General features: G+C 57.0%; 59 protein-coding genes, 1 tRNA gene and 1 pseudogene (2 of these 61 running past the window's edge). 35 read left to right on the top strand and 26 right to left on the bottom strand.

Translation table 11 applies throughout. The features are described from left to right. The 3 genes from ACQG19_RS20575 to ACQG19_RS20565 all read left to right on the top strand — a co-directional run. Nucleotides 1-561 carry the final stretch of a hybrid sensor histidine kinase/response regulator gene (locus ACQG19_RS20575; protein ID WP_161657702.1) on the top strand. It extends 1,227 nt beyond the left edge of the window, so the window shows 561 of its 1,788 coding nt (coding positions 1,228-1,788); its start codon lies off the left edge, out of view; it ends in the stop codon at nt 559-561. A 247-nt stretch (nt 562-808) separates the two neighbouring features. Continuing rightward, a complete protein-coding gene (locus ACQG19_RS20570) occupies nt 809-1,102 on the top strand; it encodes a DUF1778 domain-containing protein (RefSeq protein ID WP_029882966.1) in 294 nt (97 codons plus the stop codon). Then, nucleotides 1,099-1,590 carry a GNAT family N-acetyltransferase gene (locus ACQG19_RS20565; RefSeq protein WP_029882967.1) on the top strand — a complete coding sequence of 164 codons (492 nt, stop codon included), beginning with the start codon at nt 1,099-1,101 and terminating at the stop codon, nt 1,588-1,590. The genes ACQG19_RS20570 and ACQG19_RS20565 overlap by 4 nt, the downstream gene beginning before the upstream one ends. A gap of 266 nt (nt 1,591-1,856) precedes the next feature. Here the strand turns inward: ACQG19_RS20565 and ACQG19_RS20560 are convergent. Both ACQG19_RS20560 and ACQG19_RS20555 read right to left on the bottom strand, forming a co-directional pair. Then, nucleotides 1,857-1,932: transfer RNA gene (locus ACQG19_RS20560), tRNA-Phe, on the bottom strand. Between the two features lie 95 nt (nt 1,933-2,027). Then, nucleotides 2,028-2,741: a DUF554 domain-containing protein gene (locus ACQG19_RS20555; RefSeq protein ID WP_013098689.1), complete on the bottom strand. Its 714-nt coding sequence runs from the start codon at nt 2,739-2,741 to the stop codon at nt 2,028-2,030. 182 nt (nt 2,742-2,923) lie between these two features. On the opposite strand from ACQG19_RS20555, the gene ACQG19_RS20550 reads away from it, so the two are divergent. Then, entirely contained in the window at nt 2,924-5,059 is a 2,136-nt protein-coding gene (locus ACQG19_RS20550; protein ID WP_102751599.1) for an ornithine decarboxylase, read from the top strand. A 54-nt stretch (nt 5,060-5,113) separates the two neighbouring features. Here the strand turns inward: ACQG19_RS20550 and ACQG19_RS20545 are convergent, their stop codons facing one another. Together ACQG19_RS20545 and ACQG19_RS20540 are read right to left on the bottom strand one after the other, a co-directional pair. Continuing rightward, nucleotides 5,114-5,806 carry a response regulator gene (locus ACQG19_RS20545; RefSeq protein ID WP_014833240.1) on the bottom strand — a complete coding sequence of 231 codons (693 nt, stop codon included), beginning with the start codon at nt 5,804-5,806 and terminating at the stop codon, nt 5,114-5,116. Then, nucleotides 5,796-7,433 (bottom strand): ATP-binding protein, encoded by a 1,638-nt coding sequence (locus ACQG19_RS20540; protein WP_222168911.1) that lies wholly within the window; start codon nt 7,431-7,433, stop codon nt 5,796-5,798. Before ACQG19_RS20540 ends, ACQG19_RS20545 begins: the two co-directional genes overlap by 11 nt. A 344-nt stretch (nt 7,434-7,777) precedes the next feature. On the opposite strand from ACQG19_RS20540, the gene ACQG19_RS20535 reads away from it, so the two are divergent. The 8 genes and pseudogenes from ACQG19_RS20535 (at nt 7,778) to citG (ending at nt 15,086) form a co-directional block, all read left to right on the top strand. After that, a complete protein-coding gene (locus tag ACQG19_RS20535; RefSeq protein WP_013098685.1) occupies nt 7,778-9,139 on the top strand; it encodes a 2-hydroxycarboxylate transporter family protein in 1,362 nt (453 codons plus the stop codon). Nucleotides 9,140-9,156: 17 nt separating this feature from the next. Then, nucleotides 9,157-10,020: a fumarylacetoacetate hydrolase family protein gene (locus ACQG19_RS20530; protein ID WP_040021720.1), complete on the top strand. Its 864-nt coding sequence runs from the start codon at nt 9,157-9,159 to the stop codon at nt 10,018-10,020. A gap of 10 nt (nt 10,021-10,030) precedes the next feature. Beyond that, nucleotides 10,031-11,053 carry a [citrate (pro-3S)-lyase] ligase gene (gene citC, locus ACQG19_RS20525; RefSeq protein WP_222168912.1) on the top strand — a complete coding sequence of 341 codons (1,023 nt, stop codon included), beginning with the start codon at nt 10,031-10,033 and terminating at the stop codon, nt 11,051-11,053. Nucleotides 11,054-11,069: 16 nt separating this feature from the next. Beyond that, nucleotides 11,070-11,360: pseudogene (gene citD, locus ACQG19_RS20520) on the top strand (citrate lyase acyl carrier protein); the annotation flags it as partial. Beyond that, nucleotides 11,360-12,235, top strand: a complete 876-nt coding sequence (citE, locus tag ACQG19_RS20515; protein ID WP_246932801.1) for a citrate (pro-3S)-lyase subunit beta — start codon at nt 11,360-11,362, stop codon at nt 12,233-12,235. The pseudogene citD and the gene citE, both read left to right, overlap by 1 nt. Nucleotides 12,236-12,245: 10 nt before the next feature. Next, entirely contained in the window at nt 12,246-13,763 is a 1,518-nt protein-coding gene (citF, locus tag ACQG19_RS20510) for a citrate lyase subunit alpha (RefSeq protein ID WP_029882972.1), read from the top strand. Between the two features lie 2 nt (nt 13,764-13,765). Then, nucleotides 13,766-14,305, top strand: a complete 540-nt coding sequence (gene citX, locus ACQG19_RS20505; RefSeq protein WP_013098679.1) for a citrate lyase holo-[acyl-carrier protein] synthase — start codon at nt 13,766-13,768, stop codon at nt 14,303-14,305. Continuing rightward, nucleotides 14,283-15,086: a triphosphoribosyl-dephospho-CoA synthase CitG gene (gene citG / locus ACQG19_RS20500; protein WP_029882974.1), complete on the top strand. Its 804-nt coding sequence runs from the start codon at nt 14,283-14,285 to the stop codon at nt 15,084-15,086. The genes citX and citG overlap by 23 nt, the downstream gene beginning before the upstream one ends. A 33-nt stretch (nt 15,087-15,119) precedes the next feature. On the opposite strand, the gene ACQG19_RS20495 is transcribed toward citG, so the two are convergent. The 4 genes from ACQG19_RS20495 to mutY form a co-directional block, all read right to left on the bottom strand. Then, nucleotides 15,120-16,376 (bottom strand): nucleoside permease, encoded by a 1,257-nt coding sequence (locus tag ACQG19_RS20495; RefSeq protein ID WP_013098677.1) that lies wholly within the window; start codon nt 16,374-16,376, stop codon nt 15,120-15,122. 290 nt (nt 16,377-16,666) lie between these two features. After that, complete coding sequence (mltC, locus tag ACQG19_RS20490; protein WP_013098675.1) at nt 16,667-17,743, bottom strand: membrane-bound lytic murein transglycosylase MltC; 1,077 nt, start codon at nt 17,741-17,743, stop codon at nt 16,667-16,669. A 56-nt stretch (nt 17,744-17,799) separates the two neighbouring features. Further along, on the bottom strand, nt 17,800-18,072 hold the full coding sequence (locus ACQG19_RS20485) for an oxidative damage protection protein (protein WP_013098674.1): 273 nt from the start codon (nt 18,070-18,072) through the stop codon (nt 17,800-17,802). A gap of 25 nt (nt 18,073-18,097) precedes the next feature. Continuing rightward, the gene (gene mutY / locus ACQG19_RS20480) at nt 18,098-19,150 is read right to left on the bottom strand and encodes an A/G-specific adenine glycosylase (RefSeq protein ID WP_169746047.1); all 1,053 of its coding nucleotides are present in this window, start codon (nt 19,148-19,150) and stop codon (nt 18,098-18,100) included. A gap of 144 nt (nt 19,151-19,294) precedes the next feature. On the opposite strand from mutY, the gene trmB reads away from it, so the two are divergent. From trmB to ACQG19_RS20465, 3 genes are read left to right on the top strand one after another with little or no spacing between them, the layout of a single operon-like run. Beyond that, entirely contained in the window at nt 19,295-20,014 is a 720-nt protein-coding gene (trmB, locus tag ACQG19_RS20475) for a tRNA (guanosine(46)-N7)-methyltransferase TrmB (protein WP_020689542.1), read from the top strand. After that, nucleotides 20,014-20,340 carry a YggL family protein gene (locus tag ACQG19_RS20470; protein WP_003862421.1) on the top strand — a complete coding sequence of 109 codons (327 nt, stop codon included), beginning with the start codon at nt 20,014-20,016 and terminating at the stop codon, nt 20,338-20,340. The genes trmB and ACQG19_RS20470 overlap by 1 nt, the downstream gene beginning before the upstream one ends. 56 nt (nt 20,341-20,396) lie before the next feature. Continuing rightward, nucleotides 20,397-21,113, top strand: coding sequence for a DUF2884 domain-containing protein (locus ACQG19_RS20465; RefSeq protein ID WP_023621456.1), 717 nt, complete (start codon nt 20,397-20,399; stop codon nt 21,111-21,113). A gap of 82 nt (nt 21,114-21,195) precedes the next feature. Here the strand turns inward: ACQG19_RS20465 and ACQG19_RS20460 are convergent, their stop codons facing one another. Genes ACQG19_RS20460 through ACQG19_RS20435 form a run of 6 tightly spaced genes read right to left on the bottom strand, consistent with a single transcriptional unit; the run spans nt 21,196 to nt 24,911 of the window. Continuing rightward, complete coding sequence (locus ACQG19_RS20460) at nt 21,196-21,534, bottom strand: endonuclease domain-containing protein (RefSeq protein WP_058678487.1); 339 nt, start codon at nt 21,532-21,534, stop codon at nt 21,196-21,198. A 56-nt stretch (nt 21,535-21,590) separates the two neighbouring features. Continuing rightward, on the bottom strand, nt 21,591-22,739 hold the full coding sequence (gene hemW / locus ACQG19_RS20455) for a radical SAM family heme chaperone HemW (protein ID WP_020687055.1): 1,149 nt from the start codon (nt 22,737-22,739) through the stop codon (nt 21,591-21,593). Then, nucleotides 22,732-23,325, bottom strand: coding sequence for an XTP/dITP diphosphatase (locus tag ACQG19_RS20450; RefSeq protein WP_058680986.1), 594 nt, complete (start codon nt 23,323-23,325; stop codon nt 22,732-22,734). Before ACQG19_RS20450 ends, hemW begins: the two co-directional genes overlap by 8 nt. 12 nt (nt 23,326-23,337) lie before the next feature. Next, the gene (gene yggU / locus ACQG19_RS20445; RefSeq protein WP_020687057.1) at nt 23,338-23,625 is read right to left on the bottom strand and encodes a DUF167 family protein YggU; all 288 of its coding nucleotides are present in this window, start codon (nt 23,623-23,625) and stop codon (nt 23,338-23,340) included. Continuing rightward, nucleotides 23,622-24,188: a YggT family protein gene (locus ACQG19_RS20440; protein WP_013098667.1), complete on the bottom strand. Its 567-nt coding sequence runs from the start codon at nt 24,186-24,188 to the stop codon at nt 23,622-23,624. The genes yggU and ACQG19_RS20440 overlap by 4 nt, the downstream gene beginning before the upstream one ends. A 21-nt stretch (nt 24,189-24,209) precedes the next feature. Further along, nucleotides 24,210-24,911 (bottom strand): YggS family pyridoxal phosphate-dependent enzyme, encoded by a 702-nt coding sequence (locus ACQG19_RS20435; protein ID WP_023620785.1) that lies wholly within the window; start codon nt 24,909-24,911, stop codon nt 24,210-24,212. Between the two features lie 17 nt (nt 24,912-24,928). Here ACQG19_RS20435 and ACQG19_RS20430 point away from each other — a divergent pair, with 17 nt between their 5' ends. Next, on the top strand, nt 24,929-25,909 hold the full coding sequence (locus ACQG19_RS20430) for a type IV pilus twitching motility protein PilT (RefSeq protein WP_029883139.1): 981 nt from the start codon (nt 24,929-24,931) through the stop codon (nt 25,907-25,909). 10 nt (nt 25,910-25,919) lie between these two features. On the opposite strand, the gene ruvX is transcribed toward ACQG19_RS20430, so the two are convergent. The 8 genes from ruvX to metK all read right to left on the bottom strand — a co-directional run bounded on the left by ruvX (nt 25,920) and on the right by metK (nt 32,994). Further along, nucleotides 25,920-26,336: a Holliday junction resolvase RuvX gene (gene ruvX / locus ACQG19_RS20425; protein ID WP_246932804.1), complete on the bottom strand. Its 417-nt coding sequence runs from the start codon at nt 26,334-26,336 to the stop codon at nt 25,920-25,922. After that, the gene (locus ACQG19_RS20420; RefSeq protein ID WP_013098664.1) at nt 26,336-26,896 is read right to left on the bottom strand and encodes a YqgE/AlgH family protein; all 561 of its coding nucleotides are present in this window, start codon (nt 26,894-26,896) and stop codon (nt 26,336-26,338) included. The genes ruvX and ACQG19_RS20420 overlap by 1 nt, the downstream gene beginning before the upstream one ends. Nucleotides 26,897-26,982: 86 nt before the next feature. Then, a complete protein-coding gene (gshB, locus tag ACQG19_RS20415) occupies nt 26,983-27,930 on the bottom strand; it encodes a glutathione synthase (protein WP_023620782.1) in 948 nt (315 codons plus the stop codon). Between the two features lie 19 nt (nt 27,931-27,949). Then, complete coding sequence (gene rsmE / locus ACQG19_RS20410; RefSeq protein WP_057071845.1) at nt 27,950-28,681, bottom strand: 16S rRNA (uracil(1498)-N(3))-methyltransferase; 732 nt, start codon at nt 28,679-28,681, stop codon at nt 27,950-27,952. Nucleotides 28,682-28,733: 52 nt separating this feature from the next. Then, nucleotides 28,734-29,441: a deoxyribonuclease I gene (endA, locus tag ACQG19_RS20405; protein WP_246932805.1), complete on the bottom strand. Its 708-nt coding sequence runs from the start codon at nt 29,439-29,441 to the stop codon at nt 28,734-28,736. Nucleotides 29,442-29,535: 94 nt separating this feature from the next. Next, on the bottom strand, nt 29,536-30,033 hold the full coding sequence (locus ACQG19_RS20400) for a SprT family zinc-dependent metalloprotease (RefSeq protein ID WP_246932807.1): 498 nt from the start codon (nt 30,031-30,033) through the stop codon (nt 29,536-29,538). Between the two features lie 58 nt (nt 30,034-30,091). Next, nucleotides 30,092-31,489, bottom strand: a complete 1,398-nt coding sequence (gene galP / locus ACQG19_RS20395) for a galactose/proton symporter (RefSeq protein ID WP_013098659.1) — start codon at nt 31,487-31,489, stop codon at nt 30,092-30,094. A 350-nt stretch (nt 31,490-31,839) separates the two neighbouring features. Beyond that, nucleotides 31,840-32,994: a methionine adenosyltransferase gene (gene metK, locus ACQG19_RS20390; protein WP_013098658.1), complete on the bottom strand. Its 1,155-nt coding sequence runs from the start codon at nt 32,992-32,994 to the stop codon at nt 31,840-31,842. 425 nt (nt 32,995-33,419) lie between these two features. Between metK and ACQG19_RS20385 the strand changes: the two genes are divergently transcribed. From ACQG19_RS20385 to speA, 3 genes are all read left to right on the top strand, one after another. Beyond that, the gene (locus ACQG19_RS20385) at nt 33,420-33,563 is read left to right on the top strand and encodes a hypothetical protein (RefSeq protein WP_418926928.1); all 144 of its coding nucleotides are present in this window, start codon (nt 33,420-33,422) and stop codon (nt 33,561-33,563) included. Between the two features lie 94 nt (nt 33,564-33,657). Beyond that, a complete protein-coding gene (gene yqgB / locus ACQG19_RS20380; protein ID WP_127312443.1) occupies nt 33,658-33,789 on the top strand; it encodes an acid stress response protein YqgB in 132 nt (43 codons plus the stop codon). Nucleotides 33,790-33,797: 8 nt separating this feature from the next. Further along, complete coding sequence (gene speA / locus ACQG19_RS20375) at nt 33,798-35,774, top strand: biosynthetic arginine decarboxylase (RefSeq protein WP_014833212.1); 1,977 nt, start codon at nt 33,798-33,800, stop codon at nt 35,772-35,774. Between the two features lie 47 nt (nt 35,775-35,821). Here the strand turns inward: speA and ACQG19_RS20370 are convergent, their stop codons facing one another. Further along, nucleotides 35,822-36,997: an IS4 family transposase gene (locus ACQG19_RS20370; RefSeq protein ID WP_038418736.1), complete on the bottom strand. Its 1,176-nt coding sequence runs from the start codon at nt 36,995-36,997 to the stop codon at nt 35,822-35,824. Nucleotides 36,998-37,273: 276 nt separating this feature from the next. On the opposite strand from ACQG19_RS20370, the gene speB reads away from it, so the two are divergent. Further along, a complete protein-coding gene (gene speB / locus ACQG19_RS20365; RefSeq protein ID WP_002434404.1) occupies nt 37,274-38,194 on the top strand; it encodes an agmatinase in 921 nt (306 codons plus the stop codon). A gap of 3 nt (nt 38,195-38,197) precedes the next feature. Here the strand turns inward: speB and ACQG19_RS20360 are convergent, their stop codons facing one another. Next, nucleotides 38,198-39,409 carry an MFS transporter gene (locus tag ACQG19_RS20360; protein ID WP_222168916.1) on the bottom strand — a complete coding sequence of 404 codons (1,212 nt, stop codon included), beginning with the start codon at nt 39,407-39,409 and terminating at the stop codon, nt 38,198-38,200. A gap of 414 nt (nt 39,410-39,823) precedes the next feature. Between ACQG19_RS20360 and ACQG19_RS20355 the strand changes: the two genes are divergently transcribed. From ACQG19_RS20355 to ACQG19_RS20290, 14 genes are all read left to right on the top strand, one after another. After that, the gene (locus ACQG19_RS20355) at nt 39,824-40,147 is read left to right on the top strand and encodes a Rieske (2Fe-2S) protein (RefSeq protein WP_013098654.1); all 324 of its coding nucleotides are present in this window, start codon (nt 39,824-39,826) and stop codon (nt 40,145-40,147) included. After that, a complete protein-coding gene (locus ACQG19_RS20350; RefSeq protein WP_020687064.1) occupies nt 40,144-40,452 on the top strand; it encodes a recombinase-like helix-turn-helix domain-containing protein in 309 nt (102 codons plus the stop codon). The genes ACQG19_RS20355 and ACQG19_RS20350 overlap by 4 nt, the downstream gene beginning before the upstream one ends. A 10-nt stretch (nt 40,453-40,462) precedes the next feature. After that, a complete protein-coding gene (locus ACQG19_RS20345) occupies nt 40,463-41,485 on the top strand; it encodes an aromatic ring-hydroxylating oxygenase subunit alpha (RefSeq protein WP_013098652.1) in 1,023 nt (340 codons plus the stop codon). After that, the gene (locus tag ACQG19_RS20340; protein ID WP_013098651.1) at nt 41,485-42,234 is read left to right on the top strand and encodes an SDR family oxidoreductase; all 750 of its coding nucleotides are present in this window, start codon (nt 41,485-41,487) and stop codon (nt 42,232-42,234) included. Before ACQG19_RS20345 ends, ACQG19_RS20340 begins: the two co-directional genes overlap by 1 nt. A 12-nt stretch (nt 42,235-42,246) precedes the next feature. Continuing rightward, nucleotides 42,247-43,035 (top strand): IclR family transcriptional regulator, encoded by a 789-nt coding sequence (locus tag ACQG19_RS20335; RefSeq protein ID WP_028028063.1) that lies wholly within the window; start codon nt 42,247-42,249, stop codon nt 43,033-43,035. A gap of 78 nt (nt 43,036-43,113) precedes the next feature. Further along, on the top strand, nt 43,114-44,040 hold the full coding sequence (locus ACQG19_RS20330) for a VOC family protein (protein WP_426725980.1): 927 nt from the start codon (nt 43,114-43,116) through the stop codon (nt 44,038-44,040). Further along, entirely contained in the window at nt 44,037-45,224 is a 1,188-nt protein-coding gene (locus ACQG19_RS20325) for an NAD(P)/FAD-dependent oxidoreductase (protein ID WP_139937098.1), read from the top strand. Before ACQG19_RS20330 ends, ACQG19_RS20325 begins: the two co-directional genes overlap by 4 nt. A 25-nt stretch (nt 45,225-45,249) precedes the next feature. Beyond that, a complete protein-coding gene (locus tag ACQG19_RS20320) occupies nt 45,250-46,506 on the top strand; it encodes an MFS transporter (RefSeq protein ID WP_246932809.1) in 1,257 nt (418 codons plus the stop codon). Nucleotides 46,507-46,516: 10 nt separating this feature from the next. Beyond that, complete coding sequence (locus tag ACQG19_RS20315; protein ID WP_426725979.1) at nt 46,517-47,047, top strand: cupin domain-containing protein; 531 nt, start codon at nt 46,517-46,519, stop codon at nt 47,045-47,047. Between the two features lie 9 nt (nt 47,048-47,056). Continuing rightward, nucleotides 47,057-47,827 (top strand): alpha/beta fold hydrolase, encoded by a 771-nt coding sequence (locus tag ACQG19_RS20310; RefSeq protein ID WP_045902711.1) that lies wholly within the window; start codon nt 47,057-47,059, stop codon nt 47,825-47,827. Further along, on the top strand, nt 47,811-48,605 hold the full coding sequence (locus ACQG19_RS20305) for an SDR family oxidoreductase (protein WP_020687070.1): 795 nt from the start codon (nt 47,811-47,813) through the stop codon (nt 48,603-48,605). Before ACQG19_RS20310 ends, ACQG19_RS20305 begins: the two co-directional genes overlap by 17 nt. Nucleotides 48,606-48,614: 9 nt before the next feature. Continuing rightward, nucleotides 48,615-49,385 carry an aspartate dehydrogenase gene (locus ACQG19_RS20300; protein ID WP_029883147.1) on the top strand — a complete coding sequence of 257 codons (771 nt, stop codon included), beginning with the start codon at nt 48,615-48,617 and terminating at the stop codon, nt 49,383-49,385. 9 nt (nt 49,386-49,394) lie between these two features. Further along, nucleotides 49,395-50,864, top strand: a complete 1,470-nt coding sequence (locus ACQG19_RS20295) for an aldehyde dehydrogenase (RefSeq protein WP_222168917.1) — start codon at nt 49,395-49,397, stop codon at nt 50,862-50,864. Nucleotides 50,865-50,877: 13 nt separating this feature from the next. Beyond that, nucleotides 50,878-52,518, top strand: a complete 1,641-nt coding sequence (locus tag ACQG19_RS20290) for a thiamine pyrophosphate-binding protein (protein ID WP_246932811.1) — start codon at nt 50,878-50,880, stop codon at nt 52,516-52,518. A gap of 60 nt (nt 52,519-52,578) precedes the next feature. Here the strand turns inward: ACQG19_RS20290 and ACQG19_RS20285 are convergent, their stop codons facing one another. Together ACQG19_RS20285 and ACQG19_RS20280 are read right to left on the bottom strand one after the other, a co-directional pair. Further along, on the bottom strand, nt 52,579-53,847 hold the full coding sequence (locus ACQG19_RS20285; protein ID WP_045293232.1) for an OprD family outer membrane porin: 1,269 nt from the start codon (nt 53,845-53,847) through the stop codon (nt 52,579-52,581). A 210-nt stretch (nt 53,848-54,057) separates the two neighbouring features. Continuing rightward, entirely contained in the window at nt 54,058-54,816 is a 759-nt protein-coding gene (locus tag ACQG19_RS20280; protein ID WP_246932813.1) for a M48 family metallopeptidase, read from the bottom strand. Between the two features lie 272 nt (nt 54,817-55,088). Between ACQG19_RS20280 and tkt the strand changes: the two genes are divergently transcribed. Further along, on the top strand, nt 55,089-55,624 hold the start of the coding sequence (gene tkt / locus ACQG19_RS20275) for a transketolase (protein ID WP_246932814.1). The gene runs 1,456 nt beyond the window's last position; only the first 536 of its 1,992 coding nucleotides appear in the window; the start codon lies at nt 55,089-55,091; its stop codon lies beyond the right edge, outside the window.

Genomic DNA, 55,624 nt, shown 5'->3' with positions numbered 1-55,624 from the left:
GGACACGGGCTGGGTCTGGCCGTCGTTGCCCGCTGTGCCAAGCTGATGAAGGTGAAGTACGGGATGCAATCCTTTGAAGGTAAAGGTTCACGCTTCTGGATGTGCTTTACCCAATATGCTGGCGAAGAGATCGCGCCGGAGATGCCACCCGCCTATGACAACATCGCCACGCCGGTACGCTATGCGCCGCTGCACGGTTCCTGTCTGGTGGTTGATGACGACCCGCTGGTGACGTCTGCCTGGGAGAGCCTGATGAGCATCTGGGGAATCAACGTGCGCTGTGCGGCCTCCGCTGAAGAAGCGTTCGCTATCATCGACGATGGCTTCACGCCGTTCGCCGTGCTGTGCGACCAGCGTCTGCGATCCGGCGAAAGCGGCTTCGACATCCTGAAAGCGCTATTTGAACGTCTGCCGGACATGAGTGGCGCGATGGTCAGCGGCGAATTTAATTCGCCGGTTCTGCTGGAGGCGGAGCAGGAAGGGTACATGGTGCTACGTAAGCCTCTGGAGCCGGCTAAACTGCATGCGTTGCTGACACAGTGGTCGGGGAGTCGTGGATAGAAGGGAGTGTAGAAGTATTGATTTTTTGCGGGTTCCAAATTACTTAACGATTTGATTTATTTCGAAAATTCTTTTGTTATTTATTGTGAAGTCCCAGAGAGTGAGTCTTATTTCATTTTATAAAACATAAAGGTGAATATTAATAATAGAAATCCTTTCGGTTCGATTCCTTTAGAATCGTTGTAATGACATCTGCGTTACGCGTGTTGTATACTTAATACCCAATGAAACACAGGAGGACAACACCATGCCAGCTGCAAACACTATGGCGATGAAACGCGAAACCCTGAACCTGCGTATCAGGCCTGCCGAGCGAGATCTTATCGATCGGGCGGCGAAAGCGAGAGGGAAAAACCGCACTGACTTTGTGCTGGAAGCAGCCCGCGCTGCTGCGGAAGAGGCACTGATCGAACAACGCATCATTATGGCCGATCCAGAGGCTTATCAGGAATTTCTGGCTCGTCTGGATCAGGCTCCAGCACCTAATGCCACACTGCGTAAAACTATGCAGACCCCTGCGCCGTGGGAGCGGGAAAAATGATCTCTGCCCCAGAACCCCTTCACGCCGGTCATATTCTTACTCCATTTTGCTGTGGTGTGGATTCGATGGATAACTGGCTGAAGCAGCGGGCGATGAAAAATCAGGTCAGTGGTGCATCCCGTACCTTTGTCTGTTGTGGCAACGATTCTAACGTTCTGGCTTATTACTCGCTGGCATCCAGTGCGGTCATGACGAATACCGCACCCGGTCGCTTTCGTCGCAATATGCCCGATCCCATCCCGGTTGTTGTGCTGGGACGCCTGGCGGTAGATCAGTCTCTGCATGGGCAGGGCGTTGGTCGGGCACTGGTACGCGACGCTGGGCTGCGGGTGATCCAGGTGGCGGAGACCATCGGCATTCGCGGAATGCTGGTTCATGCGCTGTCGGATGAAGCGCGGGAATTTTATCTGCGGGTGGGGTTTGAGCCATCGCCAATGGATCCGATGATATTGATGGTGACGTTGGGGGATTTGATGGCGAGTATTTAGCAGATATACAGAACTCTTTAGTATTGAATAAAGAGCGCTATGGCTACTATCCCAACCTCGATTCGCCCTTTATTTACCGTTCCCTTCAATCACGAAACCGACTTCACGGAACTCGCGGATAACTGCGAGCGTTTTAGGGAAGCGCCATGATCCTGTGCCGAAACGTTAAAAGCACCGCGTTGGCTAAGAACATAAAGAAGGAAGCATTGAGCTGTTAGACTGGCTCAAAAGCAAAAACCCGCCTTTTGGGCGGGTTCTTTAAATAGTGGTGCCCGGACTCGGAATCGAACCAAGGACACGGGGATTTTCAATCCCCTGCTCTACCGACTGAGCTATCCGGGCAACGGGGCGCATTAAACCCGATTCACTCTCCGCCGTCAACGAAAAATGTTGTTTTCGTTACAGGATGCACAATCTCTCACCAGTTCGTCGCAATCTTAAGCGAAAAAGTGGGTCCACAGCGCGGAAAGCGGCATGGCGAGCAGCAGGGCGGGCAGCATATTCACCACCGCGAACATCTTGATCCCGCAGATGCGCAGCCCTGTTGCCAGCAGGAGTAGACCGCCAACGGCGGTAAAATCCGCCATCATCGCGGGCGTGGTCAGCGGAAGGATCAGGGTGGCGCAGGTGGCAAGCGCCAGCTGAATCAGCAGCATTGGCACACAAATCGCGGCCACCGCGATACCGAGCGTGGTGGCAAAAATCGTAGCGGTGAAGAAATCGAGAAACGCCTTCGCGATTAAAATGCTGGGGTCACCGGTCATCCCTTCCTGCATCGAACCGAAAATCCCGGTGCCGCTGGCGCAAAAGAGAATAATGATGGCAACGTAGTTTTGAATAAACGTCTCATGGGTGCCGTGTTTGGCTTTGCCCGGACGGGCTATCAGGTTTTTCGCTTTGCTGACCGCGTTATTAATCCCCTTTTCCAGATAACAAAACTCACCAATCAGCGCCCCGAGCAGAGTGGCCAACACCATAACCGGCAGGTTGGCGCATTTGATCACCAGCAGAATGCCAATCCCGAGGGAGGCCAGGCCAAAAATGGAGGGCATAGAGACGCGAATACGCTCCGGTAATCGCTGACTTAACACTGCACCGAGTACGCCGCCCAGCAATACGGCACTCGCGTTGATAAATGGCCCGATAACCACGGAAAACTCCTGTTACTTAATCATAGGTATTGCATGATTATGACACGCCAGCGCTTTTTTACGCTTAGCTTTGGATGGTGAAGTGCATACTGATTCCTTCTTGCACCTCAAAATAAAAGGTGACATTATTGCGCGAATTTTCTCCTCCCTGTCTCACCATTCGGTGAGGGTATATAGCGCCTATGAAAACCATGAAAATCGCCGTCAGCCGTGAGCTGGTTTCCACTGTGTCCACGCATCGCGAAAAGGTGACGCTGGATAACACTGATTTTACCGATGTGGCGGCAGTCGTCATTACGCTCGCGGAGAGTCGCAGTGGCATTCTTGCGTTGCTGAAACGCACGGGCTTTCATTTACCGGTCTATTTATTCTCGCAAGAGCCGACGGACGTGCCCGATGGCGCCACGGCTGTCATCTCGGGTAAAGCGCAGGAGTTCCTGGAACTGGAATCTGCCGCCAGTCGTTACGAAGAGAACCTGTTACCGCCGTTTTTCGACACCCTGAGCCAGTATGTTGCAATGGGCAACAGCACTTTTGCTTGTCCGGGCCACCAGCACGGGGCGTTTTTCAAAAAACACCCGGCGGGACGACAGTTCTATGACTTCTTTGGTGAGAACGTTTTTCGCGCCGATATGTGCAATGCCGACGTGAAGCTCGGCGATCTGCTGATCCACGAAGGTTCCGCCAAGCATGCGCAAAAGTTCGCCGCGAAAGTGTTCAACGCGGATAAAACCTACTTCGTGCTGAACGGTACGTCGGCGGCCAACAAGGTGGTGACCAACGCGCTGCTGACCCGTGGCGATCTGGTGCTGTTTGATCGCAATAACCACAAATCTAACCATCACGGGGCGCTGATTCAGGCGGGCGCGACGCCGGTGTATCTGGAAGCGGCGCGTAACCCGTTTGGCTTTATCGGTGGGATTGACGAACACTGCTTTGACGACGCGTACCTGCGCAATCTGATCCGCGACGTTGCGCCGGAGAAGGCAGACGAGCCCCGCCCGTTCCGCCTGGCAGTGATCCAGCTTGGTACTTACGATGGCACGATCTACAACGCCCGTCAGGTGATCGACAAGATCGGCCATCTGTGCGATTACATCCTCTTTGACTCTGCGTGGGTGGGCTACGAGCAATTTATTCCGATGATGGCGGAAACCTCCCCGCTGTTGCTGGAGCTGAACGAGAACGATCCGGGCATTTTCGTGACCCAGTCGGTGCATAAACAGCAGGCCGGGTTCTCGCAAACCTCGCAGATCCATAAAAAGGATAACCACATCCGGGGTCAGGCGCGTTTCTGTCCGCACAAACGCCTGAACAACGCATTTATGCTGCACGCCTCCACCAGCCCGTTTTATCCCCTGTTTGCGGCGCTGGATGTGAACGCAAAAATTCACGAAGGGGAGAGCGGACGCAGGCTGTGGGCGGAGTGCGTCGAGCTGGGGATTGAAGCGCGTAAGGCGATCATTGCAAATTGCCGTATGATCAAACCGTTTATTCCGCCAGTGGTGGCAGGCCGTCCGTGGCAGGATCATCCAACTCAGGCCATCGCCAGCGAACGTCGCTTCTTCAGCTTTGAGCCGGGGGCCAAATGGCACGGATTTGAGGGCTATGCCCGCGATCAGTACTTTGTCGATCCGTGCAAGCTACTGCTGACCACGCCGGGCATCGATGCTGAAACCGGGGAATATACTGATTTTGGTATTCCGGCGACCATCCTTGCGCACTATCTGCGGGAAAATGGCATCGTGCCGGAGAAGTGCGATCTGAACTCGATCCTCTTCCTGCTGACGCCTGCCGAAAGCAGCGAGAAGCTGGCGCAGCTGGTGGCGATGCTTGGCCAGTTTGAACAGCATATTGAAGACGATACGCCGCTGGCGGACGTGTTGCCGACCATCTATCAGAAATACCCGGTACGCTACCGGGATTACACACTCCGCCAGCTGTGTCAGGAGATGCACGATCTCTACGTCAGTTTTGATGTGAAAGATCTGCAGAAAGCGATGTTCCGCAAGGAGAGCCTGCCCGCGGTGGTGATGAACCCGCAGGATGCCAATCAGGCGTACATTCGCGGGAACGTGGAGCTGGTGCGCATCCGTGATGCGCAAGGGCGCATTGCTGCCGAAGGCGCGCTGCCGTATCCGCCTGGTGTACTGTGCGTGGTGCCGGGAGAAGTCTGGGGCGGGGCGGTGCAGCGCTACTTCCTTGCGCTGGAAGAGGGGATTAACCTGCTGCCGGGCTTCTCGCCGGAGCTGCAGGGCGTATACAGCGAAAAGGATGCCGACGGGATTAAGCGGCTTTATGGGTATGTATTGAGATAGTGCGGGCTGTTGCCCTCACCCTAACCCTCTCCCACAGGGAGAGGGAACTTTTCTTCAAACCGCACTACGTTTATACATCCTCCGCGGATGCCCAATCTTGCCGTACAGCATCTCCACCGTCAGAAAACCTGCCTCCACGCAATGCTCCAGATAGCGCCGGGTGGTGGTTTTACTCAGACCCGTTTCACTCACCACCTCATCCACCGTAAAACAGTGCGTCGCCTTGTCGTTAAACAGCGCCTGCACCCGCGCCAGCGTATTTTCCTCAATGCCTTTGCTGCCGTTGTCCTGGCGGTAGTTTTTCGCCTGTAGCTGATATAAAGAATCGACGTTCTGCTGGTCAACAATCTTCCAGACCCGCTGTTGCTCAGCAAACTGCACAAAACGCTCCAGCGACTGGCTGAGCCGCTTCCAGGAAACCGGCTTCAGGATGTAATCAAACGCCCCGTTACGAATGGCCTGGCTGCAGGTGTCCATATCGCTGGCGGCGGTGATGAAAATCACCGAACAGTTGGCGCGGGCGAGCATCGGGTTACTGATAAGGGTGATGCCTTTCCCGTCCGGCAGGTAGTTATCCAGCAACATCAGCTGCGGCTGTTTACTTTCAAGCTCAACCTGCGCTTGCGCCAGCGACGAGGCAATCCCCACCAGTCTAAGACGCGGATGTTTGCCGATCAGCTCTGCGTGCAGTTGCGCCAGTTCGTTCTCGTCTTCAACTATCAGTACGTCGATAAGTTCATGTTGCATAATCGGTATCTTCCTGTTCCTGTGCGGGATGCCGGGCGGTTCCCGTGGCGGGGATAAACAGTGAGAAAATCGCCCCCCGCGGCGTGTTATCGGCAACCTCAATTGCACCGCCAGCCTGTGTGACATAGCTTTCGATCAGATACAAACCAATGCCGTGATCGCCGCGTGTTTTGGTGGTGATGCCGCGCTCAAATATCCTGTCACGGATCTCCGGTTCAATGCCAACGCCCTGATCGGCCACTTCGATGATGAGTTCTTGTTCGCTCAGTTTTATCAGCACTTCCACAGGAGCATGCGGAAGCGGCGAGCGCTGGGTCGCTTCAATGGCGTTATCCAGCAGGTTGCCAATGATAGAAATCAGCGCCTCCTCAGGCAGCGCGAGGAACGGTCTGTCCAGACGACAGATCGGGTCGAAGTTCAGCTCGACGCCTTTCTCCCGCGCCCGCGCGGCTTTCCCCAGCAGCAGGCCGCACAGTGTCGGGGAGCTGAAGCGCGAAGAGATAAAGTCCAGCAGCTCCTGAGCGTGTTCCGACTGCGCCTGAATGTAGCCAATCGCCTCCTCGTAGCGGCCCATATGCAACAGGCCGGAGAGAGTGGTCATCCGGTTTAGCTGCTCGTGACGCATAATGCGCAGGTTATCAACATAGCGTTTAACCTGGCTGAGCTGGGCGCTGAGCGAGTCGATCTCGTTGCGATCGCGGAAGGTGATCACCCAGCCCTGCAGAGAGTTCTCAAGCATGATGCGCACCCGGCTGGCGATCACCGTGAGATCGTTAAAGCGGCAAATCTCGTCATGGGTATCTTTGGCGAGCATCGTTTGTGTTTCGAAGAACGGAACAGGATCGATTACCTCGCTTATCAGCTGCCCGCGCAGTTCCCGGGCCGGCTGGCTCAGGCCCAGCAGTTTGCGTGCCGCCTGGTTAATCACTTCTATTCGCCGTTCATCGTCAATGGCGATCACCCCTTCATAAATGGACTCCATCATCGCCTTCTGCTGGCGCACCAGCAGACCAATCTCTCGCGGCTCCAGGGAGAAAATCTGCTTCTTGATACTGCGGGTAAAGAACCAGGAGAAGATAAAAAGGGCAAGCAGTAACAGTACGGCGGCGATCAGGATGTTAACCACTTTACTGACGGTGATGGTTTCAAGATAGCTGGTGAGATAGCCTACCGAGACAATTCCCACTACCTGACCGGTATCGTTAAAAATGGGCGCTTTGCTGCGCAGCGAAATGCCTAATCCTCCCTTGCGGATAGTGGTGGTGCTTTTACCGCGCAGCACCTCTTCGTTGTCTCCGCCGACCAGCGTATGGCCCACTCTGTCCGCAAAAACGGAATGAAACAGATGCAGCCCTTTGTTATCGCCAATCACAATAAAACTGGCATCACTGTGGGTGGCTATTTTCTGCATAAAATCGTGAATGGCGTTGATATCTTTTTGTTCGACCTCTTTTCGTAATGACGGAATAAGGGCGATCTCTTCCGCCTGTATTTTTGCGCGTGCGCTCATTTCCTGATAAAGCTGTCGGCTAACGTCGACATAATAATATCCGCCCAGCAAAGCAAAAAGCACTGAGAAAAAGACAACCAGCGAAACAAACAGCTTAATCTGAAACGATACTTTCATAACAATCACGCGTGGTATCAACGAAGTTTGTCAATATATCATCTTTTTTCGCGTGGATACCCGCTTTGCCGAAAACTTGTGATCCCTTGCACAGCAAGGCCTGCAAAAGAATTATCTGAAAGGGTTTTCCCTTAAACACCACCGTGTAAATGTTATTTGTTTGTTCGGTTTAGAAAAGAAACCATAAAAACCACGGCAATAAATAAGGGGCAAATCACATTAAATAAAAGAAACCATTAAAACCATAGTCGCCATTAAAACTTCGCTTTTAATATGCCATTCCTCACATAAAGTAAGCCTTTGTGACTCTAAGCTGAACGCACAAAATAACTAAGGGGCTTATTATGAGCACAACTGACGATTCTTTCTCTGTTACCCACGACCCGATTGATATTCAGCGGCCATCGCTCAAAGAGCGCTGGTGGCATATTATGGATACCTGGAAAATCGGGATTATTCCTCTGCCGCTGTTTGTCCTGGCGGGCGCGCTGATTGCCATTGATTGTCTGGGCGGAAAACTGCCAAGCGATATCGTGGTGATGGTGGCGACGCTGGCGTTCTTCGGTTTTGCCTGCGGTGAGTTCGGCAAACGCCTGCCGATTGTCGGCAAGCTCGGCGCGGCGGCGATTTGCGCCACCTTTATCCCCTCCGCGCTGGTCTATTACGGCCTTTTGCCGGATGTGGTAGTGGAATCCACCACTAAGTTCTATAAATCCACCAACATTCTTTATCTCTACATCTGCTGCATTATTGTCGGCAGCATCATGAGCATGAACCGCACCGTGCTGATTCAGGGCTTCCTGCGCATCTTCTTCCCGATGCTGTGCGGCGAGATCGTCGGCATGCTGGTGGGGATGGGCGTGGGTCTGGCGCTGGGTCTTGAGCCGTTCCAGATCTTCTTCTTTATCATTCTGCCGATTATGGCAGGCGGCGTGGGCGAAGGGGCTATCCCGCTCTCCATCGGCTACGCCACCCTGCTGCACATGGATCAGGGCGTGGCGCTCGGTCGCGTGCTGCCGATGGTCATGCTCGGCGGGCTGACCGCTATCATCATCTCCGGCTGTCTGAACCAGCTGGGCAAGCGTTATCCACACCTGACCGGTGAAGGTCAGCTGATGCCGAACCGCGCGAATGCCGATGCCACCGTTTCTCAACCGGCGTTCTCTGGCAAAGCGGACGTCACCACCATCGCCTCCGGTGCGTTGCTGGCGGTGCTGCTCTACATGCTGGGCATGCTCGGCCACAAGCTGATTGGTCTGCCTGCGCCGGTTGGCATGCTGTTTATGGCGGTGCTGGTGAAGCTCTGCAACGGTGCCTCTCCGCGTCTGCTGGAAGGCTCTCAGGTGGTGTACAAATTCTTCCAGACCTCGGTGACCTATCCCATCCTCTTCGCGGTCGGTGTGGCGATCACCCCATGGCATGAACTGGTCGCGGCCTTCACGCTGACTAACCTGCTGGTGATTATCAGTACCGTCTCTTCACTGGTGGCGACCGGCTTCTTCGTCGGCAAAAAGATTGGTATGCACCCGATTGATGTCGCCATCGTCTCCTGCTGCCAGAGTGGCCAGGGCGGTACCGGTGACGTGGCGATCCTGACCGCAGGCAACCGTATGAGCCTGATGCCCTTCGCCCAGATTGCTACCCGTATCGGCGGCGCGATTAACGTCTCTATCTCACTGCTGATTCTGGGCAACTTCCTCGTTTAAGTTTTCAGGAAAGAACAATGAAACTCGCAAGCTTTTTATACCAGGGAAAACGCAGCTACGGCATCGTCCAGGCCGAAGGTGTGATTGATTTAGGTCGCCGTCTCGGCGACCGCTACAGCGACCTCAAAGCGCTGCTGCAGGGCAACGGGCTGGCGCAGGCCACCCGTTACCTGAACGATACCGTGGACGTGCCGATGAGCGCCATCACCTTCTTACCGGTGATTGAGCAGCCGGAAAAAATCCTCTGCGTCGGCATGAACTACGCCGACAAGCGCAAGGAGTTTGACCAGCACAACCCGGCACCGACGCTGTTCGTGCGCTTCCCGGATTCGCAGACCGGCCACAACGAGCCGGTGCTGAAGCCGCGTCACTCCAGCGAATTCGACTACGAAGGCGAGCTGGCGGTGATCATCGGCAAGGGCGGGGAAAACATCAGCCGTGACGAGGCGCTGCGCCACGTGGCGGGCTACAGCTGCTACATGGACGGCTCCGCCCGCGACTGGCAGCACACCTGGTTTACTGCCGGTAAGAACTGGCGTCAGACCGGCGCGTTTGGCCCGTGGATGGCAACGGCCGATGAGATCCCGGACCCGCACAGGCTGGCGATCCGCACCTGGCTGAATGGCCGCATGGTGCAGGAAGATAACACCAGCAGCATGATCCACAAGGTTGCGGAGCTGATCGAGTACATCAGCACCTTTACCCGCTTAAGTCCGGGCGATGTGATCATCACCGGCTCCCCGGGCGGGGTGGGTAAAAAGCGTAATCCGCCGCTGTTTATGAAAGAGGGGGATCGCATTGAAGTGGAGATCGAGCATATCGGTCATCTGAGCAACGTGATTGTGGAAGCGCCAGCCACCGGGCTTGCGGCGGCACACTGAGAAAGGCGGCATGAACAGTCAACCCATCGATTTTCGCCACACGCTGGTGGCGAAACACCCGGAACGCTTAAGCCAGATCCGTTATCTGCTGGCAGACAGCGGCCTTGGCCTGGACAACGACATCACGCTGTTTGTCGAAGCCTGGTCCGGCGCGCAACTGGTGGGTTGCGCCGGTCTTGCCGCCAATGTCATCAAGTGTGTGGCCGTGAACGAGCAGCTTCGCGGCGAGAACCTCAGCGCGCGCTTGCTGGCGGAGGTGCAGAATGCGGCGCTGGAGCGCGGTCATTTTCACCTCTTCCTCTGCACGCGACCGTGCAATAAGGAGCGCTTTGCGCGTAGCGGCTTCTGGCCGATTGCCCAGAGCGGCAACAACGCCGTGCTGATGGAGAACACTCCGCAGGGGATCGAGCGTTACTGCCGTTCCCTGGGCAGGATGCGCAAGGGCGGGGAGAAGGCTGGCGCGATAGTGATGAACGCCAACCCGTTCACCCTCGGCCACCGTCATCTGGTGGAGCAGGCGGCGATGCAGTGTGACGCCCTGCACCTGTTTGTGGTGCGTGAAGATGCCTCGTTCTTTCCGTTCAGCGCGCGCCTCGGAATGGTGCGTGCGGGCGTCGCGCATCTGCCAAATGTGACCGTGCACGAAGGCTCGCAGTACATCATCTCCCGCGCCACCTTCCCGGCCTACTTTTTGAAAGAGACCGGCAAAGTGCAGCAGGCGTGGAGCGAAATCGACGTGCTGATCTTCCGCGACTTTATCGCACCGGCGCTGGGCATTACCCATCGTTTTATCGGCTCCGAGCCGTTTTGCGATATCACCCGTCAGTACAACCAGACGCTGCACGCCTTGCTGAGCCCGCAGATTGAGGTGGTGGAAATGCCGCGCATCAAGGCCACCGGCAATGCCATTTCAGCGTCCGAAGTGCGCCGCTTGCTCAAGACTCAGCAGTTTTCCCGGATCCGGGAGATTGTCCCGGACTCCACCTTCGCGCACCTCGAAACACACTACCGTGCGAGTGCCGAAGTCGCTTAACTACCAGGAATTTATCATGAAAATTGTAAGGGAGGCGCTGGCCGGAACGCAGGAGTCCAGCGACCTGATGGTGAAAATTGCTCCCGCTCACGGCGAGCTGGAGATAGTCATCCACAGTGAAGTGATTAAGCAGTTTGGCGAGCAAATTCGCCAGGTGGTCAACGAGACATTGCGCGCCATGAACGTGCACCAGGGACTTATCATTATTGAAGACAAAGGGGCGCTGGACTGTGTGATCCGCGCCCGCCTGCAAAGTGCGCTTCTGCGTGCTGCCGATGAACAGGCCATTAACTGGGGGGCGCTGAAATGGGCAAACTCCGCCGCAGTATGTTGTTCCTGCCGGGCGCCAACGCCGCCATGCTTTCAACCGCGTTTATCTACCGTCCAGACTCCATCATGTTTGACCTTGAAGATGCCGTTGCTCTGCGCGAGAAAGACACCGCGCGAATGCTGGTGTTCCACGCCCTGCAGCACCCGATGTATCAGGACATCGAAACCGTGGTGCGCATTAACCCGCTGAGCACGCCGTTTGGCTTGCTGGATCTGGAAGCCGCCGTGCGTGCCGGCGTGGACGTGATCCGCCTGCCGAAAACCGACACCCCGGACGACATCTACGAGCTGGAAGGCCACCTTGAGCGTATCGAGCAGGAGTGCGGGCGCGAGGTTGGTTCCACCCGCGTGATGGCGGCGATTGAATCGGCCATTGGCGTTATCAACGCCGTGGCGATTGCCCGCAGCTCGCCGCGCCTGATCGGCATTGCGCTGGCGGCTTTTGACTATGTGATGGACATGCAGACCGAGCGCGGCGACGGCACCGAGCTGTTCTACGCCCGCTGCGCCGTGCTGCACGCCGCCCGCGCGGCAGGCATCGACGCCTTCGACGTGGTGTGGTCAGACGTTAACGATGAGGCCGGATTCCTGCGCGAGGTCGATCTGATCCGCAAGATGGGCTTTAACGGCAAATCGCTGATCAACCCGCGCCAGATAGACCTGCTGCATAACGCCTATGCGCCAACCCAGGAAGAGGTGGATCACGCCCTGCGGGTGATTGAAGCGGCAGAAGAGGGCGAACGTAACGGCCTTGGCGTGGTGTCGCTCAACGGCAAGATGGTGGATGCACCGATTATTAACCACGCGCAGGTGGTGCTCGAACGCGCGGCGGCCTCCGGCGTGCGTCGGTAAGGATGACACAATGAACCAGACAGAACTTCTCCATGTGAATTTTCCCCATCTGCGGGAGTTAAAACCGTTTGATACCGCCCACAGCGCCACGCCGTGGCTGGCGGACAGCGACGCGAAACACAGCCGTAAACTCTGCGCCTCCATTGAAGAGGCGGTGAGGCGTAGCGGCCTGAAGGACGGAATGACCATCTCCTTCCACCACGCGTTTCGTGAAGGCGACCGGGTGATCAACACCGTCGTGGCGCTGCTGGCGCGGATGGGCTTCAAAAACCTGACCCTCGCCTCCAGCTCGCTGATGACCTGCAACGACGCGCTGATCGAGCATATTGCAAGCGGTGTGATCGCCCGGATCTACACCTCCGGCATGCGTGGCAAGCTGGCGGATGCCATCTCCCACGGGCTGATGGACGAGCCGGTACAAATTCACTCTCACGGCGGGCGCGTAAAGCTGCTGCAGGACGGTGAGCTGAACATTGACGTGGCGTTTCTTGGCGTGCCGTGCAGCGATGAGTTTGGTAACGCCAACGGCACGCACGGGAAATCGTGCTGCGGCTCGCTGGGCTACGCGATGGTGGACGCCCATTTTGCCCGCAAGGTGGTGTTGTTGACGGAAGCGCTGGTGCCGTTCCCCAATATGCCTGCCAGCCTGGTGCAGGATCAGGTGGACTACATCGTGCAGGTGGAGAGCGTGGGCGATCCGGCAAAAATCAGCGTCGGCGCGGCGCGCGTCACCAGTAACCCGCGCGAGCTGATGATTGCCCGCTATGCGGCGGATGTGATTGAGCACTCCGGCTATTTTAAACCGGGCTTCTCGATGCAGACCGGCTCCGGCGCGGCGGCCACCGCCTGCACCCGCTTTATGGAAGAGAAGATGGAGCGCAGCGGCGTGAAGGCACGCTTTGCGCTGGGTGGCATCACCGGCAGCCTGGTGGATCTGCACGAGAAGGGGCTGATTGAAAAGCTGCTCGATACCCAGTGCTTCGACGGCCAGGCGGCGGCCTCGCTGGCGCGCAACCCGAACCACGTGGAGATCTCCACTAACGTCTACGCCAACCCCGGCAGTAAGGCGGCAAGCTGCGACCAGCTGGACGTAGTGATCCTCAGCGCGCTGGAGATTGACGTCGATTTCAACGTTAACGTCATTACCGGCTCCGATGGCGTGATGCGCGGCGCGTCCGGCGGGCACTGCGACGTGGCCGCCGCGGCAAACCTGACCATCGTCGTTGCGCCGCTGCTGCGTAGCCGCATTCCGACGGTGGTGAAACGCGTTACCACACGCCTTACGCCGGGCGAAAGCATCGACGTGCTGGTCACCGATCACGGCATTGCGGTCAACCCGGCGCGCCCGGAGATCCGCGAACGCCTCATGGAAGCAGGGCTGAAGGTTGTGGATATCAACGCCCTCTATGAGCGGGCAATTTCGCTGACAGGCGTACCGAAACCGATTGAGTTCACAGACAAAATTGTCGGGGTGATCCGCTACCGCGACGGCAGCGTGATCGACACCGTTCGACAGGTAAAGGAGTGAATATGACCATTGCGACACCCGTGCGGGCGGGTGTCAGCCTGGACGCGCTGCTGGCGGCGAAAGAGCGCCGCGCAGCCCGTCAGGCTGACTGGCTTACGCACTATCAACAACCGGTGATCTCCCTCACGCTGGTAACACCCGGGGAGATCAAAGACAGCCTGCGCTATCGCAACACCATGGGCGTGGCGTTACAAATGTGCGACCAGCTATTGTGGGAAAACCGTTGGCAGGTGCTGGACCGCCAGGTGCTGTGGCTCCCGACCGGGCCCGAAGCGCTGTGGTGTGTGGCCCATCCCGCGGCAGAAATCAAAGCCCACTGTGCGGAGCTGGAGCAGACGCACCCGCTTGGCAGGCTGTGGGATCTGGATGTGATTTGCCCTGAAAACGGCCACGTTGGACGTCAGTCGCTGGGCTCCCATCTCAGACGCTGCCTGATTTGTGATGAACCGGCCCACGCCTGTTCCCGTTCGCGCAAACATCCTGTGGAGCAGGTGGTGGCGCGCGTGGAGAAGATGATCGATGACTGGTTTGCTCGCGACTAAACCGCGCCCGCTTGACGTCCCCGCGCTTGCCGCAGAGGCGCTGTGGCAGGAGCTGGCGCTGACACCGAAACCGGGGCTGGTGGACAGGCTCAATAACGGCTCCCATCGCGATATGGATCACGCGCTGTTTGTCCGCAGCATTATGGCGATTACGCCGTGGTTTTCGCGCTTTGCTGAGCTAGGTAACACGCATGCCGATAAACCCGCAGGCGAACAGTTACGGATCCTCCGCCCGATGGGGATGGCCTGTGAGCAGGCGATGTATGCCGCGACGAACGGGGTGAACACGCACAAAGGGGGCATTTTTGCCCTTGGTTTACTCTGCTTCGCCGCCGGGCGTGTGAAAAATATCTCCGCAGAAAGCCTCTGTTGTGAGGTGAGTAACATCTGCCACGGGCTGGTTTCGCGGGAGCTGGCCGAACGCAGCGGGCAGGCGACGGCGGGGGAGCGGCAGTTCCGGCAGTACGGCTTAACCGGCGCGCGCGGCGAGGCGGAGAGTGGATTTGCGACGGTGCGTAAAGCGCTGGCGCAGTGGAACGGACATTCACTTCACGGCCTGCTGTTACGCCTGATGGCAATCAATCAGGACAGCAATCTGGTGTCGCGCGGCGGCATTGAGGGGCTGGGCTACGTTCAGGACTATGCGCGGGAACTGCTGGCTGACGGCTGGGATGGTGAAGCGTTGCGTAGAATGGATAACGCATTGATTGAACGCAACCTGAGCCCGGGCGGCAGCGCGGATTTGCTGTCGGTGGGGTGGGTGCTTGCTGCAATAAAATAGCCGGGTGGCGGCTTCGCCTACCCGGCACAATAATCAATGCGCGACTGGCTGTGCGCCGTGCGGTTCGCGTACATGCTTGTACTGGAACAGCACGATAAACGCGAAGAACAGCACCAGCGAGTATGCGGCGAAGATAAGCCACACTGGCTGCCAGTCGGTAATGCCGTTGGTGGTATACATCTCAACCACTTTACCGCTCACCACGCCGCCCAGGATACAGCCGAAGCCGTTGGTCATCATCAGGAACATACCCTGTGCGCTGGCGCGGATTTCAGGTTTCACCTCTTTTTCCACAAACACCGAACCGGAGATGTTGAAGAAGTCGAAGGCGCAGCCGTAAACAATCATCGACAGAACCAGCAGCACGGTGCCGAACGGGCTTGGGTCGCCGTAGGCGAACAGGCCGAAGCGCAACATCCACGCGGCAATACTGATCAGCATGACGTTCTTGATGCCGTAGCGGCTCAGGAAGAACGGGATGGTCAGGATGAATAGCGTCTCAGAGATCTGCGAGATGGACATCATTACCGAGGCATGTTCAACGATAAAGCTGCCTGAGAACAGCGGGTTATTATCGAAGCTGTGCAGGAAGGTATTGCCGAACATGTTGGTGATTTGCAGTTCCGCGCCCAGCAGCATGGAGAAGATAAAGAAGATCGCCATGCGTTTGTTTTTAAACAGCGCGAAGGCGTCCAGGCCAAGCATGGTGCTCCAGCTCTGGTTTTTCTGCTGGTTAGATACCGGAATATGCGGCAGCGTCAGGGTAAACAGTGCCAGCACCACGGAGAGCGCCGCACCGATGTAGAGCTGCATATGGCTCAGTTCAAAGCCCGCGAAGCTCACGCCCCACATTGCCATAATAAAACCGATGGTGCCCCAGATACGGATAGGCGGGAAGTCGGTCACGATATCCATATCGGCGGATTTGAGGCGGTAGTAGGAGATGGTGTTGATCAGCCCAAGCGTTGGCATGTAGGCCAGCGAGTTAAGCAGGATCACCATAAACATCGCCCCCGGCGTGGTGACCTGGGCTGCCATAAACAGCGTCCCCGCGCCCACCAGGTGGCAAAGCATGTACAGCCATTTCGCACTCAACCATTTATCCGCCACGATCCCCAGCAGCGTTGGCATAAAGACCGCCGCGATACCCAGCGAGCTGTAGACGGCACCGATTGACGCACCATCGAACTTGAGCGTCACAAACATATAGGAGCCGAGTGTAGTCAGCCAGCTACCCCACAGGCAGAACTGCAGAAACGACAATATTTTAAGCTGCAGCTTAAGGTTCATGTTACTTTCCTCACAAGTGAGCGGGAGATATGTTGTTATAGGAACATTCAGGGTTGTTATTTGATGCAATTCTATCAGTTGGCAACGATATGTTTTGTTACCTCCCGCAAAAAAATGCAATCCACATTAATTTGCAGTTTGGATTGTGATGCAAATAACATTTTCGTATGGGTGGGGTGAGATGGGGTAGGTGCGGCCTGATGCCCCCTCACCCTAACCCTCTCCCAAAGGGAGAGGGAACTTGAATACCCTCTCCCTTTGGGAGAGGGCAGGGTGAGGGGTGTTATTTTCTAGCGGCGACGATAGTTCTTCTGCGCCGTATTCACCTTATACAGATAACGACGGGATTCCGCAGACGGGTGGCGGGTGGTGAGGGTGGCGTACACATCCCCCGGCGCCATGCTGTTGATGATATTTGCGGCCTGCACTTTGTCATTCGAGAAGACACGCAGCACGCTGCCTGCACCGCCGTTGTACGCGGTAATGACCGCATAACGACGTGAGGTTGGGTTATCAATCCCGCCCAGATAGACATTATTCAGCATCGCCAGATAGGCCGTACCGGTATCAATGTTGCTTTGCGGGTCAAACAGATAGCTACGGCTCGGCGTGCCGGATTTCCCCTGTGCGCGGAACACGTCTTTACCGGCGCTGTGCTGGACAACCTGCATCAGCCCCAGCGCGTCGGAACGGCTCACGGCGTACGGGTTAAAGGACGATTCGGTCTGCATGATCGCCAGGATCAGCGACTCATCCACGCCATATTTACGTGACGCCTGACGCACCATGCCCAGATACTTATGCGCACGCTTGTCGAGGTGGTTCGGCACCAGGTTAATTGTGACGCTATAAATCACTTTCAGGCCGTTGGTGCGGCTTTTCAGACGCGTTTGCAGCAGATAGTCGGCGAATTTCGTGGCGCGGCCTTCCCAGCGGATTGGCTGACCGGTCTGGTCCACGACCTGACCGTACAGGAACGGCTCTTTAGAAATGGTAATGTCGTCGGCGTCGGAGTAGAGATCGATAGAACCCGGATCGTCGCCCATCAGCAGGGTTTTGATAATGGCCTGCCGTAAATGCGCCGCAGGGTCAGTCCCCGCGATGGTTTCAACCGTGATCGTACCGTCATCGAAGTTGATGTGGCTACGGGTCTGGTATGCGTCGGTGTACTTAACGTAATCCTTAGGTCCGGCGATAAGAACTTCGTTAAATCCCCATATGTTCTCGATGTTGTGGGCAAACTGCCCCATCAAAATATCAAAACCGTTGGTGTCCTTAACCCAGGCTTCGTTGTATTCATCGCCTTTTTTGGATGAACACGAGACAAGCAACGGCGCAACAAGGGCTAGCGCTAAAATTTTTTTCATCATTCCGGGAGTGCGTGTTGTGTTTGCTTGAACGGCGGGGTTTCCCCCGCGCGCTGTTATTTTTCCGGCGGCGTATAGCCTTCGATGTGGACGTCTTTACCTTCGAACAGGAAGTTCACCATCTCCTGCTCCAGCAGCTTGCGGTGTTCCGGGTTCATCATGCTGAGTTTTTTCTCGTTAATCAGCATGGTCTGTTTTTTCTGCCACTGTCCCCAGGCTTCTTTGGAGATCTCGTTATAAATGCGCTTACCCAGTTCGCCCGGATAGAGCTGGAAGTCCTGGCCTTCAGCGTCGCGCTGCAGGAAAGTACAAAAAATGGTTCTGGCCATACTCATTCCTCTTTTTTAGCCGATGCTAAACCATTGCACCGGCACGTAATTGTTGTAACAGGCGCTCCACGGGAGCCGCCAGCCCGACTGATGGCGGTTGCGCTAAGTTATACCAGAGAGCGGTGCCTTCATCCATGCACGAGGCGAAGGAGGACACGGGAAGCCACATCGGCACAATATCCAGATGGAAATGGCTGAAAGTGTGGCGAAACGCGGTCTGCTGCGTCAGGTTATCGGTAGCAATGCCGCGCTGTTTAAGCCAGGCCCGCAGCGTGGCTTCATCTTCAAACTGTGGGAAGCAGTATAGACCACCCCAGAGGCCGCTCGGCGGGCGCTGCGCCAGAAAGACCTCGTCCCCGTGCTGCATCAACAGCATGTAACCGGTGCGCTCCGGCAGCGTCTGCTTCGGCTTTTTACCGGGATACTGCGCCCAGGAATGATTTGCGTACGCCACGCACAGGTTATTGAGCGGGCAGAGCTCGCATTTTGGTTTCGAGCGCGTGCAGACCATCGCACCGAGATCCATCATCGCCTGGTTAAACCGCTCCACGCCCTTTGCCGGGGTTACCGCTTCGCTGATCTCCCACAGCCGCTTTTCGACCTCTTTTTTCCCCGGCCAGCCGTCAACCGCATAGCAACGTGCCAGCACGCGCTTCACGTTACCGTCAAGGATCGGGAAATGCTTGCCGAGGGACAGTGAGAGGATGGCACCCGCGGTGGATCGTCCGACACCGGGTAAATCCGCCACCTCGTCGAAGGTTTCCGGGAATTTACCGTTGTGGCGCGTCGCGACCTGCTGTGCGGCTTTGTGCAGATTGCGCGCGCGGGCGTAATAGCCAAGCCCTGTCCACAGGTGCAGCACCTCATCTAACGGCGCGTTGGCCAGATCGGTTACCGTGGGAAAGCGCGCCATAAAACGCTCAAAGTAAGGGATCACCGTGGCAACCTGCGTTTGTTGCAACATTACTTCGGAGAGCCATACTTTGTAAGGCGTTTTTTCAATTTGCCAGGGCAGGGTTTTACGCCCGTATTTGTCGTACCAGTCCAGCACCTGGGCTGAAAATTGAGAGGCTTGCATGGTCATCGATTCGTATAATCAGGGACGCCGATTGCAGCACAGCGTCAATCTGCTGTAAACCGGATCTTTCCCATGCTTGCATAGAAGCCTTAACTTTGGATAATGCCCGTTTCCCGAACATTCTCACAAGCAGACAACTCTTTTATGAAAAACGACGTCATTTCACCGGAATTTGATGAAAACGGTCGCCCGCTGCGCCGTATTCGCAGCTTTGTCCGCCGTCAGGGTCGCCTGACAAAAGGGCAGCAACATGCGCTGGACAACTACTGGCCGGTGATGGGCGTTGAGTTCAGCGAGCAGCCGCTCGACTTTGCCGACCTGTTCGGTCGCGATGCGCCAGTGACCCTGGAGATCGGCTTTGGTATGGGCACCTCGCTGGTGACCATGGCGAAAGCCCGCCCGGAGCAGAACTTCCTCGGCATAGAAGTGCATTCTCCAGGCGTTGGCGCGTGTCTGGCCACCGCCCACGAAGAGGGGGTCGAGAACCTGCGCGTGATGTGTCACGACGCGGTGGAAGTGCTGCACAAAATGATTCCTGACAATTCTTTGAACATGGTTCAGCTCTTTTTCCCTGACCCGTGGCACAAAGCACGTCATAATAAGCGCCGTATCGTTCAGGCGCCGTTTGCCGAGCTGGTAAAAAGTAAGCTGAAACTGGGCGGTGTCTTCCATATGGCGACCGACTGGGAACCGTATGCGGAACATATGCTGGAAGTGATGTCGTCTCTGGACGGGTATAAAAACCAGTCAGAGAGCAACGACTATGTACCGCGTCCGGAATCGCGTCCGGTAACGAAATTTGAACAGCGTGGCCATCGTCTTGGTCACGGCGTATGGGACTTAATGTTCGAGAGGGTGAAATAATGGCAAAGAATCGTAGCCGTCGTCTGCGTAAAAAGATGCACATCGAAGAATTCCAGGAAGTGGGCTTCTCCGTTGCCTGGCGTTTCCCGGAAGGCACCAGCGTTGAGCAGATCGATCAGGACGTTGATGCGTTCATCAACGAGGTGATCGAGCCAAACAAGCTGGCCTTCGACGGTAGCGGCTATCTGGCGTGGGAAGGTCTTATCTGCACCCAGGAAGTGGGTAAATGCACCGAAGAACATCAGGCGCTGGTACGTAAATGGCTTGAAGACCACAAACTGGAAGATGTCCGCGTCAGCGAACTTTTCGACGTTTGGTGGGACTAATAAAGAAGTCAGGGGCCAGCATTAGCTGGCCCATTTTGTCTGAGGGAGTGTTAAAGATGCGCAAAACGTTGCTGGCTGTTGTCTTAATGGCAACCGGATTCACCGCCCATGCGGAGTATAAATGTAGCGTCACCCCGCGTGATGACGTGGTGTTAAGTCCGCAAACCGTTCAGGTTAAAGGTGAGAACGGCAATCTGGTCATCACGCCGCAGGGTGATGTCACGTTCAATGGCAAACAGTACAACCTGACCGCCGCGCAGCGTGAGCAGGCCAGAGACTACCAGGCCGATTTGCGTACCGCGCTGCCGTGGATTGATGAAGGCGCGCTGACCCGCGTTGAAAAAGGCCGCGTTGCGCTGGACAAGATCATTACCAAAGAGGTGGGTGAGAGCAGCAACATGCGCACCCGCCTGACGAAGCTCGACAAACAGCTGAAAGAGCAGATGAACCGGATTATCGAGCATCGTACCGACGGCCTGACGTTCCACTACAAAGCGATTGATCAGGTGCGTGCTGACGGCCAGCAGCTGGTGAATCAGGCCATGGGCGGCATCCTGCAGGACAGCATTAACGAGATGGGCGCCAAAGCGGTACTGAAAGGCGGCGGTAACCCGTTGCAAGGCGTACTGGGTAGCCTGGGCGGTCTGCAGACCTCGATTCAGAACGAGTGGAAGAATCAGGAAGCCGATTTCCAGCAGTTCGGTAAAGACGTGTGTAAACGCGTGGTGTCGCTGGAAGACAGCAGGAAGGCGCTGGTGGGGACGTTGAAGTAGCCCCTCTGCGCGCAGGGCCCCTCACCCCAGCCCTCTCCCCATGGGAGAGGGTGTAATCGTTCCCTCTCCCTGTGGGAGAGGGTTAGGGTGAGGGCATCAGGCTCTGCAGTCGTTGAAGAATGATATGCAACACTTCCTCTTCGTTAACGCGAAACTCATTATTCCAGAACCGTACGACTTCCCATCCGTTGGTATTTAAAAACTCGGTACGATGCGAGTCATATTCCTCTTTATCCTGATGTTGCCCCCCATCCAGCTCAACAATTAGCTTTGCCTTAATGCAGGCAAAATCCACGATATACGCACCAATCGGCATCTGACGGCGAAACTTATACCCAAAGAAGCGACGACCTCTGAGCAAATACCAGAGGCGTATCTCTTCGGGTGTCATTTGTTTGCGGAGTTGTTTTGATTTTTCCATCCCCACACTCTGCCAGCCTTTCCCTCAGCTGGCAGAACGGGATGCAAAATCCTGAATCAGCCTTCAGATTCTTCGGCGAGGAACAGCTCAAGAAGGGAGTTTAAGAACAGTTTGCCGTGCTCGGTGATCTGCCAGTATTCCTCACATTCCGTGAGATACCCCTGTGCCAGCGCCTCGTCAATTTGTGGGCGAATCACGGTTTCCGGCAACCCGGTATAAAGGGCAAACTCTTTACGCGGCGCGGCTTCCAGCAGGCGGAAGCGGTTCATAAAGAACTCAAACGGCTTATCCACCGCCTCGACATCGTGCTGACGTTCGAGATAACGACCTTCCATATATCCGCGCGGATGGCGCGTTTTTGCGGTACGCAGGATACGCCCGTCAGGGAACGTCACTTTACCGTGCGCGCCGCAGCCAATGCCCAGATAGTCGCCAAAGCGCCAGTAGTTCAGGTTGTGCTGGCACTGGTAGCCCGGCTTCGCATAGGCCGACGTTTCGTACTGCTGATAGCCTGCGGCGGTCAACAGTTGATGGCCCTGCTCAAAGATATCCCACAGCGCATCGTCATCCGGCAGCACCGGCGGACGAGAGCCAAACAGCGTATTGGGCTCGATAGTCAGCTGATACCACGAAAGATGCGGCGGGTTCAGGGCAATCGCCTGACGCAAATCGTCCAGCGCCTCTTCCAGCGACTGATCCGGCAGGCCGTGCATCAGGTCGAGGTTAAAACTGCGCAGACCCAGCCCAGTAGCCAGCTTTGCCGCCCGCTTCGCCTCTTCCGGGCCGTGAATACGCCCCAGTCGTTTTAACTTCGGCTCGCTAAAGCTCTGCACGCCGATGGAAATCCGGTTCACGCCCGCCCGCTGATACTCGACAAAACGGTCGGCCTCAACGGTACCGGGGTTGGCTTCCATCGTAATTTCAGCATCCGCTGCCAGATTCAGGCGCGCACGCACGCCGTCCAGCAGCGTCTGCATCGCCGGGCCTGACAGCAGGCTCGGCGTACCGCCACCAATAAAAATGGTCTTCACTTCACGTCCCTGTGCGTAAGGTACATCGGCATCCAGGTCGGCCAGCAGATGTGCAACGTAATCATCGTGCGGCACTTCACCTTTCAGCGCATGCGAGTTGAAATCGCAGTACGGACATTTCTGCACGCACCAGGGGATATGAATATAAAGACTCAGAGGCGGCAAATTAGCCATTACGCAGGGCTTCCAGTAACAGTTTCAGGGCGCGTCCACGGTGGGAAATCGCGCTTTTTTCTTCGCGGGTCAGTTCCGCAGCGGTTTTGCCCTCAGTCGGGACAAAGAAAATCGGATCGTAGCCAAAGCCGCCGTTACCGGTGGCTTCACGGGTAATCACCCCCGGCCAGCTGCCGTGGCAGACGACAGGCGTGGGGTCTTCAGCGTGACGCATATAGACCAGCACGCAGTGGAACTGCGCGGTACGCTGTTCGTCTGGCACATCCTTCAGGGCGACAAGCAGCTTTTCCAGATTCTGCTGGTCGGTGGCGTCCACGCCTGAATAGCGGGCAGAGTAAATGCCCGGAGCACCGCCCAGAAAATCAACCGCCAGACCGGAATCATCGGCAATCGCGGGCAGGCCGGTGACCTGTGCGGCATGGCGTGCTTTCAGGATCGCGTTTTCGATAAACGTCAGGCCGGTCTCTTCGGCGGACTCCACGCCCAGCTCGGTCTGCGCCACCACATCCAGCCCAAAATCATTTAATAGCGAGGCCAGCTCGCGCACTTTACCGGCGTTGCCGGTAGCGAGAACAACTTTCTGCATCGTTTTATCCTGTTAAATCAGAGCCGCGACTTCCGTCGGGATGGATTGCGGATTAAGGATTTTTACCTGTTTATGCCGCCCAAGTTCACCCTTTTCTATGATGACCTGGCTTTTAGCAACGCGAAACTGTTTTGCCAGATATTTGGTCAGATGCGCATTTGCCTGGCCATCTACCGGTGGGGCGGTGATGGCGACTTTTAACTCGTCGCCATGCAGTCCAACAATATTGTCACGGCTGGCTTTCGGCTGAATATACAGCCGTAAAACCAGCCCATCAGTGCAGGTGCTTACTGCACTCATAGCGCCATCCACAGCCCCGGCAGCAGCATATCGCCCGTGGACTGTAACAGCTCGGCAATGCCCATATTAACGACATACAGCAGCAGAACCAGGATCATCGGGGAAAAGTCGATGCCGCCCATTGACGGGAGCAGGTTGCGGATAGGGCGCAGCAGCGGTTCCGCCAGCTGAATCAGTGCATATTCCACCGGGCTGCGGCCCTGGCTGACCCAACTCATGATGGCCATGACCAGCAGCACCCAGAAGATCAGCAGACCGATGGTTTTAATCAGGATCAGGACGGCAGCAATCCAGATGATCGGCTGGAAGGTGATGACCATAAACAGCACAATCGCTTTGATAACGCTCAGAATAAACGCTACCAGCAGAGATGCGCTGTCAATGGGACCCATCGCCGGAATAATACGGCGCAGCGGCCCCACAACAGGTTGGGTGATTTTCACGACAAACTGCGAGAACGGGTTGTAAAAATCACAGCGGGCCCACTGCATCCAGACGCGCAGCAAAAGCGCCATCGTATACAGCTCAATGACCGTTGAGAGCAGGAAAGTCAACGTCTTCATGGCGTTCCTCAGGTTTCCTTATTATTGGGTGTAGTCGCGCGCACCGAAAATTGCCGTGCCGATGCGCACCATAGTGCTGCCTGCCGCGATGGCGGCTTCCATATCATCCGACATGCCCAGAGAAAGCGTGTCTACCGTTTCGTAGCGCGCTTTAAGCGCCCCAAATGCTACAGCCATTTGCTGTGCCACGGCAAACTGCCTTTCATAACTTGACTCAGGCGCCGGGATTGCCATCAAACCGCGCAGGGTTAAGCGCGGCAGCGCGGCCACTTCAGCCGCCAGCGCATCCAGCTCGCTCAGCGCAATGCCGGACTTGCTGTTTTCATCACTGATGTTGATTTGAATCAGCACGTTAAGCGCGGGCATCTCCGCCGGGCGCTGATCGTTCAGACGTGTGGCAATGCGCAGACGGTCGATGGTATGGCACCAGTCAAAGTGCTCTGCCACCAGACGGCTTTTATTCGACTGCAGTGGGCCAATAAAGTGCCATTGCAGGCCGGTATTCCCCTGCTCCTGGAAGTAGCGAATTTTATCCACGCCTTCCTGCACGTAGTTTTCACCAAATGCACGCTGGCCAGCATCAATCGCTTCTGCGATGGCGCTCGCAGGCTTGGTTTTGCTCACTGCAAGTAACGTAATTTCTTCTGAAGCACGGCCGCAACGTGTTGCTGCGGCTGAGATTTTGTCCCGGACCTGTGCCAGGTTATGCGCAATGTTGTTCATTTTCCGAGGAGTAATGTATGGATGTGGAAGAAATTGTGGCCCTTAGTGTAAAGCATAATGTCTCCGATCTACACCTGTGCAGTGATTCGCCACCGCGCTGGCGCAGAGTAGGCCGCCTTGAACCGGCTCCCTTTCCCTCTCCCGATGTGGATGCGTTACTGAAAACGTGGCTCAACGATGAGCAGCAGGGGGCATGGTGGGCAAGCGGGCAGGTGGATTTTGCCGTGACCCTTACGGGAAACCAGCGCCTGCGCGCAAGCGCCTTTAAACAGATGAAGGGCAACTCAATCACGCTACGCCTGTTGCCCCGGGCCTGTCCGCAGCTCTCCGCCCTGGGGGTTCCCCGGGCTATCCCGGAACTCTTATCCCACGACAGCGGGCTGATACTGGTGACGGGGGCAACCGGCAGCGGCAAATCTACCACCCTTGCGGCAATGGTGGATTTTCTTAATCACCAGACGGATGGGCATATTCTGACGCTGGAAGATCCGGTGGAGTTTGTCTATCAGAGTGAACGTTGCCTGATTCAGCAGCGGGAGATAGGCCTGCACAGTCCCTCATTTGCCGAGGCGCTTCGCGCTGCGTTGCGTGAAGATCCGGATGTCATCCTGCTGGGAGAACTGCGCGACAGCGAAACGATCCGCCTGGCCCTGACGGCCGCTGAAACCGGGCATCTGGTGCTGGCGACGCTGCACACGCGCGGTGCCTCTCAGGCGATTGAACGGCTGGTCGATACGTTCCCGGCGCAGGAGAAAGACCCGGTGCGTAATCAGCTGGCCGGCAGCCTGCGGGCGGTGCTGGCGCAAAGACTGCTTCCCGACCTGCAGGGTGGTCGCGTCGCGCTGTATGAGCTGCTGGTGAATACGCCAGCGGCAGCGAACCTTATCCGCGAAGGTAAAACGTGGCAGTTGCCCGGGATTATTCAAACCGGTCAGCAGGCGGGGATGCAGAACTTTGACCAGAGCCTGGCAGAGCGACGGGCGCAGGGGCGGTTGTAGGCCCCGGCGCTCAGTAACCCTGTTCTAAATAGCTTTCGAGGATAATGACGGCAGAAGCCGAATCGACGCTGCCTTTGTTGAGTGCGCGGAAACCCCCGTGCTCAAACAGGCCGGCACGCGCTTCGACGGTACTCAATCGTTCGTCGTGGAGTTTCACGGAAACGCCAAAGCGACCGTGGATTTTATTGGCAAACTTACGCGCGCGGGCGGTAAGCGGCTGTTCAGTGCCATCCATGTTCAGCGGCAGACCGACAATCACATCGTCTGGCTGCCACTCTCTGAGCAGACGCTCAATGAGGTTCCAGTCCGGTGTGCCGTCGTTCGCCTTAAGGGCCGTGAGCGGGCGAGCGGTGCCGGTGATACGCTGGCCGACGGCGACGCCAATGCTTTTCGTGCCAAAGTCGAAGGCCAGAAGTGTGCCGCTCATTACGCGTGCCCCGCTACGCCTGGCATGGTCAGAATATCAATGCCAATCAGTTTCGCCGCATCACGCCAGCGATCGGCGATAGGGGTTTTAAACAGGATATTCATATCCGCAGGTGCGGTGAGCCAGGCGTTATCCAGGATCTCCTGTTCAAGCTGACCCTTCTCCCAGGAGGCGTAACCCAGAGCCACCAGCACTTCGGAAGGCTGCTCTGCGGTGCCCAGCGTTTCCAGCACATCGCGGGAGGTGGTGATTACCGTGTTGTCAGAGATACGAATACTGGAAGAGAAAATGGGCGGCGTATGCAGGATAAACCCGCGATCCTCTGCAAGGGGGCCACCCAGCATTACCGGTTTATCAAGACGGATTTCCGGCAGGCGCGCTTCAGCTGTAATTTTCAGCTTTTCCAGAATCCCTTCAACCTGCAGGTTTTCCAGCGGTTTGTTGATGATAATGCCCATCGCGCCGTCTTCATTGTATTCACAAATATAAACCACGGAGCGGCGGAAAATCGGGTCCTGGAGAGCAGGCATGGCAATAAGAAAGTGATGCTGTAAATTCATTGTCAGAGGTACTGTTTCCTGGTTTAAAAAGCGACAGCCCCAGTATGCGGACAAACCGGGGGGCTGTCACTAATAGTATTGGTAAGTTATTTCTGGAGACGTTTTTCGATGGCGTCCATCAGCATTCCGGTGATCGAGACCGGGAATTCCGCTTCAATTTCACGAATGCAGGTCGGGCTGGTAACGTTCACTTCGGTCAGACGATCGCCAATGATATCCAGGCCAACAAAGATCAGGCCTTTGGCTTTCAGCGTTGGGCCGACGCGGCGGGCAATTTCCCAGTCGCTTTCGGTTAACGGACGCGGTTCACCACGGCCACCGGCCGCCAGATTGCCACGGGTTTCGCCCCCCTGCGGGATACGTGCCAGGCAGTAAGGCACGGGTTCACCATCCACGATCAGGACGCGTTTATCGCCATCTTTAATCGCGGGCAGATAGTTCTGTGCCATGCAGTAACGCGTACCCAGTTCGGTCAGCGTTTCGGCAATCACGCCGATATTCGGGTCGCCTTCTTTTACGCGGAAAATAGACGCACCGCCCATGCCGTCCAGCGGCTTCATGATGATATCACCGTGCTTCTGCCAGAATGCCTTAAGCTGTGTTTTGCTGCGGGTCACCAGCGTTTCCGGCGTCAGGTCGGAGAACCAGGCGGTGTAGAGCTTCTCGTTGCAGTCGCGCAGGCTCTGCGGTTTATTGACGATAAGCGTCCCTTTTTCTTCTGCGCGCTCAAGGATATAGGTGCAGTAGATGTATTCGGTGTCGAACGGAGGATCTTTACGCATCAGGATGACGTTGAGATCGGCGAGCGCAATATCCTGCTCGCTGCCGAATTCGTACCATTTGTCGTAATTCTGCTCGACGTTAACGATGCGGGTGCGTGCGCGGGCTTCACCGTTGATCAGATAAAGATCGTTCATCTCCATATAGTGGAGCTCATAGCCGCGTCGCTGCGCTTCCAGCAGCATGGCGAAGCTGGAATCTTTCTTGATGTTAATGTTTGCGATGGGGTCCATCACGATGCCGAGCTTGATCATGTTCTTCTCCGTTAATGGGTCAACCCAGATCGCCAAACCGCACCTGTAGCGCGGTGATGGCTGTGAGTGCCGTTGTCTCAGTGCGCAGAACGCGAGGTCCCAACAGAATATCAGTAAACTGGTAACGCGCCGTCATGGCAATTTCATCTGCCGACAGGCCGCCTTCCGGGCCAATCAGCAGGCGTACACGCTCAACGGGCAGCGGCAACGTATTGATGCTGGCGCTGGCGCGCGGATGGAGATTGAGCTTGAGCCCGCTCTCCTCTTCTGCACACCAGTCTTCCAGGTCCATCGCCGGGCGGATCTCCGGAATACGGTTGCGGCCACTCTGTTCGCAGGCAGCAATGGCAATTTTCTGCCACTGCTGGATCTTCTTGTTCAGACGTTCCGCGTCCAGTTTAACGCCGCAGCGCTCAGAAAAAAGTGGCGTAATGAGGCTTACACCCAGTTCAATGGATTTCTGAATGGTGAACTCCATCTTTTCCCCGCGCGACATCACCTGGCCCAGATGAATGTGCAGCGGCGATTCACGGTCATCGATTTCGCCGCGCAGCACATTGACGTGCACGCTTTTTTTATCCGCCCGCGTAATTTCCGCGTCGAAAACCTGGTTGGAGCCGTCAAACAGCTGAATCGCCTGGCCTGGCCCCATGCGCAGCACGCGGCCAACGTGGTTGGCGGCATCGTCAGACAGGGCGATTTCGCGGCCAGCGGTAATCAGTTCAGGGTGATAGATGCGAGGAATACGCATAGTCAAAAATTCCATGTGTCATGCTGTGTAAGCGAATTGCCGCTAGTGTAGGTTAGCTCTTTTGCGCCTGGCAAGCCCGCTGGACGTAAGGGTTATGATTCCCCTGGACCCTGGCGATGCGTTCGTCGCGCTGACATTCCCACTCGGTGACCGGGTATTGTTTATTCCAGGCGTTAAACAGTTGGGTTTGCTGGCGGGAAAGGTTGAGGTTGTAACGATCGCGCATATAGAAGTACGTGCGGGCAATGCTGCCGCGTGCCCGGGCGGGTGGCTCAGCGACTTTCTCTTTAAAATCAACCTTCATACCGCACTGGCCATACTGACCTTCGCCACCGTTCCACTGGCTGTACATAAAGTTGCCGCGATCGCCATTGACTTCGCCAACCGCCGGCTGCAGGTTGTGCATATCGCTTTCCATCTGACGATAGACCGGATCTTTGGCGCAGTTTTTACGTCCGCCATCCTGCCAGCACTGGCGCTGATGGCCAAACTGCCATGCCGGAACCACATGCTCCCACTCGATGCGGCTGGCGCGGTTTTCGTTTTTACGCACCTTATAGCCGCAGGATCCAAGGTCAACGATCCCTTTTTTACCCTGCCAGTTAATTTTGCAACCACAGTAGAAATCGCCCGGCACGTCAGCGTTGACCTTCACGCCTGCCGCTTTGGCCTGGGAAAAACTGTTGATACCGTCGGCCAGAGCCTGGCCGGAGAGGGCCGTTGTCAAAAAGGCAACCGCGAGAGAGAAATTACGGGACATCTTACACTCCGTGTCAAAACGAGCCCGCAACGTAGCGAAAGTTGTTCCGGTATGCAATCAGCCAGATCAGGAAAGTTCCTGAAAGTTCAGTTGGTTATTCTGTGACCAGTGGCTCGCCGCACTTCACGCAGCGGTAGGTTGCCTCGCCGCGTACCACACGATTATGGCGACGAACGGTGAGCTGATGCTGCTGGCACTGGCAGCGGTAGGGGAAGGTATTACGGCGTACCGATTCCAGTTCAAACTGATGAGTCCGGCGTGCCGGAACGCCGAGCACCGCCTCCATCATCCATTTCCACTCTTTGCCGTGCGGAGCCACGCGGCCGAAGTGTTTCCATACCAGAAGGTGTGCCAGTTCGTGCGGTACCACCTCCTCGATAAACGCCTGCTGGTTTTCCATCATCAGAACCGGGTTCAGGCGGATCTCATAGGATTCCAGCCAGGCGGTACCCGCCGCGGTTCCTCGCTGCTGGTAGACGAGTTTCGGCTCCGGATAATTACGGCCGAGCTTCAGGTTGGCCTGGGCGAGTTTTTCCCGCAGGCTGCGCATAACGGCTTGCTGAATGGCGATGGGGAGACGGGGTGCTTTCATAGGGGCAGAGCATAAAGCGCGAAGCGGGGAGGCGCAAGAGGCGCCTCCCGCAAGAGGATTAGTCGTGTGCGCCGATTTCGCGCAGCGGACGACCTTTCATCAGGTTACGTTCAATGTGTTCCAGTGAAACGTGTTTGGTTTCAGGAACCAGCCAGACGGTGAGAATAATAAAGAACAGGTTCAGACCGGCGTAGACCCAGAAGGTGTTCGCATTACCCAGCGTGTTGAGCATGGTCAGGAACGTGGCACCGACGATCATGTTGGCAATCCAGTTGGTCGCGGTAGAGCAGGTGATACCGAAATCACGCCCTTTCAGCGGCTGGATTTCAGAGCACAGAACCCAAATCAGCGGACCGGCACTCATTGCAAACCCGACGATAAACATCAGCAGCATACCTACCGCCAGGTACTGCGCGGTTGGAGAGTGAATGCCCATATGCATCATGGTACCGAGAATCCCCATACCGGCGGCCATCACCAGGAAGCCCAGGGTCAGCGTTGGCTTACGTCCCCAGCGGTCGACCAGACCGATGGCGATGAAAGTCGCCAGCACGTTGGTTAGCCCCACGATCACGGTGCCCCACATCTGCTCGGTGGTATTGGTATAACCCGCCAGTTCAAAGATTTTTGGCGCGTAATACATGATGACGTTCATCCCGGTGAACTGCTGCATTACCTGTAACAGCACGCCAAGGAACACCGCGCGGCGGAAGTTGCTGTTCTCTTTGAACAGCGCCCAGCCAGACTGTTTCACCTTCAGGCTTTCGCGGATCTCTTCCAGCTCGTTCTTCGCCTCTGCGCTGGTATCTCGCAGGCGCAAAAGTACCCGTTCAGCATCGTGGAAGCGGCGTTTGGCGGCAAACCAGCGCGGGCTGTCCGGCAGGAAGAAGACGCCAATCAGCAGCAGAACGGCTGGAATGATGATCACGCCCAGCATCCAGCGCCATGCGCCGCTGTAGCTGAACGCGGTATCGGACAGGTAAGCGCCCAGAATACCGATGGTGATCATCAGCTGGTACATCGAAATCATACTGCCGCGAATTTTCTCCGGCGCGATTTCTGACAGGTAAAGCGGCGCGGTATAAGACGCGACGCCCACGGCCAGCCCCAACAGCACGCGGGAAAGAATAAGCACTTCAACATTAGGGGCGGCGGCAGAGAAGAGGGAACCGGCAACGAAGAGGATCGCGCCAATCATCAGGCTCTTTTTACGTCCCAGCTTGAAAGAGAGCCAGCCGCTGCCGACGGCACCAACGGCAGCGCCAAACATCATGGAACTGACCACCCATTCCTGGGTGTGTGCGTTAATCTGGAATTCGTCTGCGATGAAGGGAAGAGCGCCGGCAATCACGCCGATATCCAGGCCAAAGAGTAATCCTGCCAGGGCGGCAAGGAAGCAGACGAAGAAAGTCATCGCCTTGTTGGACGTACGCCCCTGTTTATTATTGTCAGGCATTATGCCCTCCAGTTGGGTTATCAGTTTTATCGATGTTAAGGGTAGGTGAGCGACCCGTAAAAATATGTGAGACAAATCACAATGGTGTAATCGGTTACACTAAGCTGCAACCGTAAAAATAATTAAAGCTTTGAAAATATAGAGGTAAATTAATTGATGTGCATCGCGTTTGTTTGAATTTCAGACTTAACTGAAAGGAAATGTAACAGCAGAAGAAAGGCGATCATGCAAAGAGAATATTCTGAAAGCGGGGTATAGAAAGTGAGGTGTAAGCGGTTCCAAACATTGCCGCCACCCGACATAAAAAAGGCCAGCACAAAGGCTGGCCTGTTTAAGCAGCGGGTAGTCGATTACTTCAAACCGGCAGCTTCACGCAGCAGAGCGGCTTTGTCGGTTTTTTCCCATGGGAAATGTTCGCGACCAAAGTGACCGTATGCAGCGGTTTCTTTGTAGATTGGGTGCAGCAGATCCAGCATCTGAATCAGGCCGTATGGACGCAGGTCGAAGAACTCGCGCACCAGCAGGGTCAGCTGTTCTGAAGGCACTTTTTCAGTACCGAAGGTTTCAACCATGATGGAGGTTGGCTCTGCCACGCCGATGGCGTAGGAAACCTGGATCTCACAGCGGTCAGCCAGGCCTGCAGCAACGATGTTTTTCGCCACATAGCGTGCAGCGTAAGCAGCAGAACGGTCCACTTTTGATGGATCTTTACCGGAGAATGCACCGCCACCGTGACGCGCCATGCCGCCGTAGGTATCAACGATGATTTTACGACCGGTCAGACCGCAGTCACCCATTGGGCCGCCAATCACAAAGCGTCCGGTTGGGTTGATGAAGTATTTGGTTGCGCTGCTCAGCCATTCGGTTGGCAGAACAGGCTTGATGATCTCTTCCATCACTGCTTCCTGCAGGGATTTCTGATCGATATCTTCGGCATGCTGGGTAGACAGAACCACCGCGTCAATGCCGACGATTTTGCCGTCGTCGTACTGGAAGGTCACCTGGCTTTTTGCATCCGGGCGCAGCCATGGCAGGGTGCCGTTTTTACGCACTTCAGCCTGGCGCTGCACCAGACGGTGCGCGTAAGTCACCGGTGCTGGCATCAGCACGTCGGTTTCGTTGGTTGCATAGCCGAACATCAGGCCCTGGTCGCCCGCGCCCTGTTCCAGCGGATCGGCACGGTCAACGCCCTGGTTGATGTCTGGAGACTGTTTACCAATTGCGCTCAGAACCGCGCAGGAATTGGCATCAAAGCCCATATCAGAATGTACATAACCGATCTCACGTACCGTGTTACGGGTGATCTCTTCGATATCAACCCATGCGCTGGTGGTGATCTCACCGCCAACCAGAACCATGCCGGTTTTGACATAGGTTTCACACGCTACGCGCGCTTTCGGATCCTGAGTCAGGATCGCATCCAGCACCGCATCGGAGATTTGGTCAGCAATTTTATCAGGATGTCCTTCTGATACGGACTCGGACGTAAACAGGTGTTTTGCCATGTTTTATTTCACCTAAGAGGAATTTGGTTAGCTCAAGCTGCTGTGTGGAATAGCCAAAGGAGATAATTCTACCAAGGCCGCAGGTTTTTTGACACTGGCAGTATGAGTGTTAATCAGTATAGATGGATTAACATCTGGATGGCTATTTTAGGTCACTTCTTCGCCCGATTTCCAGTTTTTTTTGACAACGCTCTCACTGAGTTGAATTCATTACTGGAAATTTTTCCTGACGCTCCTGGCAACCCGCGTATTTATCTTTTGCTTTTTACCCCTGTTCTCGGTATAAAACGCGGCGCGCGGCTCATACCAAAAAAGCGCTCGATGAACTCATCGTGTCGCCACTTCCAGCCGGGTTAAGCAGTGAACTTTTAGCTTTGGCTTGTGGTCCGTTTCAGCAGAGGCGGCCGTGGAGGTGATACGAGATAATGAACCATCGTTTTCCGCTAATTCAGCGCAGCCGTTCTGGCGCGCATTTGATTCCCGCAACCCACATTTCTAGTCTGCAAACCTGCCGATGTTATACCCATCTCGGCGCTTCTCAGGATTCCAGGGCCGGTCACGCTTTGTGAAAACTGAACAAGGGCGCTCTTGTTAATACAAGAGTTTTCTCGTGGTTTCGCCGAACCTTGTCATACAGAGTTCGGATACGTGTTTTACAATGATATGAATAAGAAACCGGTCGCACGGTCTGGATTTCAGCATACTCTGCTGGGAAACGGAGCCGTTTATGGGTTGTTATCGCCGTATAACGCTGCGATAGTAGTCAACTGTTTTACACTTAATACAAAGAGTTGAGGTTCGCTATGTCTGACGACATGTCTTCTTTTTCGCCTTCGTCAGCGGGCGAACAGGGTGTACTACGTTCCATGCAGGAGGTTGCGATGAGCTCCCAGGAAGCCAGCAAGATGCTGCGCACTTACAATATTGCCTGGTGGGGCAATAACTACTACGACGTCAACGAGCTGGGCCACATCAGCGTCTGCCCGGACCCGGACGTCCCTGAAGCGCGCGTGGATCTCGCCAAACTGGTGAAAGCACGTGAGGCGCAGGGCCAGCGTTTGCCTGCACTGTTCTGCTTCCCGCAGATCCTGCAACACCGTCTGCGTTCTATTAACGCCGCGTTCAAGCGTGCGCGTGAATCTTACGGTTACAAAGGCGACTACTTCCTGGTTTACCCCATCAAGGTGAACCAGCACCGCCGCGTCATTGAATCCCTGATCCACTCCGGCGAACCGCTGGGCCTGGAAGCGGGTTCAAAAGCAGAGCTGATGGCCGTACTGGCGCATGCGGGCATGACCCGTTCAGTGATCGTCTGTAACGGCTATAAAGACCGTGAATACATTCGTCTGGCGCTGATTGGCGAGAAGATGGGCCATAAGGTCTATCTGGTTATCGAGAAGATGACAGAAATCGCCATCGTACTGGAAGAAGCCGAGCGCCTGAACGTGGTGCCACGTCTTGGCGTGCGTGCGCGTCTGGCCTCGCAGGGTTCCGGTAAATGGCAGTCCTCCGGCGGCGAAAAATCTAAATTCGGTCTGGCGGCAAACCAGGTACTGCAGCTGGTGGAAATTCTGCGCGAGCGCGGTCGTCTGGACAGCATTCAGCTGCTGCACTTCCACCTCGGTTCGCAGATGGCCAACATTCGTGATATCGCTACCGGCGTGCGTGAGTCAGCGCGTTTCTACGTTGAGCTGCACAAGCTCGGCGTCAATATTCAGTGCTTTGACGTGGGCGGCGGCCTGGGCGTGGACTATGAAGGTACCCGCTCGCAGTCCGACTGCTCCGTGAACTACGGCCTGAACGAATACGCGAACAACATTATCTGGGCGATTGGCGATGCCTGTGAAGAGCACGGCCTGCCGCACCCGACGGTGATCACCGAGTCTGGCCGCGCGGTGACCGCGCACCATACGGTGCTGGTCTCTAACATCATCGGCGTTGAGCGCAGCGAAATCACCGAAGCGACGCCTCCGCAAGACGATGCCCCGCGTTCGCTGCAAAGCATGTGGGAAACCTGGCAGGAGATGCATGAGCCAGGCACGCGCCGTTCACTGCGCGAATGGCTGCACGACAGCCAGATGGACCTGCATGATATTCACGTCGGCTACTCTTCAGGCACCTTTAGCCTGCAGGAGCGCGCGTGGGCCGAGCAGCTTTATCTGAACATGTGCCATGAAGTGCAGAAACAGCTGGACCCGAGCAACCGTGCGCACCGTCCGATTATCGACGAATTGCAGGAACGTATGGCGGACAAGATTTACGTCAACTTCTCGCTGTTCCAGTCGATGCCGGATGCCTGGGGTATCGATCAGCTGTTCCCGGTTCTGCCGCTGGAAGGGCTGAATCACGCCCCGGAACGTCGTGCGGTGCTGCTGGACATCACCTGTGACTCCGACGGTGCCATCGACCACTATGTTGACGGCGACGGTATCGCAACGACCATGCCAATGCCGGAATACGACCCGGAGAACCCGCCAATGCTGGGCTTCTTTATGGTCGGCGCGTATCAGGAGATCCTTGGCAACATGCATAACCTGTTCGGTGATACCGAAGCGGTTGACGTGTTTGTCTTCCCTGACGGCAGCGTGGAAGTGGAGCTGTCTGACGAAGGTGACACCGTGGCGGACATGCTGGAATACGTGCAGCTGGATCCGAAAACCCTGCTGACGCAATTCCGCGATCAGGTGAAAAACACCGGTCTGGATGACGCGCTGCAGCAGCAGTTCCTGGAAGAGTTTGAAGCGGGTCTGTACGGGTACACCTACCTGGAAGACGAGTAAGGCAAACCTCCCTCTCCCCGTGGGCTGAGGGATCCCCAGTAATATGGTCATGCCACCATGACCATATTACTGTACTCTTTTCCCAGCTTTTTCATCTCGTTAACTATATTCAGCCGTCTCACTTTCCCGGGCTCATGCCGGATGACTTCTTCTGCCAGACTCAGGTATGACAGCACCCGTCTGTGCCTGATGCTGCTTGCCTGATAGTGCCAGTGTAAACACTGCCTTTCTGCCCTGTAACCTGCCAGCCACATCACCAGGCTTGCCATTGCCGCGACCATATTCAGCACTTCCAGTCGCCCTTTTCCCTGACTCCGGCTCAGCCTCAGACCGAACCCGAAGCGTGGACTTTTGTCGTCCCGGAAGTTTTGTTCTATCTGCATTCTGCGGCTGTACAGGGCCATTATCTGGTGCGGCTCCAGTCCCTCTGCATTACTGAACAGCAGCCAGGGCTCCCGCGCGCTACTGCGGTGTTCCCGCTGTGTTTTCGGCATCCCCCCTTTTCCCTGACGCCCTGCGTCAGGGCGCTTATGCAGATAGAACCGGCCGTAACAGGGCGTTCGTGGTTTACGGGACAGGACACCGTAACCCACGCAGACCGGTTGTCCGGTAGCCTCAAGCTCACTGATTTTCATCCATTTTTTATCTCCGTCCAGCCGGAAGCTGATGCAGCCCCTGACCCTGCCGGTGAAGCTCCAGCCCAGCTGGCTGACATGCCGGAACCAGTCTGTCCGGAAGCCTGCATCCGTAATGATGGTGACGGCTTTATCTTTCGGGATGGCATCATGCAGGCGGTCAAGGAAGCGGCACTGTACATCACTGTTCTGCGCCAGCTCTGCGGGGACAACCTCACTCATAAGCGGCAGTGAGCGACCATTACAGACCAGGCTTGCCCGCAGAAGATACCAGTTCCTGTCATGCCAGCCTGTCCAGTCGACAGCAATCACACAGAAGGGCATCAGGGAGGTGATGGTATGTGTGAGCAGGTGCTGAATACGGGGAATATCCCGGTGAAGGGCGGTATTACCCAGGGCACGGTCAACACGTTTAATTTTATTTTTGACGTGCGCTCTGCCGGGAAGAGTGCGACCAAGGCTGGTCAGGGTCAGATCCGCACCGTGCGTGAGGGCAACGGCCATGGAAACAAGGACATTAATCCGGAAGCTGTGAACATCCGGTAAAGACGCGGAGAAAAATTTCTGGCAGACTGTCTGTAAAGGCACGATGAGGTCTCTTCTGATTTGTTAGCGCAACCAGTAGATCACACTTCATCGTGCTTTTCATTTTTCTGGGGAACCCTCAGCCCCGTGGGAGAGGGTTAGGGTGAGGGGCAAAGACCGCACAATGCCCTATACTCACTTGAACCCGTATGAATTAACGGCGATAATTCGCCCCAATAAGCGATTTACGAATCAATCCCTTCCTCGTCGGGTTTAACGACGCGGAGGGGATTTTTTTTCATCTGTTTTTAACGCATCGACTTTAAAAGAGGTCAGGACATGAGCACTTTAGGTCATCAGTACGACAACTCTCTGGTATCTAACGCGTTTGGTTTTTTACGCCTTCCGATGAACTTCCAGCCGTACGACAGCGATGCTGACTGGGTGATCACCGGCGTGCCGTTTGATATGGCCACATCAGGCCGTGCGGGCGGTCGTCACGGCCCGGCGGCGATCCGTCAGGTTTCCACCAACCTGGCCTGGGAGCATAACCGCTTCCCGTGGAACTTCGACATGCGCGAACGCCTGAATGTGGTGGACTGCGGTGACCTGGTGTACGCCTTCGGTGACGCGCGTGAAATGAGCGAAAAGCTGCAGGCCCACGCCGAGAAACTGCTGGCTGCCGGTAAACGCATGCTCTCCTTCGGTGGCGACCACTTCGTGACCCTGCCGCTGCTGCGCGCCCACGCGAAGCACTTCGGTAAAATGGCGCTGGTGCACTTCGATGCGCACACCGACACCTACGCGAACGGCTGCGAGTTCGACCACGGTACCATGTTCTACACCGCACCGAACGAAGGTCTGATCGATCCTAACCACTCCGTGCAGATCGGTATCCGTACCGAGTTTGACAAAGACAACGGCTTCACCGTGCTGGACGCCTGTCAGGTGAACGATCGCGGCGTGGATGACATCATCGCGCAGGTTAAGCAGATCGTCGGTGATATGCCGGTGTACCTGACCTTCGACATCGACTGTCTGGATCCGGCGTTTGCGCCGGGCACCGGTACGCCGGTGATCGGCGGGCTGACCTCAGACCGCGCCATCAAACTGGTGCGCGGCCTGAAGGATCTGAACATTGTCGGGATGGACGTGGTGGAAGTGGCGCCTGCCTATGACCAGTCCGAGATCACCGCGCTGGCCGCGGCGACCCTGGCACTGGAAATGCTCTATATCCAGGCTGCGAAAAAAGGCGAATAAGCCTTACGCGCTGATTGCTGCTGCGCGACGCATGCGCAGCAGCAACATTCCCCCCGCCAGCAGGGTGATAATCTGCGACACCACCAGCACGGAAAAGCCAGAGCTGACCGACCCCACCGATCTCATCACCATCCCCATCAGCAGTGGAATAAAGGCGGCACAAATATTGCCGATCCCATTAATGATGCCGTACGCGCTTCCCACCGCCTCCCGCGCGGCGTGATGTTGGATCACCGCCGGAATGGCCGCGCCCTGAAGTCCCCAGAAGACGTTAGCCGACAGCATAAACAGCGCCAGCCAGGCAGGCTGATGGCTGAGCATCAGCGCGATCACGGACAACGCCGTCAGCGCCCCGCCCGCGACAAACAGCAGCGGTGCCTGTTCCGGCCGCATTTTATCGAGCAGTACCCCGCCAAGGAATTTTGAGCCCAGGCTCAACAGAAAGGGGATGGCAGCGAGCATGCCCGTGGCGTGCAGCGAGAAGTGATGTTCGTCGCGTAGCCACGCCGGGAGCCAGGCGCTGCTCCCCCAGAGATAGCTCAGCGTGGCGATTTCAACCAGCAGGATCCAGCCCAACAGCGGGGTTTGCCACGCAAGCATCACTGTCTCTGCGAGCCCCCGTTTGTGCATTTTTACTGTACCGCGCGGTGCCGGCAGGAAACGCCAGATCAGGCCGCCACCGAGCACCAGGTTGATTGCCGCCAGCGCATAAAACGATCCGGCCCAGCCCAGATGGGCCATCAGCCAGGTCACCAGCGGAAAGCCCACGGCCAGACCGAGTGAGACGCCCAGTGCGGTCACGGCGTTGGGTTTGCCAACCTCTTCCGCACGAAAGTTATCGATGATAAAGCGGGTTTTCAGTGAAAAGAGCGGTCCTTCAGCGATCCCCAGAATCACACGGGCGATGAGCATTCCCATTAGCGATCCGAGTAAGGGAGAAATGGCGCAGACCAGAGCCCAAATCGCAATGCTGCTTAATAATCCATGTCGATAATGCAGTTTGCTTTCGATAACCGGTGTTAATAATAAAGCCGATAATCCATAACCCAGAAGAAAGCAGGTCATTAACATTCCCTGTAACATTCTGTTTTCATTTAACTGAAAATGTTCGGCAAATTCCGGGTTTAAAATCATCACCGAAATATTTACCCGGTCAATGTAGGAAATAATAATGAGAAATAACAGTGCAATTGTGCCTTGCCATCTTGCCGTCATATTGCCCGCCTTATGCGTTCTCGCATTTATATTTTTATCAATGTGATTGTCACGGGTGTAAAATGGTTCACCAGTGAAACTTGTTGTTTTTAAAGATGTATTTTTAAATGTGTTTCATGGGTGAAACACGGTGCTTTTTCAGTTATTTATTTTTAAGGAAGAAAAAGAAAAGAAGTCAATATTTTTTATTTGCGCTTTGAGTTCATCACTAAAACGTATTCATTCACGCCTTACTAATGAAAATTTCATATCGCTGCATTTTTTCGTGATCCCTTGCACACTTAGCTTATTAATTGTCGATTGATTAACAAATTCGTCACATTGACGCTTGACGAAACATTCATCGCTTTTATATTGACCGTATTAAATAAGAAACAGAGTTTCATATATGAAACAAAGGCCTGGAGGATCGTGATGAGCTGGATAGGCGTATGTGACGCAGAACAAGTACAGGAAGATTTCCCTTTTAGCGGCAACGTTGAAGGTAAAGAGATCGGCGTTTATTTAATCGACGGCGAATATTACGCGCTGGAAGACGTATGCCCGCACGCCTATGCGCTGCTGAGTCAGGGCTTTGTCGAGGACGGCAAAGTGGAATGCCCGCTGCACGAGGCGGTGTTCGACGTCAAAACCGGCCAGTGCCTGCACGGCCCCGGCGGCCGAAACCTCAACCGCTACCCGGTTCGGGTATTTGAAAACCAAATCCAGATTACTTTTGTCGAGGAGACCGTGGCATGAGCGACATCCTGAACTTCAACCCGGCGCTGCCCGAAAGCCGCCAGTTTACGCCCCCGGCAGAGGGCGGGAACGGCGCCATTCATAAACCGGGTGAGTATCAGAACCTGATCTGGCAGACCCGCAGCCGGGTGCCGGAAAACTGGGAAATGAGCCTTATCGCCACGCTGGAAGATCTCTTTGAGCAGGGCGTTGAAACCTTGCCGGAGCTGGTCAACGGGCTGAACGCAGTGCGCATGCATGACCAGCAGGGCGAGCCGTGGAGCGACGCCAGCTTCCAGGCATTCTTACAGGTTAACGGCTACTGAGGACGACGCGATGACAACTACCGTACAAAACTATCTCGATAAAGGTCTGCGTGGCCTCTGGTATCCGGTGCTGGCGAGCTGGGAAGTGCAGTCTGCGCCCGTGGGCATTACTCGTCTGGGCGAACAGATTGTGGTCTGGCGCAATAAAGACGGTCAGGTGCAGGCGCTGGAAGACCGCTGTCCGCACCGCGGCGCGCGTCTGTCGATGGGCTGGAACCTTGGTGACCGCATCGCCTGCTGGTATCACGGCGTGGAAGTGGCGGGAAACGGTGAAGTGAAAGACGTGCCCGCCGTGGACAAATGTCCGCTGGTCGGCCAGCAGTGCGTGCGCAGCTATCAGGTGCAGGAGGCGCACGGTGCCATCTTCCTGTGGTTTGGCGTCACCGCCGATCAGCAGCCGGACGAGCTGACCTTCCCGGATGAACTCGCCGACACGGAACATTTCAGCAACTTCCTCTGCACCGCGGCCTGGAAATGTAACTACCAGTACGCGCTGGAAAACGTGATGGATCCGATGCACGGTACGTATCTCCACTCCTCCTCGCACTCGATGGCGGAAGGGGATCGCAAGGCCGACATGGTCCTGCAGCCGACGAAGACCGGCTTTATCTTCGAGAAAAAAGGGCAGAGCGGCGTCAACTTCGACTGGGTGGAGCTGGGCAATAGCGGCACCTGCTGGATGCGACTCTCCATTCCCTATAAGAAGCGTTTCGGACCGGGTGGCCACTTCTTCATCGTTGGCATGGTGGTGCCGGAAGATAACGACAACTGCCGCGTCTTCTTCTGGCGTATCCGCCGCGTACAGGGCTGGCAGCGCGATATGTGGCGATTCATGTACCGTAACCGCCTGGAAAAACTGCACTGGGAGGTGCTGGAGCAGGACCGCGTGGTGCTGGAAAGCCTGGCGCCAAATGCCCGCGACCATGAATACCTGTACCAGCACGATGTCGGCCTCTCACGCCTGCGCCGCATGATGCAAAAGGCCGCTAAAGAGCAACTGGCGATGCGTGAAGCGCAGCAGGGAGCGGCCTGATGAATGCGCTGCTGAGCGGAAAACGCATTGTGGTGACCGGCGCCGCGCGCGGGCTGGGCTATCACTTCGCCAGCGCCTGCGCGGAGCAGGGCGCCGCGGTGGTGATGTGCGACATTCTTGAAGGCGAGCTGGCCGAAAGCGCACACGCTCTGCGGGCACAGGGTTTTACGATCGAATCGCACGTTATCGATCTCGCCGATCCGGCCTCCATTGAGCAGGTGTTCAATGCGATTGGCGAGCAGGGGCAGATTGACGGGCTGGTAAATAACGCGGCGATGGCGACCGGCGTGGGCGGCAAAAACATGCTCGATTACGACCCGGATCTGTGGGACCGGGTAATGCGCGTCAACGTCAAAGGCACCTGGCTGGTGACGCGCGCCGCCGTGCCGCTGCTGCGCGATGGCGCAGGGATTGTGAACGTGGCGTCCGACACAGCACTTTGGGGTGCGCCGCGCCTGATGGCCTACGTGGCCAGCAAAGGGGCCGTGATTGCCATGACCCGCTCAATGGCGCGCGAGCTTGGTGAAAAGCGTATTCGAATCAACGCCATCGCGCCGGGGCTGACCCGCGTCGAGGCAACGGAATATGTTCCCGCCGAACGACACCAACTCTACGAAAACGGCCGGGCGTTAACGGGGGCACAGCAGCCGGAAGATGTCACCGGCAGCGTGGTCTGGCTGTTAAGCGATCTGTCGCGGTTTATCACCGGGCAGCTGATCCCGGTCAACGGCGGTTTTGTCTTTAACTAAGGTAGGGCGATGATGGCAAACGATCAGGAAGTGAAGTATCTGGTGCCGGGGCTGGAGCGTGGCCTGCAGCTGCTGTTGGCCTTTGGCGAGCAGCATCGCGAACTGACCTTTGCCGAGCTGCACCGGCTGGTGGATATGCCGAAGGCCACCGCCTACCGCGTGGTGCAGACCCTGGAGTATATGGGCTTTCTGGAGCGCAACACCCGTACCAATACCTTCTCGCTCGGCATGAACGTGCTGCGTCTGGGTTTTGAGTACATCGCCTCGCTGGATGTGGCGCAGGTGGGTCAGCCGGTGATTGAACAGCTGCGCGACGTAAGCCAGTGCAGCAGCCATCTGGCGATCCGCGATGGGCGCGACATCATCTACATCGCCCGCGTCAGCGCCGCCGGATCACGCATCAACCAGGTCAGCATTGGTACCCGTTTGCCGGTGCACTGCACCTCGCTTGGCCGCATGCTGTTGACCGATATTTCCCGCGCCGATTTCGAACAGCTGTTCCCGCAGGAGCGCCTGCCGGGCAACACACCGGGTCAGCTTCACGATCGTGAAGCCCTGTGGCAGATGGTGCAGCAGGACAAAGCCCGGGGGTACGTGATCGGTGAATCCTTCTTCCGCCACGGTATCTCCTCCATCGTTTATCCGGTGTTTGACCGAAGCCATCGCGTGGCGGCGGTAGTGAGCATTCTGGTGCCGTCGGAAGAGATCCCACAAGCCGACCGCGAGCGACTGCAAAACGAGGTTCGTCTGGCGGCGGACAAAATTTCTGGCTTCTTAGGGTATTTATCACAGGCCAGTTAAATCAGTGAGTTAACGTCAGGCGCTTTGCTGCGTCGGGCATGTTTTACGCCCAATTTGGGCCAGATGAGGCAACGAACGATGAGTGTAACCGGAATTGAAAAGCTGGAATTTGGCGTTGAAGACCTGACGCACTGCGCCAAATTTATGCGTGATTTTGGCCTGACGGGCGATGCCAGCGGCCAGCGTTTTACCACCCTGAGCGGCGCGCGCGTGGAACTTAACCCGATCGACAGCCCCGACCTGCCCCCGGCGTTTGAAGCGGGCAACACCCTGCGCCGCATGACATGGGCGGTTGCCGCACAGTCCGATCTGGATGCGCTGCGTCCGAAGCTTGCGCAGCAGCCCGGCTTTCGCGAAGTGGGTGATGCCCTGGAGTGTCTTGACCCGAACGGCATGACGCTGCGTGTGCAGGTCAGCCAGCAGACCGACGTGGAACTGAATGTTGAGCCGATCAACCAGTGGGGCGACGCTCGTCGTATCGACACCCCCAGCCCGGTTTACGATCGCGCCCAGCCCATTAACGTGGGGCACGTGGTGTTCTTCGTGGAGGAGCTCGCGGCGGTGGAGACATTTTACCGCGAGGTGCTCGGCTTCCAGGTCTCTGACCGCTACATCAACCGCGCCGTGTTTCTGCGCTGCGGCGTGCGCGGGGGGCATCACAACCTGTTCCTGCTGCAGCTGCCGAACCGCAAGCGCGGCCTGAACCACGTAGCCTTTACCGTGCGCGATATTCACGAAGTGATCGGCGGCGGGATTGCGATGAACAAAAACGCCTGGAGCACGTTTATCGGACCCGGCCGCCATCCGGTGTCGTCAGCCTACTTCTGGTACGTCAACAGCCCGACCGGCGGGGCGTTCGAGTATTACACCATTGACGACTACCTGACGGAAAACTGGCAGCCGCGCGAGCTGGAGCATTCGCTGGTCTCCTTTACCGAGTGGGCGGTGGAAGGCGGGATCGATCACGACACGCGACGCCAGCAGAAAAAACCGGAGGCCGTATGACGTCGCGCATTGTCATTATTGGTGGCGGTCAGGCGGGAGGCTGGGCGGCGAAAACCCTGCGTGACGAAGGCTTTGACGGTGAGATCTGCGTGGTGGCGGAAGAGGCGTGGGATTTCTATGAACGTCCGCCGCTGTCGAAGGCGGCTCTGCTGGAGACGGACGCGACGCTTCCGCGACTCTTTACTGAAGAGGCTCAGCAGGCGCTGAATCTGACCTGGTACCGTCCGCTGCGCGCGGAGCAGATTGACCGCAACGCAAAAACGGTGCGTTTGAGCAACGGCGCACATCTTAGTTACAACATACTTTTAATTGCCACCGGAGGGCGGGCGCGCCTGCCGGGCGAGGCATGGTCTGTGCATCCGCAGGTCTACACCCTCCGCCACTGGCAGGACGCGCAGCGCCTGAAACGTCGGCTTGCGGAAAGTCAAAAGCTGGCGATTGTGGGCGGCGGCTGGATAGGCCTGGAGATTGCCGCTTCTGCGCGCAAAAGCGGCGTCGCGGTCACCCTGTTCGAGCAGCAGCCTGCGCTGTGCATGCGCTCGGTGAGCGGCGAGGTATCGCAGCGCTTAGAGACCATTCACCGTGAGCAGGGCGTGGAGATCCGAACCGGCTGCGGCGCGCTGGAGCTGGAGGACGATAACGGCCTGCCGGTCATTCACTGTGATGGCAAACGTGAAACCTTTGATGCGGTGGTGGTAGGGATCGGCGTCGATCTCAATCTGGAACAGGCGCGCGACGCGGGGCTGCAAACCGAACGCGGGATCGTGGTGGATGCGCAGGGCCGCACGTCGGATCCGTCCATCTTCGCTGCCGGGGATGTGGCACAGCATCATCATTACGGCCTTTGTATTCAGTCCTGGGCCTTCGCCCAGAATCAGGCGGTGGCGGCGGCAAAAGCGATGCTTAACCCCGATGCGGCAGGCTATGACGACGCGCCGTGGCTATGGTCGGATCAATACCAGCACAACATTCAGATCCTCGGCATTCCGCAGCCGGGCAGCCGCACCATAGTACGTGAAGACGCGCTGTACTTCTCGCTGGACGAAAACGGGCGCCTGACGCAGCTGGTGGCGTTCAACGATGCGCGCACCGTCAAGCTGGCAAAGCGCTGGATGGCGGCCGGGCGGGATTTATCAGATGTGCCGCTCGCCGACCCGACTTTTTCACTGATGTCATTGCGATAGTTAACCCGCACCCGTAGGGGGAGACATGACCACATTAGACACTAACACCGCGCCCGTTGAGGCGAGCGGTGAGGGGACCCGCACGCCTGAAAAAGCGGTGCGCTGGGCCATCCCGCTGTCGCTGCTGGCCTGCGTGCTGCTGGCGTTTTTCGACAAAATCAGCATTGCCGCGCTGTTTTCTGATGGCCATTTCCAGCAGGCGATGGGCATCGATTTTGACACCACGCGCCTCGGCATTCTGATGAGCACCTTCCTGTTGAGCTACGGCTTTTCATCGGTCTTTCTCAGTGGGCTGGGGGACAAAATCGCCCCGCTGCGCCTGCTCACCGGGATGATGGTGGTGTGGTGCGTGCTGATGGTGGCGATGGGCTTTACCCATAACTACACGCTGATGATCGTGCTGCGCATTCTGCTGGGCGTGGCGGAGGGGCCGCTGTTCCCGCTGGCCTTCGCCATTGTGCGCCACAACTTCCCGCAGCATCTGCAGGCGCGCGCCACCATGCTGTGGCTGCTGGGCACGCCGGTAGGGGCGGCGATTGGCTTCCCGCTCTCACTCTGGCTGCTGAACACCTTCGGCTGGCAGAGCACCTTCTTCGTGATGGCGATGCTGACCGTACCGGTGCTGATCTTCGTGCGCGTCGGTCTGCGCGGGATCCGTCTGGAGGCGAAAAGCGGTACGTCACAGACCTCCCGGGACGAACGGCGTGCCGCACGGCGCGAGCTGTTTGTCAGCCCGCACTTCTGGATCATCTGCATCTTTAACATCGCTTTCCTGACCTACCTGTGGGGCATTAACGGCTGGCTGCCGGGCTACCTGATCAAGGGGAAGGGCATTCACCTGGAACATGCGGGCTGGCTGTCGTCGATGCCGTTCATCGCCATGCTGGCGGGGGAAGTGATTGGCGCATGGCTCTCTGACCGGGTCGATAAGCGCGCAGCGGCCTGCTTCATCTCCATGGCGGGGGCCGCTGTCGGGCTCACGGCCGTAATGCACCTCGATACCCCGCTGACCATCATTGCGGCGATGAGCTTCAGCACATTCATGTGGGGCACCGGGGCACCCAACATTTTCGCCCTGCTGGCAAAGGCTACCCATCCAAGGGTGAGCGCCACGGCGGGCGGCATTTTCAACGGGCTGGGAAACTTTGCGGGCGCGCTGTCGCCAGCGGTGATGGGCGCGCTTATCGCCTTCACCCACAGCATGGATTCCGGGCTGATTTTTCTGGCGGTGATGGCGGCGGTGGGCTGCGTCCTGTTACTGCCGCTGCTGAGACGTTACTGAGGAGAGTGTCATGACTGATTCAACCGTAACCAACCCATCTGGCATCAAACCTGACCACCTGACGATGGAAGAGTGGGTCGAGTCCCGTATTGCGCGCTTTGAGGGCCGTAAATACGACTGGAACGCGCTGAAGTTCCAGGCCGATTTTGACCCGAAATACCGCCGCGCGCAGATGCGCTATATCGGCACCGGTGCTACCGGCGTGGCGAGCGACACCAACACCGTACAGGCGGAGCATTTTACCTTTTCCACCATGGTACTGCCGTCGAAGTGCGAAGGGCCGCTGCACTTGCACGACGATGTGGAAGAGGTGTTCTTCATGCTCAAAGGGCAGATCACGCTGATGATCCAGGACGGCGATAACTACACCGAAACCGTGCTGCGCGAGCGTGGCCTGATCTCCGTGCCGCCGGGGATCTATCGCGGGCTGTTTAACCACGGCGAAGAAGAGGCGCTGATGTGCGTCATGCTGGGCACTAACAAGCCGGAAATTCCGACCTACCCGGCGGACCATCCGCTCTCGAAAGTGAAGCGGAACTAAGGGGGCATGATGACGGGTTTTCGTGAACAGGGAAGCGGCATTCCGCTGATGCTGCTGCACGGGATCAGCTCTGGCGCAGCCTCCTGGCACAAGCAGATGGCGCTGAACGGTTTTCGCGTGCTGGCGTGGGACATGCCCGGTTATGGCGAAAGCCCGATGCTGGCCGCGGAACGGGCGAACGCGGGGGATTACGCCGATGCGCTGGCGGCGATGCTTGACCGGGCTGGCGTGTGGCAGGCGGTGCTGGTGGGCCATTCACTCGGGGCACTGGTTGCCAGCGCCTTTGCGGCGAAATATCCGGATCGTGTGCTGCATCTGGTGCTGGCGGACGCCGCGCAAGGTTACGGCCGCGCCGCGCCGGAGCAGCGCGAGCAGGTCTGGCGCAGCCGTGAGCAACAGATTGCACTCGGCGGCGAAATCCTCGCGCAAACCCGCGCCGCAAAACTGCTGCGTCCCGGCGCGCGTGAAGCGGATATCGCCACCGTGGCAGCGGGCATGCGCAGGCTTCGACCCGAGGGCTACCTCGCCGCCGCGTGGATGCTGGCGCACGACGATATTCATGGCTGGCTGAAGCGCTATTCAGGCAACTTTGAAGTGTGGTGCGGCGAGCAGGATGCGATCACGCAACCCGAGCTGGTGCAGGGGCTGGCGCTGCGCTACGGCATGCCGTTTATCGCCATTGCCCAGGCGGGACATGCCAGCTATCTCGATAACGACGCGTTTTTTAACCAACAGCTTTTACGTATTAACGAAGAGGTGCGCGATGAATGCACAAATTGACGGACGCGTAGCGGTCGTCACCGGCGGTTCTTCTGGTATTGGCTTTGAAACGCTACGCCTGCTGCTGGGCGAGGGGGCAAAAGTGGCCTTCTGTGGCCGCGATCCGGATCGCCTCGCCAGCGCCCATGCCGCGCTGCATAACGAATACCCCGACGGGGAGGTTTTCTCTTATCGCTGCGACGTGCTGAACGCTGACGAGATGCAGGCCTTCGCGGATGCCGTTCAGGTGCGCTTTGGTGCCGTGGACATGCTGATCAACAACGCCGGGCAGGGATATGTGGCGCACTTCCATGACACCCCGCGCGAGGCGTGGCTGCATGAAGCTGAACTCAAACTGTTTGGCGTGATCAACCCGGTGCAGGCGTTTCAGCCTTTGCTGGAGCAGTCCGACATCGCTTCCATCACCTGCGTGAACTCCCTGCTGGCGCTGCAGCCGGAGGAGCACATGATTGCCACCTCTGCTGCCCGCGCCGCGCTGCTGAATATGACGCTGACGCTCTCAAAAGAGCTGGTGGGCAAAGGCATCCGAGTGAATTCCATATTGCTTGGCATGGTGGAGTCCGGGCAGTGGCAGCGTCGCTTTGAAAACCGGACAGACAAAAGCCAGAGCTGGCCGGAGTGGACGGCGGAGATCGCCCGCAAACGCGGTATTCCGATGGCGCGTCTCGGCAAGCCGCAGGAGCCCGCGCAGGCGCTGCTGTTCCTCGCCTCGCCGCTGGCTTCGTTTACCACCGGTGCGGCACTGGACGTTTCCGGCGGCTTTTGCCGCCATCTGTAAGGACACATCATGAAAAAGATTATGTTGATTGGTTTTGGCGCCATGGCGCAGGCGGTGATTGAGCGCCTGCCCGCTGGCGTGGCTATCGGCTGGATTGTGGCGCGCGAGGCCCATCATGCGGCGATTCACGCGCAGTTTGGTGATGCGGTAGTGGCATTGACCTCACCGCTGGAATGCGCGCAAACGCCCGACCTGGTGCTGGAGTGCGCCAGCCAGCAGGCGGTAGCGCAGTACGGTGAGGATATTTTACGTCGCGGCTGGCATCTGGCGGTTATTTCGACCGGCGCACTGGCGGACAGCGCGCTCGAACAGCGCCTGCTCAACGCCGGCGGCAGACTGACGCTGCTCTCCGGGGCGGTAGCCGGTATCGACGGGCTGGCGGCGGCGAAAGAGGGCGGGCTGGCGCGTGTGACCTACCAGTCGCGTAAAAGCCCGGCCAGCTGGCGCGGCAGCTATGCCGAGCAGCTTATCGATCTTAATTCGGTATCTGCTGCGCAGGTCTTTTTTGAAGGCAGCGCCCGCGAGGCGGCACGACTGTTTCCGGCCAACGCCAACGTGGCGGCCACCGTGGCACTCGGCGGCGTGGGAATGGACGACACGCGCGTACAGCTGATGGTCGACCCGTCAACGAAACGTAACACCCACACGCTGCACGTTGAAGGCGCGTTTGGTGAATTCCATCTGGAGCTAAGCGGCCTGCCGCTTGCCTCTAACCCGAAAACCTCCACCCTGGCGGCACTCAGCGCGGTACGTGCCTGCCGCGAGCTGGCCATGAGCTGAGGAGTGACGATGGACGATCTGAAGATATTTATCGGCGGCCAGTGGCGACACGGTGGCGGCAACCCGATGCAGAGCTATTTCCCGGCAGACGGGTCGATCAACGCGACGTTGAATGCGGCCAGTCCCGACGATCTGCATGACGCGATCGAGGCCGGCGAGCGCGCGTGGCGCGATCCCGCCTGGCGCCACAGCCTGCCGCATACACGGGCGAAGATCCTGCACAAGGTGGCAGATCTCATTGAATCCCGCGTCGACGAGCTGGCGCAGATGCAGAGCCGCGATAACGGCAAGCCGCTGGCGGAGGCCCGCGGGCTGGTAATGAGCGCGGCGGGAACGGCGCGCTACTTTGCCGCCGCCTGCGAGCTGCTGGAAGGGGAACTTCCGACGCCGCGCCAGCCGGATTTACTGACCCTGAGCCGCTATGAGCCGCTCGGCGTGGTGGCGGCCATCACGCCGTGGAACTCGCCGATTGCCAGCGAGATGCAGAAGGTCGCTCCGGCCATTGCCGCGGGTAACGCGGTGATCCTCAAGCCCGCCGAAGCCACGCCGCTGATGGCGCTGGAGCTGGCGCGGATATTTGAACAGGCCGGGCTGCCCGCCGGGCTGCTGAGCGTGCTGCCGGGCAAAGGCTCGGTGATTGGCGATGCGCTGGCACGCCACCCTAAGGTACGCAAAATTTCCTTTACCGGCGGTACCACCACGGGCCGTCACCTGGCCCACGTGGCGGCGGAAAAACTGATCCCGGCATCGCTGGAACTGGGCGGAAAATCGCCGACTATCGTGCTGGAGGATGCGGATATCGAGCAGGCCGCGCGCGGGATCTGCTACGGCATTTTCAGCTCGGCGGGACAGGCGTGCATTGCCGGTTCACGGTTGTTTATCCACGAGAGCCTTTACGCCCCGCTGATGGCGAGGCTGCTGGAGTTAACCCGCGGTCTGCGCGTCGGACATCCGTTTGCCGACGGTGTCCACGTTGGGCCGCTGATCAATGAAAAACATCGTCAGAGCGTACAGGCGTACGTTGAGCTGGCAAAGCGTGAAGGGGGCCGCGTGCTGTGCGGCGGAGAGATCCCGGCCGATCCCACGCTGGCAAGCGGCAGCTTCTTCCTGCCAACGATTATCGAAGGGCTGAGCAACAGCGCCCGTGTCTGCCAGGAGGAGATCTTTGGCCCGGTGCTGGTGGCAATGCCGTTTCGCGATGAAACCTCGCTTATCCGCGAGGCCAACGACTCGGTTTACGGCCTGGCCGCCGGGATCTGGACACGCGATACCGGGCGCGCGCTGCGCTTAAGCGAACAGCTTGAGGCCGGCACGGTGTGGATCAACACCTACAAAGTGTTTGCGATTTCGACCCCGTTCGGGGGCTTTAAAGAGAGCGGTCTGGGCCGCGAGAAGGGCATTCAGGGGCTGAAAGCCTGGATGCAGCAAAAGAGCATTTATCTGGCGACGGGTAACAGCGTCAACCACTGGTGCGACTGAGAAAGGGTGAGCAATGAGCGAAATGATAACCGTCGGCGACGCCATCGCCAGAACGCTGGAGCAGTATCAGGTTGAGGCCATCTACGGCGTCATCTCCATTCACAACCTGCCCATCGCGGATGCAGTAGGGCAGCGCGGCAACATCCGCTTTGTACCGGCACGCGGCGAAGCGGGGTCTGTCACCATGGCTGATGCCCACGGACGTTTTTCCGGCCTTGGCGTGGCGCTGACCAGCACCGGCGCGGGCGCGGGTAACGCCGTAGGCGCGCTGGTGGAGGCGATGAACGCCTGCACGCCGCTGCTGCACCTGACCGGGCAGGTAGAAAAAGCCTGGCTGGATGCCGACACCGGGTTTATCCATGAAACCCGCGACCAGCTGACTTTCCTGAAGGCCAGCTCAAAACGGGCGTATCGCATCAGCAATGCCAGTCAGGCGATAGCGATTTTGCATAAAGCGATTCAGGAGGCGCAGACGCCGCCGTGCGGGCCGGTCTCCGTGGAGATCCCGATTGATATTCAGGGCGCGAAAATTCCGCTGTCGCTGGTGACCGCTCCGGTGAAACCGGCGTCGGTTTCGCCGGTAGATGTCGGGAGTGTTAATGCGCTTTGGGCGCAACTCAAGCAGGCGAAACAGCCGCTGCTGTGGCTGGGCGGCGGTGCGCTGGGCTGCGCGGACGCAGTGAAAAAGCTGGCGGATGCAGGTATCACCGTGATCTCCAGCACTCACGCGCGCGGCGTACTGCCGGACAGCCATCGCGCCAGCCTGCGGGCATTCCACAACTCGCCATCGGTTGAAGCGCTGATCGCGCAGTGTGACTTTACGCTGATCGCCGGTTCACGTCTGCGCAGCAATGAGACCCGTTCATGGACGCTCGAGCTGCCTTCTCCGCGCGTACAGATCGATATCGACCCGGCGGCGGCAAGCCGTAACTATCTGATGGATAACACGCTGGTAGCCGACTGCTCAGCGTTGCTGAGCGCGCTGGCTGAAAAAGCACAGGGGCGTGAATGGGGGAATGCTCAGTGGGATGGTCTGGTTCAGGAGGCGGTGACACAGGCAGAACGTGGGCTGCGTGAACAGTGCGGCGTCTATACGCAACTCAACGATGCCATAGAGAAAGCGCTACCTGAAGATGGCCTGCTGGTGCGCGATATTACCGTTTCCGGCAGCCTGTGGGGCAGCCGACTGTTCCGCGCCAGAGGGCCGCTGATGAATATTCACTCTCTGGCCGGGGCAATTGGCATGGGCCTGCCGATGGCGATTGGCACCGCGATTGCCAACCCACAGCGCAAAGTGGTGGGGCTGGTGGGGGACGGCGGTCTGAGCCTGAATCTGGGCGAACTGGCGACGCTGGCGCAGGAGAAGGCCAACGTGACGTTGCTTATCATGAATGACGGCGGCTACGGCGTGATGCGCGGTATACAGGACAAATATTTCGGTGGCCGTCAGTACTATAACGAGCTGCATACGCCGGACTTTACCCTGTTGGCACAGGCGATTGGCCTGCAGGCATGGAGCGTTGAGCGGGCAGAGGATTTTGATGCGGTGATGACGGAAGCGCTGGCGATGCCGGGAACGTCGGTAGTGGAAGTGCGGATGGGACAAATTGGCGCGCTGAAGTTTGCCGGGCCGCCGCAGAAGACGCTTTACTAGCTGTTTTTCCCTCACCCCGGCCCTCTCCCTTTGGGAGAGGGTTAGGGTGAGGGGACAAACTCAGAACACGTTAAACGGGTATTCCACGTAAGCGCGGATCTCATCCCCGCCCACGTTGTAATCGCTGGCGTTGCTGGAGACGCGCAGTACGGAATAACGCAGTTTCAGCTTCAGATCTTTCGCCGGGCCGTCCTGCACCTGATACTGGATCTGGTTAAACCATTCATGCTCTTTGCCGTTACTGGTTTCAGCGGTTTTAATGTTGTCGCCACGCACGTAGGCGGTGGTCCAGCTCAGACCCGGCAAACCGAGACCGCCAAAGTCCAGCCCGTAAGACGCCTGCCATGAACGTTCGTCTTCACCGTTAAAATCAGACCAGTAGGAGTTCGCCAGCCAGATGGTGTTGCCGCCGTCACCAACACCGCCCTGGTCGCGGTAGCCGCCATAGTTGTAGCCGGTGCTTCCGCTGCTCTGCTGGTACGCCACTTTGAACGTATGGATATCCCAGATGTAGCTCGCCGCCAGGCTCCAGATGGTGTTGCTGCGGCCTGTGTCGAGGCTGTCTGCGTAGCCCTGATCCAGACGCGAGTTGTAGCCGTTAAAATCGAGTACCAGCTGCTGGCCAGTGCTGAACGGCTGTTTGAAATTCATGCCCAGATATTGCTTGTTCATCACCTCTTCATTATGGGAGGCGTACAGCGCGCCGCTGAACTGGTCATTGAACTGGTAGCTCGCCCCGCCGAAGGAGAAGCCCTTGAGGCCGCTGTCGTGGCGATCGTCACTTTTACGCTGCTCGTCGGTGAAATAACCGGCGTTGATTTCCAGACCGTCGATCTCCTTAGAGGTCAGCATGGTGCCGGTGTAGCTTTCAAACAGCAGGCGGGAGCTGTCGGCGTTAATGATTGGCAGCTCGGGACGCTGATTACCGTAGCTGAGTACGGTATTCGAGATGCGCATTTTGGCGGTCGCGCCAAATTTCGCCAGATCGGATTTTGCGCGTCCGTCGTCTTCCTGTTTAAAGAAGTCAATGCCACCTGCGCCGCTCTTACCGCGGCCGCCGTCCAGACGCACGCCATACTGCGCAATGCCGTCCACGCCAAAGCCAACCACTCCTTCGGTAAAACCTGATTCAAAGGTGGCGATGATACCCTGACCCCATTCTGCTTTATCCTGCTGGCCCTGGTGATAATCACGGCTGATATACGCATTGCGTAAAAACAGATCTAAATGGCTGTCATTAATAAAACCCTGGCTGTCTGATTGTTGGCTTGCAACGGCAGGTAATGTGACAAATATGCTTAACGCAACTAACGATAATTCTTTTTTCACGGAGGGAACGTCTCTGTCTTAATATATTAATTTGAATTACTGCGGATTCGATAATTACCCGAAAAGTAACCGATTGCAATAATTATGTGACCAGACATTTCAATGGTGAAGGGCAGGTGTGACGGGGTTTTTGTGGGTGTTACCGATATGTGCGGTTAAGTTAGCAATTCATGCGAAATAAAAAGGAGGCAAATTTGCCTCCTTCCAAAATTATTTAATTCCGTCTGCGGCCATACGGTCGCGAATATGTTGTGCACGCGCTTCTGAGGCCGGGTGATCATCAAACATGGAGCTTTGACGTCCGGCTCCCAGTTTAGCCAGCTTTTCAAAACTGGTGGCTAAACCTGCTGGATTGATACCGCGTTTGCGCAACAGATCGTAGGAGTAGTCATCCGCTTCGGACTCCTGACGTTGAGAGAACTGGGAGTTAACCAGCTTTTCGCCCACATCGCCAAGCTGTGACTGAGACAGGCTGCCCACAATACCGCCCGCAGAAGCCGCCGCCGCGCGGATGGCGTTAGTGCCTAAGGCGACCTGCATCCCTTTCTTCACGTGGCCGAGGGCAACGTGGCCCATTTCATGGCCGATCACCGCTTCCACTTCGTTGTCGGTCATCATGTCCATTAACCCGCTGTAAACGCGGATACAGCCGTTCGCCATGGCAAAGGCGTTCACGTCTTTCGCGACGTACACTTTATAGTTCACCGGCTGACCGTTAATGTTATCGCCAAGCGCAGAGGCAATTTTATTCAGACGCTGCGTGTAGGGACTGTTGGCCGGGGCAATCGTAGCCTTTCCATCCATATCTTTACAGGCCTGGTCGCTCAGGGCTTTAACCTGCGCGTCGCTCAGGGAATAGGCCTGAAAAGCTTCTGCGCCTGAGGACATCAGGCCGTTAGAATCCATATTCTGACAACCGCTCAGCAGGAACGTTGTACCCAGGGCCAGCACTAATGCACGCATTTTCATGAGGTTGCTTCCGTACTCGTTAATCTGAATAAAATCCGAAAAGTACACCGACAGCGAAGCCGGGGTCGGGCTAAGTATAAGGAATATCGACGGGCCCGGGCGAGCAGATTGCGCAACATGCGAGCATGATCCAGAGATTTCTTAAGCGGCAAAAGAATGCTCCATGTACATGGCATGCCGCTTGGGTTACATTGTTGGCACTTTTTTCCGGCGTAGCCCAAAACGCGCTGTCGTCAAGGGCATGGCCTTTAACAGTCCGATCTGGAGTTAAAATGTCCTCACGTAAAGAGCTTGCTAATGCTATTCGTGCGCTGAGCATGGACGCAGTACAGAAAGCCAAATCTGGCCACCCAGGGGCCCCTATGGGTATGGCTGATATCGCCGAAGTCCTGTGGCGTGATTTCCTGAACCACAACCCGCAGAACCCGGCATGGGCTGACCGCGACCGTTTCGTGCTGTCTAACGGCCACGGCTCAATGCTGATCTACAGCCTGCTGCACCTCACTGGCTACGATCTGCCTATCGAAGAGCTGAAAAACTTCCGTCAGCTGCACTCCAAAACTCCGGGTCACCCGGAAGTGGGTTACACCGCAGGTGTTGAAACCACGACCGGCCCACTGGGTCAGGGTATTGCGAACGCGGTGGGTATGGCGATTGCTGAGAAGACTCTGGCGGCGCAGTTCAACCGTCCTGGTCACGACATTGTTGACCACTTCACCTACGCGTTCATGGGTGACGGCTGCATGATGGAAGGCATTTCTCACGAAGTGTGCTCCCTGGCAGGTACCCTGAAGCTGGGCAAACTGGT

Origin of the sequence: Enterobacter cloacae complex sp. 277I4 (genome assembly GCF_050031465.1) — a bacterium.
GTDB lineage: Bacteria > Pseudomonadota > Gammaproteobacteria > Enterobacterales > Enterobacteriaceae > Enterobacter > Enterobacter cloacae.
The sequence above is the reverse complement of the archived record's forward strand: the minus strand, read 5'-3'. Positions and strand labels throughout refer to the sequence as shown.

Bases quoted from the DNA above. Each gene is read 5' to 3' on its own strand.
- ACQG19_RS20420 (WP_013098664.1), bottom strand. From the start codon at position 26,896: ATGAATTTACAGCATCACTTTCTTATTGCCATGCCTGCTCTCCAGGAC.
- ACQG19_RS20310 (WP_045902711.1), top strand. From the start codon at position 47,057: ATGACGGGTTTTCGTGAACAGGGAAGCGGCATTCCGCTGATGCTGCTG.
- ACQG19_RS20345 (WP_013098652.1), top strand. From the start codon at position 40,463: ATGACAACTACCGTACAAAACTATCTCGATAAAGGTCTGCGTGGCCTC.
- ACQG19_RS20305 (WP_020687070.1), top strand. From the start codon at position 47,811: ATGAATGCACAAATTGACGGACGCGTAGCGGTCGTCACCGGCGGTTCT.
- speB (WP_002434404.1), top strand. From the start codon at position 37,274: ATGAGCACTTTAGGTCATCAGTACGACAACTCTCTGGTATCTAACGCG.
- ACQG19_RS20470 (WP_003862421.1), top strand. From the start codon at position 20,014: ATGGCAAAGAATCGTAGCCGTCGTCTGCGTAAAAAGATGCACATCGAA.
- trmB (WP_020689542.1), top strand. From the start codon at position 19,295: ATGAAAAACGACGTCATTTCACCGGAATTTGATGAAAACGGTCGCCCG.
- ACQG19_RS20535 (WP_013098685.1), top strand. From the start codon at position 7,778: ATGAGCACAACTGACGATTCTTTCTCTGTTACCCACGACCCGATTGAT.
- ACQG19_RS20335 (WP_028028063.1), top strand. From the start codon at position 42,247: ATGGCAAACGATCAGGAAGTGAAGTATCTGGTGCCGGGGCTGGAGCGT.
- ACQG19_RS20465 (WP_023621456.1), top strand. From the start codon at position 20,397: ATGCGCAAAACGTTGCTGGCTGTTGTCTTAATGGCAACCGGATTCACC.
- endA (WP_246932805.1), bottom strand. From the start codon at position 29,441: ATGTCCCGTAATTTCTCTCTCGCGGTTGCCTTTTTGACAACGGCCCTC.
- ACQG19_RS20545 (WP_014833240.1), bottom strand. From the start codon at position 5,806: ATGCAACATGAACTTATCGACGTACTGATAGTTGAAGACGAGAACGAA.
- citE (WP_246932801.1), top strand. From the start codon at position 11,360: ATGGGCAAACTCCGCCGCAGTATGTTGTTCCTGCCGGGCGCCAACGCC.
- citX (WP_013098679.1), top strand. From the start codon at position 13,766: ATGACCATTGCGACACCCGTGCGGGCGGGTGTCAGCCTGGACGCGCTG.
- ACQG19_RS20460 (WP_058678487.1), bottom strand. From the start codon at position 21,534: ATGGAAAAATCAAAACAACTCCGCAAACAAATGACACCCGAAGAGATA.
- ACQG19_RS20540 (WP_222168911.1), bottom strand. From the start codon at position 7,433: ATGAAAGTATCGTTTCAGATTAAGCTGTTTGTTTCGCTGGTTGTCTTT.
- ACQG19_RS20290 (WP_246932811.1), top strand. From the start codon at position 50,878: ATGAGCGAAATGATAACCGTCGGCGACGCCATCGCCAGAACGCTGGAG.
- galP (WP_013098659.1), bottom strand. From the start codon at position 31,489: ATGCCTGACAATAATAAACAGGGGCGTACGTCCAACAAGGCGATGACT.
- ACQG19_RS20300 (WP_029883147.1), top strand. From the start codon at position 48,615: ATGAAAAAGATTATGTTGATTGGTTTTGGCGCCATGGCGCAGGCGGTG.
- ACQG19_RS20430 (WP_029883139.1), top strand. From the start codon at position 24,929: ATGGATGTGGAAGAAATTGTGGCCCTTAGTGTAAAGCATAATGTCTCC.
- ACQG19_RS20450 (WP_058680986.1), bottom strand. From the start codon at position 23,325: ATGCAGAAAGTTGTTCTCGCTACCGGCAACGCCGGTAAAGTGCGCGAG.
- citC (WP_222168912.1), top strand. From the start codon at position 10,031: ATGAACAGTCAACCCATCGATTTTCGCCACACGCTGGTGGCGAAACAC.
- ACQG19_RS20530 (WP_040021720.1), top strand. From the start codon at position 9,157: ATGAAACTCGCAAGCTTTTTATACCAGGGAAAACGCAGCTACGGCATC.
- ACQG19_RS20340 (WP_013098651.1), top strand. From the start codon at position 41,485: ATGAATGCGCTGCTGAGCGGAAAACGCATTGTGGTGACCGGCGCCGCG.
- yqgB (WP_127312443.1), top strand. From the start codon at position 33,658: ATGAATAAGAAACCGGTCGCACGGTCTGGATTTCAGCATACTCTGCTG.
- ACQG19_RS20325 (WP_139937098.1), top strand. From the start codon at position 44,037: ATGACGTCGCGCATTGTCATTATTGGTGGCGGTCAGGCGGGAGGCTGG.
- yggU (WP_020687057.1), bottom strand. From the start codon at position 23,625: ATGAGTGCAGTAAGCACCTGCACTGATGGGCTGGTTTTACGGCTGTAT.
- ACQG19_RS20355 (WP_013098654.1), top strand. From the start codon at position 39,824: ATGAGCTGGATAGGCGTATGTGACGCAGAACAAGTACAGGAAGATTTC.
- metK (WP_013098658.1), bottom strand. From the start codon at position 32,994: ATGGCAAAACACCTGTTTACGTCCGAGTCCGTATCAGAAGGACATCCT.
- hemW (WP_020687055.1), bottom strand. From the start codon at position 22,739: ATGGCTAATTTGCCGCCTCTGAGTCTTTATATTCATATCCCCTGGTGC.
- ACQG19_RS20315 (WP_426725979.1), top strand. From the start codon at position 46,517: ATGACTGATTCAACCGTAACCAACCCATCTGGCATCAAACCTGACCAC.
- mutY (WP_169746047.1), bottom strand. From the start codon at position 19,150: ATGCAAGCCTCTCAATTTTCAGCCCAGGTGCTGGACTGGTACGACAAA.
- citF (WP_029882972.1), top strand. From the start codon at position 12,246: ATGAACCAGACAGAACTTCTCCATGTGAATTTTCCCCATCTGCGGGAG.
- mltC (WP_013098675.1), bottom strand. From the start codon at position 17,743: ATGAAAAAAATTTTAGCGCTAGCCCTTGTTGCGCCGTTGCTTGTCTCG.
- ACQG19_RS20360 (WP_222168916.1), bottom strand. From the start codon at position 39,409: ATGACGGCAAGATGGCAAGGCACAATTGCACTGTTATTTCTCATTATT.
- ACQG19_RS20440 (WP_013098667.1), bottom strand. From the start codon at position 24,188: ATGAAGACGTTGACTTTCCTGCTCTCAACGGTCATTGAGCTGTATACG.
- ACQG19_RS20385 (WP_418926928.1), top strand. From the start codon at position 33,420: ATGAACCATCGTTTTCCGCTAATTCAGCGCAGCCGTTCTGGCGCGCAT.
- speA (WP_014833212.1), top strand. From the start codon at position 33,798: ATGTCTGACGACATGTCTTCTTTTTCGCCTTCGTCAGCGGGCGAACAG.
- ACQG19_RS20550 (WP_102751599.1), top strand. From the start codon at position 2,924: ATGAAAACCATGAAAATCGCCGTCAGCCGTGAGCTGGTTTCCACTGTG.
- ACQG19_RS20570 (WP_029882966.1), top strand. From the start codon at position 809: ATGCCAGCTGCAAACACTATGGCGATGAAACGCGAAACCCTGAACCTG.
- rsmE (WP_057071845.1), bottom strand. From the start codon at position 28,681: ATGCGTATTCCTCGCATCTATCACCCTGAACTGATTACCGCTGGCCGC.
- ACQG19_RS20330 (WP_426725980.1), top strand. From the start codon at position 43,114: ATGAGTGTAACCGGAATTGAAAAGCTGGAATTTGGCGTTGAAGACCTG.
- ACQG19_RS20485 (WP_013098674.1), bottom strand. From the start codon at position 18,072: ATGGCCAGAACCATTTTTTGTACTTTCCTGCAGCGCGACGCTGAAGGC.
- ACQG19_RS20495 (WP_013098677.1), bottom strand. From the start codon at position 16,376: ATGAACCTTAAGCTGCAGCTTAAAATATTGTCGTTTCTGCAGTTCTGC.
- ACQG19_RS20280 (WP_246932813.1), bottom strand. From the start codon at position 54,816: ATGAAAATGCGTGCATTAGTGCTGGCCCTGGGTACAACGTTCCTGCTG.
- gshB (WP_023620782.1), bottom strand. From the start codon at position 27,930: ATGATCAAGCTCGGCATCGTGATGGACCCCATCGCAAACATTAACATC.
- ACQG19_RS20295 (WP_222168917.1), top strand. From the start codon at position 49,395: ATGGACGATCTGAAGATATTTATCGGCGGCCAGTGGCGACACGGTGGC.
- ACQG19_RS20400 (WP_246932807.1), bottom strand. From the start codon at position 30,033: ATGAAAGCACCCCGTCTCCCCATCGCCATTCAGCAAGCCGTTATGCGC.
- ACQG19_RS20320 (WP_246932809.1), top strand. From the start codon at position 45,250: ATGACCACATTAGACACTAACACCGCGCCCGTTGAGGCGAGCGGTGAG.
- ACQG19_RS20565 (WP_029882967.1), top strand. From the start codon at position 1,099: ATGATCTCTGCCCCAGAACCCCTTCACGCCGGTCATATTCTTACTCCA.
- citG (WP_029882974.1), top strand. From the start codon at position 14,283: ATGACTGGTTTGCTCGCGACTAAACCGCGCCCGCTTGACGTCCCCGCG.
- ruvX (WP_246932804.1), bottom strand. From the start codon at position 26,336: ATGAGCGGCACACTTCTGGCCTTCGACTTTGGCACGAAAAGCATTGGC.
- ACQG19_RS20435 (WP_023620785.1), bottom strand. From the start codon at position 24,911: ATGAACAACATTGCGCATAACCTGGCACAGGTCCGGGACAAAATCTCA.
- ACQG19_RS20350 (WP_020687064.1), top strand. From the start codon at position 40,144: ATGAGCGACATCCTGAACTTCAACCCGGCGCTGCCCGAAAGCCGCCAG.